Here is a 57,671-nt window from a genome sequence, read left to right on the forward strand (position 1 = left end):
GGCAACTTTACATGGAGAGGCGGGCATGATAGCCTTGTTAGGCGGAGCCAGCTATTGATATTGCTGGCTTCTTGGCTCGTAAGTCATGCCCGAAGAGGCTCCATGTCAAGTTATTTCCTATCTACCACTTAATAACATAATTATCCATAAAATCATTTTTGTACATCACTATACAATCAAAATTGAGCATTCTTATTTTGACATTTACACCTTATTATGTTGGTTCTGTTTTATAATGAAAGCTATTTCCAGGTAAGGGTTGGGAGTTTAAAACTCATGCACGTTTTTTGTAAAATTGTTAAGGCTTAGGCATTTTGAACAACTATTTGTTAAAATAAATGAGAATCTCAGAAGAAAGAGTACGGTGAAATATGGACCAGACAATTACACCATTATATCATGCGCTACTTTCACACAGCAAAAGACAGCCCATATCTTTTCATGTTCCAGGGCATAAATATGGGCATGTTTTTTCGGAAGAAGGAGCTCCTTTTTATAAAGAAATGCTAAAAATCGATGCAACGGAGCTTACCGGTCTGGATGATCTCCATTCTCCTGAAGGTGCAATTTTTGAGGCGCAAGAATTGCTTTCTAATGTGTACAAAACAAAAAATAGCTTTTTTTTAGTTAATGGTACTACAGGCGGAATCCTTGCCATGATTCTTGCGGCAGCCGGAGAAGATGATGTTGTACTTGTACAGCGAAATTGCCATAAATCGATTTTAAATGGAATTGCTCTTGCAAAAGCAGCTCCTGTTTATCTTGGTCCTGAGTATGATCATATTTGGAATATAGCCGGGGCAGTCTCCTATGAGACCGTAGAAAAAGCGATTCACTTATATCCGAATGCAAAAGCAATCATTCTTACATATCCGAATTACTATGGCCGTGTATACGATTTAGAAAATATTATTCAACTTGCTCATCGGCATGGTATTCCTGTATTAATCGATGAAGCTCACGGTGCTCATTTCATTGCTGGAGAGCCATTTCCGAAGTCAGCGGTGCAGCTTGGGGCAGATATTGTTGTCCAATCGGCTCATAAAACGCTTCCTGCCATGACAATGGGATCTTTTTTGCATGTTAACAGCAAATTAATTTCGCAGGACCGTCTCATTCAATATTTACAGATTGTGCAATCGAGCAGCCCTTCCTATCCGATTATGGCATCGCTTGATTTGGCCAGGAGTTATATCGGCACATACAAAAAAGCGGATCGGGAATATGTAATCGGGAAAATTGATCAGCTAATCGATCAATTAAGGAACATCGATAAAATTAAAGTTTTAACCTATCAAGAAGGAGCCAGCGATCCTTTAAAGATAACGATTCAAACGAATTGTTCACTTAATGGTTTCGAATTGCAAAGAAGGTTTGAAGAACAAGGGGTCTATTCAGAACTGGCAGATCCATATAATGTTTTGCTCGTATTACCGTTATTGAAGGCGGGCCAGGACTATCCTTTTGAACAAGCGGCAATGAAAATCGCAAAGGCTTTAGAAGAGGTGCCTTTATCCACTCAAAATAAGACGCCGATTTTTTATAAAAAACAGGATGTATCTGAACAGGCAATTAGCCGAAAAACAATGGACAGGCTAACACCTCAATGGATTCCCTTGGCGGATGCGGCCAATCAAATATCCGCCGATTTTGTTATTCCTTATCCTCCGGGCATTCCATTTTTATTCCCTGGGGAATTGATTACAAATGAATCCATTGATCAGCTGCAATTTTTACTCAAGAGCGGAGCCAGGTTCCAAGGCGGAGAAAGGTTAAAAGCAGGAGAGATAAAGGTATATAAAGTTTAAGAAAGTTATTTTATAACAAAAAGAGAGTTATCATCTGGGGGTAAATGAAATGAAAAAAGGTGTTTTTATAACTGTGGAGGGACCTGAAGGGGCCGGAAAAACAACGATTATCGGAATGTTGGCCGATGAGCTTGAAAAGGAAGGGCATAAAGTGCTTAAAACACGAGAACCCGGTGGAATTGAGATTGCCGAGCAAATTCGCAAGGTTATTCTTGATAAAAATAATACGGCCATGGATCCGCGCACAGAAGCATTGCTTTATGCAGCAGCGCGGAGGCAGCACCTTGTTGAAAAAGTGAAGCCGGCTTTAGAATCGGGCATGATTGTGCTTTGCGACCGGTTTATTGATAGTTCACTGGCTTATCAAGGGTATGCAAGAGGTCTGGGCATTGAGGACGTGTTCTCGATTAATCGTTTTGCGATTGAAGAGATGATGCCAGAGCTCACACTTTATTTTGATATTGAACCGGAACTTGGTTTCAAGCGGATTAATCAGCATAAAGGCAGAGAAGTAAACCGGCTTGACCTTGAAACGATGGAGTTCCATCAAAAGGTCCGAGAGGGTTATTTGCTTTTAATGGAGAGATTTCCTGAAAGGATCTATAAAATTGATGCTTCGAGAACGATGAAAGAGGTTTGCGAACAAGCAATGTCTAAAGTGAAACAACTGTTAGAAACGTATAAGTAATCATCTATTTTCTATTCAAACCCTTAAAGAATCCTCTAATTTCATATCATAACTGTTATAATAAAAGAAAAATGGAAACCGGAAATATGGACAGGAGGATGAGGGAATGAAACTAATTATTGCTGTTGTTCAAGACCAGGACAGCAACCGCCTTTCGACTGCGCTGGTCGAAAATAATTTTCGGGCAACAAAACTTGCCACAACAGGCGGATTTTTAAGATCCGGAAACACTACCTTTATGATCGGTACTGAAGATATTAGAGTGGAAAGATGCTTGCAAATTATAAAAGAAAATTGCCGGTCCAGAGATCAATTAGTGGCACCGGTCTCGCCGATGGGCGGAAACGCAGATTCCTATGTTCCATATCCTGTAGAAGTTGAAGTCGGTGGAGCAACTGTATTTGTAGTGCCGATTGAACAGTTCCTCCAATTCTAGCAGTACGGATCCGGAGGTAAAATATGAAAATTAATCAAGATCTTCGTCTAAACATCGATAATAGCAGACAGGAATCGAAGCTGCAGTCTACAAGCGGAATAAAATTTAATGAATTCGTCCAAAAGCATGATCAAAAAATGCAAATGGAAAAGCTACAGCAGCTTTTAACCGATATTGACCATGCCGGAGAAAGGCTTATGCGGTCCCGGACATTTAAAGATCTGGCAAAATTCAAAACCCTTGTGAAACGATTTGTCAAGGAAACCGTTGATTTTGGAATGGAGCTAAAACAATCCCACAGCTGGAATCAATTTGGCCAAGGAAGATCTTTTACAATTGTCGAAACGATTGATCAAAAATTGGTTGAGTTAACGGAAGAAATTATGAAAAAAGAAGAAAAATCATTGGATTTACTTGAAAAAATTGGCGAAATAAAAGGCCTTTTAATTAATTTATACACGTAAGTGAGTGATCGGATTGGCAAAGACATGGATACAACTGGAAGAAATGCAGCCGTCGGTTATAAAAATGTTAAAAAACAGCCTGATGAAAGACCGTCTGGCTCATGCTTACCTGTTTGAAGGAATGAGAGGAACAGGAAAAAAAGAAATCGGGCTGCTTTTAGCAAAAAGCTTGTTTTGTCAGGCTCCATTAGAAGGTTTTATTCCGTGCGAAATTTGTATGAATTGTAAAAGGATTAACAATGGCAACCATCCGGATGTTCATATTTTGGCACCGGACGGGCTATCAATTAAAAAAAGCCAGATTCAAGCTCTTCAGGAGGAATTTTCAAAGACAGGTGTTGAATCGAAGAAAAAACTTTACATGATTGTTCACGCAGACCGGATGACGGTTAACGCAGCTAACAGTCTATTAAAGTTTCTTGAAGAGCCTAACTCTGAGACAACTGCTATTTTAATGACAGAACAGGTCCACCAAATTCTTCCAACGATACTTTCCAGATGCCAGACGATTTCTTTTAAGCCTTTGTCACCACAGATAATGATTTCCCAGCTTACAGCAAATGGAGTAAGCCCTAACCTGGCTCCGATGCTAGCCCAACTTACTAATAATTTAGAAGAAGCATTGGATTTAAGTCATGACGATTGGTTTGCACAAGCCCAAAAAATAGTGTTAAAATTATATGAAGTGCTGAAGAAAAATCCACTTGAAGCAATGGTTCATCTTCAAGAGCAATGGTTTCAGCACTTCAAGGAGAAAGAACAACTTGATCGTGGTTTAGACTTATTACTTCTTATTTTTAAAGATTTACTATATATACAGCTTGGTATGCATGAGAAAATTGTTTATGTAAACGAAAAGGCTCGTTTAGAACAGTTTGCTCTTGAAACATCCGGACGTCGTCTTACCGGGCAGATGATAGTCATCTTGGAAGCAAAAAGAAAGCTGCAAGCCAATATGAACCCGCAGCTGTTAATGGAACAGCTAGTGCTTCAACTAAAGGAGGGATCTTCATTTGTATGATGTTGTAGGCGTACGCTTTAAGAAAGCGGGAAAAATTTATTATTTTGATCCCGGAGATCTCTCAATTCAGAAGGGCGATTTTGTGATTGTTGAAACTGTCAGGGGCGTGGAATACGGAAAAGTGGTCATTGCCCGAAAACAGGTTGATGAACATGATGTTGTCCTTCCTTTGAAAAAAGTCCTTCGAATTGCAGATCAAAAGGATCGGCTAAAGGTTGAGGAAAATAAAGCTGCAGCGAAAGAAGCCTATGAAATTTGCTGTGAAAAAGTGAATGAGCATCAGCTTGATATGAAGTTAGTTGATGTAGAATACACGTTTGACCGGAATAAAGTTATTTTTTACTTTACAGCCGACGGAAGAGTTGACTTCCGGGAGCTCGTTAAAGACTTGGCTTCGATCTTTCGTACAAGAATTGAATTGCGTCAAATAGGTGTCAGAGATGAAGCAAAAATGCTGGGCGGTATTGGCCCGTGCGGGAGAATGCTGTGCTGTTCGACATTTTTGGGTGATTTTGATCCTGTATCAATTAAAATGGCGAAAGATCAAAACCTTTCTTTAAATCCTACCAAAATTTCCGGCTTATGCGGCAGGCTCATGTGCTGCTTAAAATATGAAAATGATGAATATGAAACAGCAAAAGAACAGCTTCCTGATTTAGGGGAAATAATTGATACTCCACATGGATCCGGAAAAGTTGTTGGTTTGAATATATTGGAACGCGTTCTTCAAGTGGAATTAATGGGACAGGAACGCGTACTTGAATATACTCTCGATGAAGTATTAAAAGAAGGTGCGGTTTCGTTTCAATCTACAGACTAAGGGAAAGCATTGGAGACTGGCCTGATTTGACATGCATAAGACAGTCTCTTAAATCAGCTGGTTTGGAAACACTTCAAGAAAACGGCTTATCCTCGAGAAGCTGGAATCCGCAGCCGGACAATGAGGTGGAACGAGTGGATAAAAAAGAGATTTTTGAATCAGTGAGTAATATGGAAGCCCAAATTGGCCATTTATATAAACAACTTGGTGAGTTAAAAAAGCATGTAGCAGAAATTCTGGAAGAAAATAACTCATTAAAGCTGGAAAATGAGCATCTAAGACGCCGTCTGGAAATAACCACGGAAAATCAAAAGCAGCAAAAACAAGTGAAAGATAAAATGTCAGCAGACCAAACGGGCACTGTTGATAAAAACCCGTTTGATATTGGCGAAGGCTATGATAACCTGGCCCGGCTTTATCAAGAAGGTTTCCATATTTGCAATGTGCATTTCGGAAGCCCGCGTAAAGAAGGAGATTGCTTATTTTGCTTATCTTTTTTAAATAAGAAATAATGGACAGCCTTCCTCGGATTTGGGAAGGCTATTTTTCATAAGAAAAAATTCATCATTAAAAGGTGGAAAAAACAAGGATGGTCAATTTAAAAGACGATGAACGTTTAGACTATTTATTAACAGAAGATTTACGGATCATCCAAAGTCCGTCTGTATTCGCTTTTTCTTTAGATGCAGTATTGCTTTCAAAGTTTGTCTATGTACCGATTCAGAAGGGGAACTTAATTGATTTATGCAGCGGAAATGGAGTGATCCCTCTCTTTTTAAGCAAAAGAACGAAAGGAACAATCACTGGAGTTGAAATCCAGGAGCGGCTGTACGATATGGCTGTCCGAAGCATTGAATATAATAAGTTGGAAAATCGGATTTATATGGTCCATGGGGATATTAATGACATGCCAAAACAGTTGGGCTATGGAAAGTTTGATGTGGTGACCTGCAATCCTCCTTATTTCCCGATCCCTTCACATGAAGAAATCAATTTGAATGAGCATCTCGCCATTGCCCGCCATGAAATTTTTTGCACATTGGAAGACGCGATTCGGGTCTCAAGCCAATTGGTAAGGCAAGGAGGAAAAGTGGCGTTTGTCCACCGGCCGGGAAGGCTTCTTGATATTGTAACCTTGATGAGGAGCTATCGATTGGAACCGAAGCGGATTCAGTTTGTCTATCCTAAACAAGGGAAGGAAGCAAACACCCTTTTAGTTGAAGCGATTAAACATGGAAGTGCGGATTTAAAAATATTGCCGCCCCTTTATGTCTATAATGAACATAACGAATATACACCGGAGATAAGAGAGATTTTGTATGGAAAATCATAATCATTTCTTTTATGTGCTGGAATGCAATGATGGTTCTTTGTATGCCGGATATACAAATAATCTGGAAAACAGACTTAAGCTACATAATGAAGGAAAGGCTGCCAAATATACACGCGGTAGAGGACCGGTCAAACTTGTTTACTTCCGGCAATTCGCTAATAAAAGTGAAGCACTTAGAGCTGAATATCAATTTAAACAATGGACGCGAAAAAAGAAAGAAGAATATTTGATGAAGGAAACGGGTGGTTTATATGTGGCAGCAAAAAAGTTTTCAAAATGAAGATAAAAAAGGCATCCTTTACCTTGTGCCCACCCCGATTGGCAATTTGGAAGACATGAGTTTTCGAGCTGTTAGAATCCTGAAAGAAGCTGATTTAATTGCCGCGGAGGATACAAGAAATACAAAAAAACTTTGCCATTATTATGAAATTGAAACACCGCTTATCAGTTATCATGAACATAACAAACAAACGAGCGGAGAAAAAATAATTTCCAGACTGAAAGAGGGGGCAAACGTCGCTCTTGTAAGTGATGCAGGGATGCCGGCAATTTCCGATCCCGGTTTTGAGTTAGTCGAAATGGCAGTGAACGAACAATTGCCGGTTGTTCCTCTTCCGGGGGCAAATGCAGCATTAACTGCTTTGATCGCTTCCGGTATTTCCACCCAGCCGTTTTATTTTTACGGATTTTTGAACCGCCAGAAAAAAGAAAAGAGAAAAGAACTGGAAGCCCTTGCAGAGCAAAAAGCAACACTCATTTTTTATGAAGCTCCTCACAGGCTAAAAGACACTCTGATCTTATTGAGGGAAATAATGGGTGACCGCCGCATGGCGATTTGTCGAGAACTGACAAAAAAGTATGAAGAATTTATTCGAGGCACCGTTACAGAAATGATTGAATGGGCTTCAACAGACGAAATAAGGGGAGAGTTTTGCTTGATTGTCGAAGGATCATCTTGTTCATCTGAACAGCAATCAGCATGGTGGGAAGATTTAAGCATAAAAGAGCATGTCGAGCGCTACATTACAGTGAAGAATATGAGTTCGAAAGATGCCATTAAGCAAACGGCAAAAGACAGAGGCTTAAATAAACGGGATGTATATTCTTCCTACCATATAAATGAATAAATACAATGAATAAAGCTTCTCCGTATCTGGAGAAGCTTATTAATTATTTATTTTCTGTAATTTGAAAATTTTCCTGAATTTCTTTAAGAAGCAATTCTGCACCTTCACGGCTAAGAATTAATTTTCCTCCGGCTAAAGAAACGTTATCATCAGATACTTCGCCAGTTACGTGGCAAGTCATATTTGGTTTGTATTTTTTAAGAATAATGCGCTCATCATCAACATAAATTTCTAGAGCATCTTTTTCAGCTATTCCAAGAGTACGTCTTAATTCGATTGGAATAACCACACGGCCTAACTCATCAACTTTACGAACAATACCAGTAGATTTCATAATATTTTTCTCCTCTCGGGGTTTCTTTTTTCTATTTCTTTCGTCATTATTCGACATAAATTTTACAATTCTAATAATACCAGGCTTTCCCATAAACGTCAATAATTTTGTTTTTAATTTCCATAGAAATTTTTTACATACTCTCAAACTATTGATATACAAAGGTTTTAAACTTGATATATTATAAGTTTTTTGCCGGCGGGGAAAATTAATCGTCTTGTTGGTTTATTTATTGATCTGAAAAGTAAAGGTATAATCCAACAATATTCGACAAAATTCTGCAAAACCTGCATTTCCTTTTTCTGTTTATATCATTCGAACATGCCAATAGATTTCTGTACCATTTTAGTAAAAAATTTAATAATTTTTTGTTTTAGTCAGCTTGAGGGTCGGCTTCCGCTTTTCTATTGTCCAGCTTCGCCTCCCAGGTGCTCGAGTCATAAGTCAAATCACTTCAGAGACTATCGTCTCTTGCGTGATTTGCCTTATGCTTGTCGCACCTAAACGGTCGGCTCCGCTTTTCTTATTGTCTAGCTACAGCGGCTAGCCAGTTTTCATCCTTGAATAGACTTCCTTGAGTATCTTGCGAGAAGCATGACTTGATAAAGTGATGCTTTGAGCAGCTCGAGGTCGCGTCACGCCTGCCAATGAAGTCAAAAAGCGACTTCACCGGCAGGACCTAGAAGCATGTCGGGGCTGACCAAGCCGCTTTCGCTTTTAATATTGCACTTTTTCACATTTTTAGGTATATTTTGATGATATAAGAGGTTATGATGACGTTATAGAGAAGTCATGATCATACCTTTTTTAAAAGATGAATGATGAATTGCCCAATAAAAGGCAGAACATTTTTGAAATTGGCTCTCGCCCTTTGGGCGGGGCTTTTTTACATGTAAAATATTTTTAATAAAAATTAGACAAGCCCGCTTCTGGACTGTGTTTAAGGAGGGAATATTGTGGAGAAAAAATCTAAGACTTTTTATTTGACAACACCAATCTATTATCCAAGCGGAAATCTTCATATCGGCCATGCCTATACAACTGTTGCCGGTGATGCAATGGCAAGGTATAAGCGCTTGCGCGGCTTTGATGTTATGTTTTTAACAGGGACTGATGAGCACGGCCAGAAAATTCAGCAGAAAGCAGAGGAAAAAGGAGTGTCTCCTAAAGAATATGTCGATGAAATAGTTGCCGGCATTCAAGACCTTTGGAAAAAACTAGACATTTCCTATGATGATTTTATTAGAACGACTGAAGATCGACATAAAAAGGTTGTTGAGAAAATTTTTGCGCGCCTGCTTGAACAGGGAGATATTTATCTGGGTGAGTATGAAGGCTGGTATTGTACACCGTGTGAATCATTTTACACAGACCATCAGCTTGTCGATGGGAATTGCCCGGATTGTGGAAGGCCTGTACAAAAAGTAAAAGAAGAATCGTATTTCTTTAGAATGAGCAAATACGTAGACAGGCTGCTCAAGTATTATGAAGAAAACCCTGATTTTATTCAGCCGGAATCACGTAAAAATGAAATGATTAACAATTTCATTAAACCGGGGCTTGAAGATCTTGCTGTTTCCCGTACAACATTTGATTGGGGCATCAAAGTTCCGGGCGACCCGAAACATGTGATTTATGTTTGGATTGATGCCCTAACGAACTACATCACAGCTCTTGGATACGGCACTGATAATGAAGAGAAATATAGAACATATTGGCCGGCAGATGTTCATTTAGTCGGGAAGGAAATCGTCCGATTCCATACCATTTATTGGCCGATCATGCTGATGGCTCTAGACCTTCCGCTTCCAAAGAAAGTTTTTGCGCACGGATGGCTGCTGATGAAAGACGGAAAAATGTCTAAATCGAAAGGGAATGTGGTTGACCCTGTCACATTGATTGACCGTTACGGTTTAGATGCCCTGCGCTATTATCTGTTGCGGGAAGTTCCGTTTGGAGCGGACGGGGTGTTTACACCTGAAGGGTTCGTTGAACGAATCAACTTTGACCTTGCAAATGATCTTGGAAACCTTTTAAACCGTACCGTTGCGATGATCGAAAGATATTTTGAAGGAGTTATCCCGGCTTATCGCGGTTCCGAAGGCAAGTATGATAAAGAGCTGCTTGAAATGAATAAAGAAACTGTATTGAAATATGAAGAAGCAATGGAAAAAATGGAGTTTTCAGTTGCTTTAACTGCTGTTTGGCAGTTGATCAGCAGAACGAATAAATACATTGATGAAACTCAGCCGTGGGTATTAGCGAAAGAGGAGGATAATAAGGACCAATTAGCGAGTGTGATGGTTCACCTTGCTGAATCTTTACGCAGAATTGCTGTATTGCTGCAGCCATTTTTAACGCGTGCCCCTCACAAAATTTTTGAACAGTTAAATATTCATGATGAAACTTTGACATCTTGGGACAGTCTTGATCAGTTCGGGATCATTCCTGAAGGAACGAAGGTCGTGAAAGGGGAGCCGATTTTCCCTCGTTTAGATATTCAGGAAGAAGTGGATTTTATTAAGGCGAAAATGCAAGGGACATCACCTGCTGTGGAAGAAAAGAAAGAAGATAAAAAAGAAGAAAAGCCTGAAACAGAAGAAATCACGATTGATGATTTTATGAAAATCGATTTGCGCGTAGCAGAAGTGATTCATGCCGAGCCGGTGAAAAAGGCTGATAAGCTTCTCAAGCTACAACTGGATTTAGGATATGAAAAACGCCAGGTAGTATCAGGGATTGCCCAATATTATAAGCCGGAAGACCTTGTCGGACGCAAAGTTATTTGTGTAACCAATTTAAAGCCGGTTAAACTGCGCGGTGAACTTTCTGAGGGAATGATTTTAGCAGGAAGCAAAGACGGCGCTTTATCCCTTGCTACAGTAGACCAGTCGCTTCCTAACGGGGCAAAAGTAAAATAGTACAATATTGAACATAGAAATGTTTCACGTGTAACAGTCGATCACCGCGGAACATTTCTATGTTTTTTTTTCAAAAAAGCAATTTCTTGTTTAGAAAAATGAATAAAGGTAAAATAAAGGAACCTAACGGACAACCTATATTATGTAATAAAGCAACAACTAAAGGAGCTATTTACGTATGTTATTTGATACACATGCACATTTAAATGCAGATCAGTTCAAAGATGACTTAGAAGAAGTAATCGATCGAGCGAAAAAAGAAGGCGTCAGCAATATCGTCGTCGTTGGCTTTGACCGTCCCACCATCAAAAAAGCGATCGAGCTTGCTGAAAAATATGAATTTATTTATGCCTGTGTCGGATGGCATCCTGTTGACGCAATTGATATGACGGAGAAAGATTTGCTTTGGTTGGAAGAACTTGCATCGCATCCAAAAGTTGTCGCTCTTGGGGAAATGGGATTGGATTATTATTGGGATAAATCACCTAAAGAAATTCAAAAAGAAGTTTTTCGCAAGCAAATCCGCCTAGCTAAAAAAGTTAAGCTTCCGATTGTCATTCATAATCGGGAAGCAACGGCCGATATAGTGGAGATCTTAAAAGAAGAAGGTGCCCGGGAAGTCGGGGGAATCATGCATTGCTTCATCGGCAGTGTAGAGATTGCCAGAGAATGCATGGAGATGAATTTTTATATTTCACTAGCCGGGCCTGTAACATTTAAAAATGCGAAAATGCCAAAAGAAGTGGCAGAAGCCATCCCTTTGGATCGCCTGTTAATTGAAACAGACTGCCCATATTTAACGCCCCATCCATTTCGAGGTAAACGAAATGAACCGGCATATGTAAAGCTTGTTGCCGAACAAATTGCGGAAATAAAGGGGCTGACTGTCGAAGATGTGGCAAAGGCTACAACTGAAAATGCAAAAAAATTATTCGGCATAATTTGATAAGGAATATTGTCGAAAGTTGAGGGAGCTTGTCCGACTTTTTTCTTATTCTATAAAGTTCTACATGCATTCTTTCATTCATAGGATAACCATGTCGAGAAGTCTCCCTTTCCTTTCTGGATAAAATTTTGCATAATATGAAATATGTTTAGGCAGGGGGTGGATAAATACAATGTTTGGAAGCAGAAAGGGCTTAGGTTGACAGGAGACGAGAATGTTTATATAATCTCTCCGAGAAAAGGAGGCGTTTTTCATCGAGATTCAAAACATGAAAAACCTGTTTTCCAAGTCTTTGAGCAAGAAAAAATTGGCCGTTATTTTTGCTAGTTTCCTAGTTTTTGCTGCCGTCTTCGGAATCTTTTTGTTTGAGACAACGAAGAAGACTGTAGCCATAACTCTTGACGGTCAGGAGAGAGTGATAAAAACACATGCAGAAACGATTGAAGATCTATTCGATGAACTCGATATATCATTGCGCTCAGAAGACTATGTGTTTCCCACGGTAAGCACGAAGGTGAAAGACAACTTAAAAATTGTATGGAAACCGGCGAAACAGGTTAAAGTTGTGCAAGGTCAAGAACAAAAAACCGTTTGGACTACAGCAGAAACGGTGAAAGATCTTTTGCTAGAACAAAAAATTATCATAAATGAACATGACGTTGTCCAGCCAAAGCCAGAAGAAGCAATCAAGAACAAAATGCAAATTGCAATCCAAAAAGCTTTTCCATTAACGCTGGTTGACGGCGGAAAAAAACAACAAGTATGGTCAACTTCGACTACGGTCGCTGACTTTTTATCACAGCAAGGGATTACACTAAAGGATTTAGACCGTGTTGAGCCTAAATTGCACGAGAAAGTCAAAGAAAATGCCGTTGTAAACGTCATTCGGGTTGAAAAAGTCACCGATGTAGTGGAAGAACCAATAAACTTTGCAGTCGTCACCAAAAAAGACGGTAACTTAACAAAAGGAACAGAAAAAGTTATTAAGGAAGGCGAGCAAGGTTTATTAACAAAAAAATATGAAGTTGTTTTAGAAAATGGAAAAGAAGTTTCCAGAACACTCATCAGCGAACAGAAAGTAAAGGAAAAACAGGATAAGATCGTGGCAGTCGGCACGAAAGTAATCTCTCAACAAGTATCCCGCGGGAGTACTGAAAACGGAAGGGAGTTTTATGTAAGCTCAACTGCGTATACTGCCAGCTGCAATGGCTGTTCCGGCATAACTTCTTCCGGCATAAATTTAAAAGCCAACCCTAATGTAAAAGTTATTGCTGTAGACCCACGGGTGATCCCGCTGGGAACGAAGGTTTATGTTGAAGGCTACGGATATGCCGTTGCCGCTGATACAGGAGGAGCGATTAAAGGCTATAAAATCGATGTCTTCTTCCCTTCCAATTCACAAGCTTATCGCTGGGGGAATAGAAAGGTAAAAATCAAAATTTTAAATTAATCTTTTCATGCAGGGGATAAATAAATCCTCTGCATTTTGCATTTTACCCTGTTTATTTTATACTTATTGGAGGAGTGTTGTTCTCATTTCATTTTATGTTTTTTTCATATAAATAGACGTTTCATGTTACAAAAATGTTTCAAGTTTTTTTCAAAAAAACGAAAAAATTTTTAGATGTAAAAATGAGCGGTAGAACCGCTTTTCGATTTCATATGGAGGAACTAATGAAAATTAAAGAAATCATCGTTGTGGAAGGAAAAGATGACACAACCGCAATCAAAAGGGCCGTTGATGCAGATACGATTGAAACGAATGGTTCTGCTCTCAGCGAGGAAACGATTGAAAAAATAAAACTGGCCCATCAGAAAAGAGGCGTCATTATTTTTACAGACCCTGATTTTCCTGGTGAAAAAATAAGAAAAACAATTGCACGCCATGTACCTGAGTGCAAACATGCGTTTCTGCCGAAAGAAGCCGCGATACAAAAGAACGGAAAGGGAGTAGGCGTTGAACATGCTTCGGCTGAAATGATTCGGGAGGCGCTGCGGCATGCCCAAATCATGAAAGAAGCAGTCAATGAGGAAATTACAACAGATGATTTAATTGCGGCCGGATTAATTGGTGGAAACGGCTCAAAAGAACGGCGGGAAAAATTAGGTAAAATACTGAAAATCGGCTATACAAACGGGAAACAGTTACATAAAAGGCTTATGATGTTCCAAATATCCCGTGAGGACTTTGCAGCTGCTGTTGCGGTCATCAGACAGGAGGCGCAAAATGAATAAAGATATTGCTACGCCTGCAAGAACGAGAATGATACTTGAAAAATACGGCTTTTCCTTTAAGAAAAGTTTAGGGCAAAATTTCTTAATTGATACGAATATTTTAAAACGAATTGTCGACCATGCACAATTAACCGCTGAGACCGGAGCAATTGAAGTAGGTCCCGGGATTGGTGCTTTAACAGAGCAGCTTGCCCGGAACAGCAAAAAAGTAGTGGCATTTGAAATTGATCAACGCTTGCTTCCGATATTAGAAGAGACCATGTCGCCTTATTCCAATGTAACAATTATTCATCAGGATATTTTAAAAGCCGATATGCAAGCAATCATTGACCGGGAGTTTCAAGGGATCAACGATTTAATGGTAGTAGCCAATTTGCCGTATTATGTTACGACGCCGATAATAATGAAGCTTTTGGAAGAAAATCTGCCAATTAGAGGTATTGTTGTTATGCTTCAAAAGGAAGTAGCTGAAAGGATGGCAGCAAAACCGGGTTCCAAAGATTACGGTTCTCTTTCAATAGCCGTTCAATATTACACTGAGCCTGAAACAGTCATGGTCGTTCCTAAAACAGTGTTCGTACCCCAGCCTAATGTAGATTCTGCGGTCATACGATTAATTCGGAGAGAAGAGGCGCCCGTCAAGGTACGTGATGAAGCATTCTTTTTCCAAGTTATAAAAGCAAGCTTTGCACATCGAAGAAAGACGCTCCTAAACAACTTAACAAGCCAGCTTCCTGATGGCAAAGAGAAAAAAGAAGCAATACTTGCTGCACTGAATCAAGCGGGCATTGACCCGGGAAGAAGAGGAGAAACTCTTTCGATCGAGGAATTTGGCCGTTTGAGCGATGAACTTTATGTGTATTTTCAATAAGGACCCGTACAGGGTCTTTTTGTTTTGGTCGCAAGGAGACGAATTTCAGCTATTATCGCGATTATTTCGGTTTTATTGCGATTATTTTGATTTAACAGCGATTTTTTAAAAATAACAGCGATTTTTTCAGTTTAACAGCGATTATTTTAATATAACAGCGATTCTGCTTGTCAGGGCTGACAAAGGCGCTCCCGCTTTTCTTATTGTCTAGCTCCAGCGCCTAGCCCCTCGAGGTCGCTTCGGTCCTGCCAATGAAGTCAAAAAGCGACTTCACCGGCAGGTCCTCCAGCGCTTGTCGGGGCTGATCAAGGCGCTTCCGCTTTTCTTATTGTCCAGCTCCAGCGCCTAGCCCCTCGAGGTCGCTTCGGTCCTGCCAATGAAGTCAAAAAGCGACTTCACCGGCAGGTCCTTCAGCGCTTGTCGGGGCTGAACAAGGCGCTTCCGCTTTTCTTATTGTCTAGCTCCAGCGCCTAGCCCCTCGAGGTCGCTTCGGTCCTGCCAATGAAGTCAAAAAGCGACTTCACCGGCAGGTCCTCCAGCGCTTGTCGGGGCTGAACAAGGCGCTTCCGCTTTTCTTATTGTCCAGCTTCGCCTCCCAGGTGCTCGAGGTCATAAGTCAAATCACTACAGAGACTATCGTCTTTTTGCGTGATTTGCCTTATGCTTGTCGCACCTAAACGGTCGGCTCCTCTTTTCTAATCACATGTTTACTGTCTTTTGCATAGCCTATGAAAAGAAACGGTAAATGATTAGGAAAGCCTTTTTGCGGGGGCTTAGTTGGAGTGACGGCAGTGAAGATAAAAATCATGGATATTGTCGGAAGGGTTTCTTATCATTGTGACATTTTGTTTAGAGTGATTGATATAAGAGAAGAAGGCGGCAAGAAAAATGCTATTTTATATGGAGAAGATTTCCGGCTTATTGCCGATGCACCGTATGAGGATTTAATAAAGGTGTATCCATCAGAGCGAATGAAATTGTCAAGGGAATTTCGGTCACTTGAAGAGCAGTCGTTCAAGCTTTTTTGGCAAGATGTGGAGTTATTAAAAGAAAAGCAAGAATACGATGTAACAGACGGGTACACGAAACCGGTCAAATATTTTCAAATTCCCGGGAAGGTTCTTCATGTGGATGGTGACCCTAATTATTTAAAAAAGTGTTTAAGCTTATATGAAAAAGTCGGAGTTCCTGTTTTTGGAGTTTATTGCAATGAGAAAGAAATGCCGAACAAGGTTGGACATTTCATTGACTATTACCGGCCGGATATTTTGGTAATTACCGGTCATGATGCATATTCAAAATCTAAAGGCAAGATAACGGACCTGAATGCGTACCGGCATTCCAAGGATTTTGCTTTAACGGTGAGGGAAGCAAGAAAGAAAGTACCTCATTTAGATCAGCTAGTTATTTTCGCAGGCGCATGCCAATCACATTTTGAATCGCTGATTCAAGCAGGCGCAAACTTTGCAAGCTCACCTTCTCGGGTAAATATCCACGCGCTTGACCCTGTTTATATCGTCGCAAAAATAAGCTTCACTCCTTTTATGGAAAGGATTAATGTGTGGAATGTTCTAAGAAATACACTAACAGGGGAAAAAGGGCTCGGGGGTATTGAAACGCGCGGCGTTTTAAGAACTGGAATGCCGTATCATATTGAATATCAAGATCAAGAATAAAATGGAAGCCGTTCGCTTAGCAAAACGGCTTTTTTTGCAGAATATACATAATCTTTGTCGAAAAAGGTCAACCTATTAATGTTGAAATTTAGGGAAAAAAATAAAAGAAAAATTATTGACAATCATTTTGAATGACTGTTATAATTTATGTTTTTATTTGACTTAGATATATCAACGTGTTATACTTTACATAGTGAGGTGGACCGAATGCCAAAAACATTATCTGAAATCAAAAAAGCTCTTGATTCAAATTTAGGGAAAAGACTTTTGCTCAGGGCGAACGGTGGACGCAGAAAAACGATTGAGCGTTCCGGGATTTTAGCAGAAACGTATCCTGCCGTGTTTGTAGTCGAGTTAGACCAGGATGAAAATGCATTTGAACGTGTATCGTACAGCTATGCAGATGTTTTAACTGAAACGGTTCAAATTACCTTCTATGAAGATACATCAAGAAATGCCGCTTTAAGCTGACAATGACAATAATACGCTTTAAAGCGAGCAGCAAACAAATGGTTTGCTGCTTTTTTATTTGTGTATAGGTTAAAAAAGGTCTACATGAAAAAGGACAGAAAACCAATACTATAAATGCCGCGTGTAAAGAAAGGGGCTGTTTGTTTTGGGCAGAAGAAGAGGAATCATGTCAGAGCGTCTTAAAGAAGAACTTGCGAAAGAGCTTGGGTTCTATGATGTTGTCCAGAAAGAAGGATGGGGCGGAATCAAAGCAAGAGACGCGGGAAATATGGTTAAGCGTGCAATTGAACTAGCTGAAGAACAGCTGGCTTCAAGACGATAAATTCTTTGGAATCTGCAACTTGCAACAACAACCTTTAGAACGAATTATTTTAAAAAATCATTCAGGATTTACAGCGGCAGAAAAGTCGAGGCGAAAAAGCCCGGCTTTTCTTTTTTGCTTTTGAAGGGGCTAACCAAGGCGCTTGCGCTTTTCGCTAGAAATGATAAAATATTTTATTTGTGAAGAATGTTCAAACGTGATGTTTTGCAGATGGCGTTATGTGGTAAAATAGGACGAAACATGAAGATCGTCGAATTTTGTAAAAGAGTAGGTGGACGTAGTGAAGCTTCTAGTCAAAGCCCCGGCGAAGATCAATTTAACATTGGATGTGTTATATAAACGAACGGATGGCTATCATGAAGTAGAAATGATTATGACGACAATTGATTTGGCTGATCGCCTTGAGCTCTCATTGCTGGACGAGGATCAAATCCGAATCATTTCTCATAATCATTATGTGCCGGATGACGAGCGCAACCTTGCATATCAAGCAGCCCAGCTTTTAAAGGAACGGTTTCAAGTGAAAAAGGGCGCATTGATTCGTATTGAAAAAACAATACCAGTCGCAGCGGGATTAGCGGGCGGCAGCAGTGATGCTGCAGCTACTTTAAAGGGTTTAAATAAATTATGGGATCTTGGCCTGTCGGTGGACGAGCTGGCAGCGTTAGGTGCGGAAATCGGGTCGGATGTTTCTTTTTGCGTATATGGGGGGACAGCACTGGCCAAGGGAAGGGGAGAACTGATAACGGAACTTCCTGCTCCTCCTACATGCTGGGTTATTCTTGCAAAGCCTTCCATTGGGGTTTCAACAGCCGAAGTATATCGCAGGCTTGATTTAAATCGGATCAGCCACCCGAACACAAAAGAAATGATTAAAGCAATTGAAACGAAAGATTACAGCAAGGTTTGCGAAAATTTAGGGAATGTACTCGAAGATGTAACAATGAAGATGCATCCGGAGGTCGTCTTGATAAAAGATCAAATGAAAAGATTTGGTGCAGATGCCGTATTGATGAGCGGCAGCGGTCCAACGGTATTTGGCCTTGTGCAGCATGATTCACGGCTTCACCGAATTTATAACGGTTTAAGAGGATTTTGTGATCAAGTATATGCGGTAAGAATGTTGGGGGAACGGAATATACTTGATTAAATCCGTACATTAATGATATATTATCATTAAAATATTCGGATTTTGGAGGTCCTATTTATGAAATTCCGTCGAAGCGAACGTTTGATCGATATGACGAATTATTTATTGGAGCATCCTCGTCAATTAGTTCCGTTAACTTTTTTTGCTGAAAGGTATAGTTCTGCTAAATCGTCGATCAGTGAAGATTTGGCGATTATTAAAGAAACATTTGAACAAAGGGGAATTGGAACGTTGCAAACGGTGCCCGGTGCGGCAGGCGGGGTAAAATTTTTTGTAAAAGTGAAAGAAGAAGAAGTGAGGCCATTTATTGCGCATCTTTGCGATTTAATCAGAAATCCGGAAAGACTGCTTCCGGGAGGCTATCTATATATGACCGACATTATCAGTGACCCTTCAATTGTGAACAAAGTAGGGAAAATGTTTGCTTCTGCTTTTTCCAATACTGAAATCGATGTTGTTATGACGGTTGCGACGAAAGGAATACCGCTTGCATATGCCGTTGCCAGCCAGTTGAATGTTCCGGTCGTGATTGTCAGAAGAGATAGCAAAGTGACGGAAGGATCGACGGTAAGCATCAATTACGTGTCCGGATCGGCAAAAAGAATTGAGACGATGGTTCTTTCAAAAAGAAGCTTGGCAGAAGGATCGAAAGTACTGATCGTGGATGACTTTATGAAGGCTGGAGGAACGGTCAATGGGATGATCAGCCTTCTAAATGAATTTAACGCCCATGTAGCAGGAATAGCTGTATTAGTTGAATCAGAAAATATTGAAGAGCGTTTAGTGGATGAATACTTGTCACTTATCCGCCTTTCTGACGTTGATGTGAAAGAGAAAAAAATAAAAGTGAGCGAAGGCAATTTCTTTTCAAAGAATGTTGAAAATTGTTAGACAGAACTTTCCAGGCAGTGATAAAATGGATAAAAAGAAAAGGAGGAAGTCAAGTGAAAACGGTTCAAACAACTAATGCCCCGGCTGCAATCGGCCCTTATTCCCAGGGGATTGTTGTCAATAACTTATTTTTCAGCTCAGGGCAAATCCCGCTGACTGCTGAAGGAGTTATGGTCGAGGGAGACATTAAAGCACAAACCCATCAAGTGTTTAAGAATTTACAGGCTGTTCTTGAAGAAGCGGGGGCTTCATTGGATACGGTTGTAAAAGCAACGGTTTTTATTAAAAATATGGATGATTTTGCAGCTGTAAATGAAGTTTACGGTCAATATTTTTCTACTCATAAGCCTGCGCGTTCAACCGTTGAGGTAGCCCGATTGCCAAAAGATGCTTTAGTCGAAATAGAAGTTATTGCCCTCGTAAAATAGTTATTTAGGCGTTATAGAACAATTACTTCCAAAAAAATATCTAAAAATAGATATGATTTCACCGACTTACTCTAATTTTTCTAAAAAATTTTACTATTTAAAGAAGGAAAATTGGAAATAATGTTGAAATATATTAATTAGATATCTATCTATAGGGTAAAGGTGGTGAACAAAATGGAAGTAACTGACGTTAGATTACGCCGCGTTAACACGGATGGACGAATGAGAGCAATTGCATCCATTACTCTCGACAATGAATTTGTTGTCCATGACATTCGTGTTATTGATGGAAATAATGGATTATTTGTTGCCATGCCGAGCAAGCGCACTCCGGATGGAGAGTTTCGCGATATTGCTCACCCTATTAATTCAGAAACACGCGGCAAAATCCAAGAAGCTGTTTTGGCTGAGTACCACCGTTTAGGTGAACTAGAAGTAGAATTTGAAGAAGCCGGAGCTTCCTAAGGATATACAACTAGGGCCTACTTCACAGATAGGCTCTTTTTTATTTGTATAAATAATTGCTTGCACTTTTCTTATTGTCCGGCTTCACAAGAAACGCTTCGGCAGCGACGCATCGCACGAAGGAAAGCGTCAGCTTTTCGAGGAGCGCCCAGCCAGTTTTCATCCTTGAATAGACTTCCTCGAGTATCTTGCGAAAAGCATGACTTGATAAAGTTGCTTTGAGCAGCTCGAGGTCGCCTCGCGCCTGCCAATGAAGTCAAAAAGCGACTTAACCGGCAGGACCTAGAAGCATGTCGGGGCTAACCAAGGCGCTTACGCTTTTCTTTTTCCCCGATCCTCTCATAAATAAACCACATCAACCTATTTCTTCGTATTATTTTTTTTTGCTGTTTCCTGTAATGACAAAAAAATGTACTTAATGATCATTTCTTGAAATGAATGTCTTTTTAAGATATATTCTTTATGGATAAAAAGGTAAATTGGAGGACTGTTAATGTCGACTCGTTATGCCATCATTTTAGCCGCGGGCAAAGGAACTAGAATGAAGTCAAAGCTTTATAAAGTACTTCATCCTTTATGCGGCAAACCAATGGTTCAACATGTTGTTGATCAAGTTTCGAAGCTTAACATAAATGAAATCGTGACGATTATCGGACATGGAGCGGAAAAAGTAAAAGAACAGCTTGGGAACAAAAGCAAATATGCTCTCCAAGAAGAACAGCTTGGCACCGCTCATGCTGTTATGCAAGCAAAGGAAATCCTTGCAGGCAAAGAAGGGGTGACCATCGTTGTTTGCGGAGATACACCTCTCATCAAAGCTGAAACTATGGAAGCGCTTTTTCAACATCATGAAGAAACTAATGCGAAAGCAACGATTTTAACGGCAAAAGCTGAAGACCCAACAGGATATGGAAGAATTATCCGTAATAGCGAAGGGTTTGTAGAAAAGATCGTTGAGCATAAAGATGCAACAGAAGAAGAACGTACGGTAAAAGAGATTAATACTGGAACATACTGCTTCGATAACATTGCACTATTTGAAGCATTGCAATACGTTTCAAATGATAATGTCCAAGGAGAGTACTATCTGCCTGATGTGATTGAAATTCTGAAAAAGCAAGGCAAAAAAGTAAGTGCTTATCAATCGGAAGAATTTGAAGAAACGATAGGCGTTAATGATCGTGTTGCACTAGCCGAAGCAGAGCGGATTATGAGAAAAAGAATCAATGAATTTCATATGCGAAACGGCGTTACGATCATCGATCCTTTAAACACGTACATTGGTCCTGACGTTGAAATCGGACAAGATACCACTATTTATCCAGGCTCTGTAATAATCGGAAAAACGGTTATTGGTACCGACTGCCAAATTGGTCCGAATAGTGAAATCAAAGATTGCCAGGTCGGCATGAACACAGTTATCCGACAATCTGTTGCCCATAGCAGCATGATTGGTTCTTCTGTAAATATCGGACCATTTGCTCACATTCGTCCGGATTCGAATATTCATGATGAAGTGAAGATTGGAAACTTTGTCGAAATCAAAAAATCTGACTTCGGAAAAGGAAGCAAAGCTTCTCATCTCAGCTATATAGGAGATGCGGAGGTAGGAAGCGGCGTCAATATCGGATGTGGTTCCATCACTGTTAACTATGACGGGAAAAATAAATACTTGACGAAAATAGAAGACAACGTGTTTATAGGCTGTAATTCCAATCTGGTTGCACCGGTAACAATTGGACGGGGTGCATATATTGCCGCAGGTTCTACAATCACGAAAGATGTACCGGCAGACGCATTGTCGATTGCACGTGCCCGCCAAGTGAATAAAGAAAATTACGTTGAAAAGTTAAATCTTAAGAAATAAGCAAAATATGGAGGTCAATCATGCCCAATCAATATCTAGACCTGAATTTAAAAGTTTTCGCCTTGAATTCCAACACTGCATTAGCTGAAGAAATCGCTAGAGTAATCGGTGTAGAGCTTGGAAAATGTTCAGTCACCCGTTTCAGTGACGGAGAAATCCAAATTAATATAGAAGAAAGTATTCGCGGATGCGATGTTTTCGTCATTCAATCTACCAGCCTGCCTGTCAATGAACATTTGATGGAATTATTAATTATGATTGATGCTTTAAAACGAGCATCTGCTAAAACAATTAATATTGTCATGCCGTATTACGGATATGCCCGCCAGGATCGCAAAGCTCGTGCTCGTGAACCGATCACTGCGAAACTGGTTGCCAACCTTCTGGAAACAGCTGGTGCCAGCCGTGTTATTACTCTTGATTTACACGCACCACAAATTCAGGGTTTCTTCGATATTCCGATCGATCATCTTATGGGCGTGCCAATTTTAGCAGAGTACTTTAAAAACAAAGATTTCAATGGAGATATTGTAATCGTTTCTCCAGACCACGGCGGAGTAACAAGAGCACGGAGATTGGCAGAGCGCTTGAAAGCTCCCATTGCCATCATTGATAAACGACGCCCTAAGCCAAATGTAGCTGAGATTATGAATATCGTCGGGCACATCGAAGGGAAAGTAGTAATCTTAATAGATGATATCATTGATACTGCAGGAACAATTACATTAGCGGCTAATGCTTTAGTGGATAATGGAGCATCAGAAGTATTTGCCTGCTGTACACATCCTGTATTATCGGGACCTGCCATTGAGCGCATTGAAAACTCAAAAATTAAAGAATTGGTTGTGACAAATTCTATTGCTCTTCCGGAAGAAAAGAAGAGCGATAAAATTGTTCAGCTTTCAGTTGCTCCACTGATCGGGGAAGCGATTATCCGCGTTCATGAAGATCAGTCAGTCAGCACACTTTTTGATTAATAAAATAAATAGTATAAGGCTTGCTAATTTAAGCAAGCCTTGTTCTGTTTTCATTGTTTTGAACGAGAGGTAAAGGAATTGAGAATACAACGTTTAGACTTTCCTGATTTAGGGTATTTTTATATATAGACTTTGACTTTAAATCAGGAGGGTGACGTTTTATGAGTGCTGTTTTACAAGCGAAAGAACGGACGGAGTTTCGTAAATCCAATTTGAAAAAGTTGCGTGAACAAGGAAATATTCCGGCAATTATTTATGGCAGCGGAATTGACAGCAAGCCAATTTATGTGAGTGCCGGAGAATTAATAAAAACAATCCGTGAAGTAGGGAGAAACGGAATTATTTCCTTGAATATTAATGGAGATCAGCATCAAGTCATTCTTGGGGAATATCAGGAAGATCCTTTGAAAAAGGAATTGATCCATGCTGATTTCCGTGCTGTGGATATGTCATCAGAAATAGACGCGGATGTCCGAATCGATCTCGTTGGTGAAGCAGCCGGTGTGAAGGACGGTGGAGTCTTGCAACAGCCGCTGCATAGTTTGTCCATCACGGCAAAACCTGGTGATATTCCAAATTCGATTGAAGTGGATGTAACAAATCTTCAAGTTGGGGAAACCTTAACAATAGCTGATATCAAAATGGATAAACCGTACCGCATAAACCATGATGAAGAAGAAGTGATTTGTTCCATTTTACCTCCTAAACAAGAGGAAGAAATAAGCTCAGGTGAAAAACAAGATGGCGGTATTCCTGAGAACGAAGAAGGAAGAGAAACACCTGCCAGTGAAGAATAGATTTCAAAAGCCCTTGTTATTCAATTCTTTTAACAAGGGCTTTTTTGGTTTATAATAGCAAAAAGAGTCTTGAAATAAATTTAAATTCGAGATAAATGGTTTTTTAATAATAAAGGGTGAGAAAAATGAGGTTAATCGTCGGACTTGGCAATCCGGGAAAACAATACGATAAAACAAGGCATAATATTGGATTTGAGGTTATTGATAAGCTGTCTGAATCATTAAATATTCCGTTGGATCAGGCAAAGTTAAAAGGAATATATGGAATTGGCTCTGTGAACGGAGAAAAGCTGATTTTATTAAAACCGCTTACATATATGAATTTATCGGGTGAATCCATTCGCGCATGTTTAGACTATTATGATATTGCCCTTGAAGATTTGCTAGTTATTTATGATGATCTTGATTTGCCTGTAGGGAAAATCAGGCTGCGCCAAAAAGGGAGTGCAGGCGGCCATAATGGAATAAAGTCGACGATTGCCCATTTAGGCTCTCAAGAATTTAAACGAATTCGCGTTGGGATTGACAGGCCGCCGGCTGGTATGAGTGTCGTTGATTATGTTTTGGAACGGTTCCGAGAGGATGAACAGGAAATTATGGATGATGTAATAAAGAAATGCGCTGAAGCATGTGAAGCTTGGCTGCATCAACCTTTTCTCCAGGTAATGAATGAATATAATCAATAAATCGTGAACTGTAGACCTAAAATATTCAATGATCTCTAAATGAATAAGTTCCTCCAAATTCGTAAATAATATGTTTATTGAAAGATGATACAAGGAGGGACAGGCTTGGCGATTCATTACCGTTGCCGCCATTGCGGAGTAGAGATTGGAAAGCTAGAAAAAATGTCTGTTCACGCGGAATCACTTGGTTTGCATAAGCTAACAGGTGAAGAGCGGCAAGACATGGTATCTTATGATTCTTCCGGCAATATTCATATAAAATCTATTTGCGAAGATTGCCAAGAAGTTTTGGAGAGAAATCCTGATTATCATCAATATGATTTCTTGCTTCATTAATGCGCTTTGGACATTCATCCAAAGCATTTTTCTGTTTGTCTAACTCCAGCGGCTAGGCCCTCGGGGTCATAAGCCATCCTCCTGTGGTGGCTGAAGAGCTGCCTCCTCGGAGGCTGTCTTATACCCGTCGGGCCTAATCAAGCCGCTTCCGCTTTTCGATTGTCCAGCTGCGGCTCCTAGGGACTCGAGACATAAGCCATTTTGCTCCGGAGTCTAATGACTCCTGCGCAAACTGTCTTATGCTTGTCGTTCCTAAGCAGTCGCCTCGCTTTTCGATTGTCCAGCTGCAGCGGCTAGGCCCTCGGGGTTATAAGCCATCCTCCTGTGGTGGCTGAAGAGCTGCCTCCTCGGAGACTGTCTTATACCCGTCGGGCCTAATCAAGCCGCTTCCGCTTTTCGATTGTCCAGCTGCGGCTCCTAGGGACTCGAGACATAAGCCATTTTGCTCCGGAGTCTAATGACTCCTGCGCAAACTGTCTTATGCTTGTCGTCCCTAAGCAGTCGCCTCGCTTTTCTGTTTGGAGGGGAGGTTTTTGAATGAAAGGAATTATTAATCTATTTAATAAACAGGATGATATACAATCGGTTATTTCCGGTTTGGAAGCCGGCTTAAAAGAACAGTTAATTGCCGGTTTATCCGGGTCAGCCAGAACCGTTTTTTTAGCTTCCGTCTATCAACAAATGAAAAAGCCGATTCTGGTGGTAACCCACAATCTTTTACAAGCACAAAAACTATATGATGATGTTGTCAGTTTGCTTGGAGAAAAAGAAGTGTTTTTATATCCTGCCAATGAACTGATCGCGGCTGAAATGAGTATCGCAAGCCCTGAATTGAAAGCCCAGCGTATTGAAACGGTGAATCATTGGAGCAAGAACCAAAATGGAATTATGATCGTACCTGTTGCCGGACTGAGAAAAATACTGCCGCCAAAATCTCTATGGGAACATTATCAGCTTTTCATAAAACTTGGAGATGAGATAGATTTAGAAGAATATTTGCAAAAGCTTATTAAAATGGGTTATGTGCGTACGGAAATGGTTTCATCTCCTGGAGAATTCAGCATAAGAGGCGGTATTATCGATATTTATCCATTAACGGAACCAGACCCGATCCGGATTGAATTATTTGATACACAAATAGATTCCATCCGCTCTTTTTCACTGGAAGATCAGCGATCGAAAGAAAAACTTGCCGAAATCTTAATCGGACCTGCAACTGAGATACCGCTGGAACCGGAGCATATAGATAATATTATAAATAAACTTGAAGACGGATTAGCGAAAAGCTTGAAAAAAATAAAAGACGATAAAGCAAAAGCACAGCTTTCACAAAATATCGGTTATGAGCTTGAACAGTTAAAAAACGGACAAAAACCAGAGCAATTATTCAAATATCTCTCTTTTGCTTATGAAAAACCCGGTAGTTTACTAGACTATTTACCTGACAACGGACTTATTTTTATAGATGAGATAAGCAGAGTACAAGAGATGAACGATTCGTTGGAAAAAGAAGAGGCTGAATGGTATACAAGTTTATTAAGTGAAGGACAAATTGTTCATGATATAAAAATTTCACATCAGCTTCATCATTTACTTCAAACAGCGACACGGCCGATTCTTTATTTGTCTCTATTCCTAAGGCATGTTCCAAACACAAATCCGCAAAATATTATTAATATTTCATGCAAACAAATGCAAAATTTTCATGGACAAATGCATTTGTTGAAAAGTGAAATTGATCGCTGGAAAAAAGGCAAATTTTCAATTGTTTTTCTCGGGCCTGATAAAGAACGAGTGAAAAAACTTCAAAGAGTACTTGAAGATTATGAGATCAATGCAACTTTTACAAGCGAGAACCAGGAATTATTGCCGGGAAAAGTTCAAATTATAGAGGGAAGTTTGAATACCGGATTTGAAATTCCGATTCAAAAAATCGCAGTTATTACCGAAGAAGAACTATTTAATAAAAAAACAAAGAGACCGGCGCGCCGCCAGAAACTTTCAAACGCAGAAAAGATCAAAAGCTATTCCAAATTGCGCGTCGGGGATTATGTTGTCCATGTCAACCATGGAATTGGGAAATATTTAGGAATTGAGACACTTGAGATTAACGGTGTACACAAAGACTATCTCCATATCCGCTATCAGGGGAATGATAAGCTGTATGTTCCTGTTGAACAAATTGATCTTGTGCAAAAATATGTTGGCTCAGAAGGAAAAGAGCCAAAAATTTATAAGCTTGGCGGCAGTGATTGGAAAAGGGTGAAAAACAAAGTCAAATCATCCGTACAAAACATTGCAGATGATTTGATTAAGCTTTATGCAGAAAGGGAAGCGGCAAGAGGGTATGCTTTTTCTCCGGATGGAGAGATGCAAAGAGATTTTGAGGCTGCCTTTCCTTATCAAGAAACGGAAGATCAGCTTCGTTCCATTCATGAAATAAAAAGAGACATGGAGCGTGATCGTCCGATGGATCGGCTGTTGTGCGGAGATGTCGGCTACGGAAAAACAGAGGTTGCCCTCCGTGCTGCCTTTAAAGCGGTCGCAGACGGCAAGCAAGTTGCGTTTCTCGTTCCGACGACAATTCTTGCCCAGCAGCATTATGAAACAATGAAGGAAAGATTTCAGGATTATCCGATAAAGATTGGGTTATTAAGCCGTTTCCGGACAAGAAAACAACAGACCGAGACATTAAAAGGATTAAAAGATGGAACGGTCGATATCGTAGTCGGAACTCACCGTCTACTTTCGAAAGATGTAGTTTTCAGGGATTTAGGTTTATTGATTATCGACGAAGAACAGCGGTTTGGGGTTGCCCATAAGGAAAAAATCAAGCAGCTGAAAACAAATATCGATGTATTAACGTTAACGGCAACACCCATTCCAAGAACTCTCCATATGTCGATGCTGGGGGTGCGGGACCTGTCGGTTATTGAGACGCCGCCTGAAAATCGCTTTCCTGTCCAAACATATGTCATGGAATATAATGCCGGGCTTATCAAAGAAGCGATAGAAAGGGAGCTTGCAAGAGGAGGGCAGGTTTATTTTTTATACAATCGGGTTGAAGATATTGAACGGAAAGCGGAAGAAATCTCAATGCTTGTACCAGATGCAAAGGTTGTATATGCCCATGGGAAAATGACGGAAAATGAACTGGAATCTATGATGCTCACATTCATTGAAGGGGAAGCCGATGTTCTTGTCAGCACGACAATTATTGAAACCGGGGTAGACATCCCAAATGTTAATACCTTGATAGTCTATGATGCTGATAAAATGGGGCTTTCTCAGCTTTATCAATTGCGGGGCAGGGTAGGGAGGTCCAACCGCGTTGCGTATGCGTATTTTACCTATCGGAAAGATAAGGTATTGACAGAAGTGGCTGAAAAACGATTGCAGGCTATTAAAGAATTTACCGAACTCGGATCCGGTTTTAAAATCGCTATGCGTGATTTATCTATTCGGGGAGCGGGGAATTTACTTGGGGCAGAGCAACATGGATTTATCGACTCTGTCGGATTTGACCTGTATTCACAAATGCTGAAAGAAGCAATTGAGGAGCGTAAAGGGAATAATGAACAGCCAAAGAGACCTCAGCTTGAGATTGATTTAGAGGTTGATGCTTATATCCCTGATTCGTATATTTCGGACGGCCATCAAAAAATTGAAATGTACAAACGGTTCAGAGCGATTAGTTCCCTTGATGATATTGAAGAACTTCAGGAAGAAATGATCGACAGATTTGGAGAATACCCTGATGAGGTTGCATATTTGTTCCAAATTGCCGAGATGAAGGTTTACGGCCAGCTTGCCGGAGTAGAAACAATCAAACAGACGAAAAACGAAGTACTGATTTTATTATCGGAAGAAGGAAGCGAACAAATAGACGGCCAGAAGATTTTCCAACTAAGCAGCAAGCATGGAAGAGTTGTCGGCTTAGGCATGGAAGGGAAAAAGTTGAAAATGGTTCTTCATATTAAAGGAATTGATATCCCAACATGGATGCATATTGCTTTTGAGATGATTCAGGGCTTGCATGATGCGAAAAAAGACCCAGTTGAACAATAGTCTTTTATATGGAATTTCTTGCTTTGCAATTGAATTGTTTTGGTAAAGATGTTTAAAATAGTCAGACAAGGGTATTTCATATGTGCAACCGCTTTTTTGATTGGTATGATTATCCGTTTTTGTAAACTTTATCACGTACAAGAAAAAATATTAGATTGTGTATAGAACTTTCCGTATGAAAGATACTAAGTTCAAATTTGGTGATGATTTCAAATAAAGAGATCTTGATACATTGCCAAACAAAAAAATCATCAGATGAAAGTGAGGCATCGTTGAATGAAAGCAACAGGTATTGTTCGTCGAATCGATGATTTGGGTCGCGTAGTTATTCCGAAAGAAATTCGCAGAACCTTGCGAATTCGTGAAGGGGATCCATTAGAGATTTTTGTGGATCGTGATGGAGAGGTCATTTTAAAGAAGTATTCTCCTATTAGTGAGTTAGGTGATTTTGCAAAAGAATATGCTGAAGCGTTATATGACAGTTTAGGAAATCCTGTATTAATCTGTGACAGAGATGCTTATATAGCGGTTGCCGGTGGTTCGAAAAAGGACTACTTAAATAAAAACATTAGTGATCTTGTTGAGAAAACAATGGAAGAACGGAATTCTGTTCTTCAAAATCAGCAAACATCCGTATCCCTTGTTGATGGGTATGAAGAACCCGTTTCCGCTTATACGATTGGACCGATCATTGCAAATGGGGACCCGATTGGAGCGGTTATTATCTTTTCAAAGGAAGGTTCTCTCGGAGAAGTTGAGCAGAAATCAGTAGAAACAGCTGCCAGCTTCCTTGCAAGACAAATGGAACAGTGATTACTGGACACGAAAGGCTTAAGAGCGCGCACTGGCTGGACAAGTATTTGTTCAGTCAATGCGTGCGTTTTTTTTATGCTTTTCGCCCTGAGCAGTCGCCTCCACTTTTCTGTGTTGTCCAGCTTCAGCGCCTAGGCCCTCGAGGTCATAAGCCAAATCACTCCAGAGGTTTACCAACCTCCTGCGTGATTTGTCTTATGCTTGTCGGGCCTAAACGAGGCGCTTCCGCATTTCTATGTTATAATACCTTCGATATAGTTTTTGGAAGGGGATGGGCGATGAAGCCCGAGATTGAATCGAAACAGCTTGTTAAAGGAGCGTTTTTATTAACAATCGCTGCCCTCATTATTAAAATTTTAAGTGCCATTTACCGGGTACCATTTCAAAATATTGCAGGCGACATAGGCTTTTACATATATCAGCAAGTTTATCCATTTTATGGAGCGGCTGTTGCTCTCTCTACCTATGGGTTTCCGGTCGTCATTTCAAAACTTTATGCAGAGATGATAACTGTAAATGATAGGGAAGGAGCCAAACAGCTTTTAATGATCTCTTTCTTTTTTTTATTGATGCTTGGGCTGGTTTGTTTTTTTGGTTTGTATGTCGGTGCAGGCTGGTTGTCAGGGCTTATGGGGGATCCAAATCTTGTTCCGTTATTTAAAGTTATATCACTTGTTTTTCTGATCTTTCCGTTTATCTCTGTATTAAGAGGTTATTTTCAAGGAAAAAATGACATGGTACCGACTGCCGTTTCACAGATTGGTGAACAAACTGTCAGAGTTGCGACAATCTTGATCTTATCGTCCGTTTTTATAGCGAAGGATTATTCTCTTTATGTTGTCGGCGCCGGAGCTGCGTTCGGTTCGGTTACCGGCGCACTTATATCGGCTTTTATTTTATGGTTTTTTCTTAGAAAAAAAAATAAAACAAGCGTATTTTCAAAAGGTTTTAGGCTGACTCGTTCTCAGACGGTCCAAATAATAAAGACGTTGTCCATTGAGGGAACAGCGATCTGTATTGCGGGAATGCTGTTGATTTTCATTCAATTGGCAGATTCATTCAATTTATATTCCTTGCTTATTGCTTCAGGCGCAGGTCGAGAAGAGGCAAAAGTCCTGAAAGGAATTTATGATCGAGGCCAGCCGCTCATCCAGCTTGGAACCGTAGCAGCGACTTCATTGTCTTTAACAATTGTGCCGCTGATTTCACGTGAAAAATTAAAAGCGAATAAAGATCTTTTGTTGGAAAATATAAAATCGGCTATTCAAATCAGTGTGATTATTGGAATAGGTGCTTCGGTCGGATTATGGAGCATAATTGAGCCGACAAATAAAATGCTTTTTGAAAACACAGAAGGCTCTAATGTACTGGCTGTATTAAGTTTCATTATTTTACTAAGTTCCGTTATTATTACTTTATCCAGCATTCTTCAGGGAATGGGCTATACACTATTTCCTGCTTTGATTATCTTAGCCGGATTTGCTTTAAAGATTTTAGGCAATCTTTTCTTAGTTCCTTCTTTCAGCCTTATGGGAGCGGCGATGGCATCTATAGTGACGTTGGCTTTTATCATGATATTATTAATGGTGAAAGTCCGGATGATTATTGGAACCCGCTTGTTATCCACCCGCATGTTTTTTGTTGTCGGGTTGGCGGCAGGAGGAATGGCTGTGATCCTGCATGTTTATATAACGATTTCGGATCGGCTCTTTTATATAAGTGAAGCAGGCCGTGCTGCATCAGCGATCCAGGCTGTCAGCGCCGTTGGAATTGGCGGGCTTGTCTATTTATGGACCATCTTAAGAGGACATATACTTAAGAAAGAAGAAATAGCCATGCTTCCATTCGGAAGCAAGTTATTGTTATTACTGCCAAAAAAGGATTAGGAGACGAACCATATGGCCAAAAAAATTGTCATTGTCGGACTTGGTGCGGGAGATCTAAACCAGCTCCCTTTAGGAATATATAAAAAACTAACCGAAAGTAAAAACGTCTATTTGCGGACAAGAGAGCACCCAGTTGTTCGCGAGCTCGAAAAAGAGGGAGTTCATTACGAGTCGTTTGACTATATTTATGAGAAACATGACCGATTTGAAGATGTTTATGAGGAGATTTGTACGGTACTGCTTCAACAAGCAGCTGCACAAACAATTGTTTATGCAGTGCCCGGTCATCCACTTGTAGCGGAAAGAACGGTACAGCTTTTGTTAGAAAGAGGAAAAGAACAGGGGATTGAAATAGAAATTGGAGGAGGTCAAAGTTTTCTTGATGCCCTTTTTCAAGCTTTAAAAATCGATCCGATTGAAGGATTTCAGCTCCTCGATGGCACATTTTTAAAACGGGATGACATCAATCTTACCCAGCACGTTATTATTGGCCAAGTGTATGATTCTTTTGTTGCTTCCGAAGTGAAACTGACTTTGATGCAAAAGCTTCCTGATGACTATGAAGTCTATATTGTGACAGCTGCCGGCAGCAAAGAGGAGAGCGTTAAGAAAATCCCGCTTTACGAACTGGACAGGGAAGTGGAGTTAAACAATTTAACATCTGTATACATTCCGCCGGTTTCTGATGAAAAGGTGCTATATAAAGAATTTGCAAAGCTTAGGGAAATTATCGCCGAGTTAAGAGGACCGAACGGATGTCCATGGGATAAAAAACAAACACATCAATCACTAAAAAAATATCTAATTGAAGAAGCTTACGAATTAATAGAAGCGATTAACAATGACGATATTGATCATATGATTGAAGAACTTGGCGACGTGCTCTTGCAAGTAATGCTACATGCACAAATTGGGGAAGATGAAGGGTTCTTTTCCATCGATGATATCGTAGAATCGATATCTGCAAAAATGATCAGGCGCCACCCTCATGTATTCGATGATACGGTAGCAGAGAATGTAGAAACGGTTCTGCAAAATTGGGAGCAGATTAAAAAGGCTGAAAAAGGTGACAAGCCTTCATCTATGTTAAAAGGGGTAGGAAGCGGTCTGCCTAATTTGTTGAGAGCATTTGCTTTACAAAAAGAAGCGGCAAAAGTTGGTTTTGATTGGAAAGAAATTCAGCCTGCTTGGGAGAAAGTAAAAGAAGAATTAGAAGAGTTTCAGAATGAACTTGTAAAACCGGAACAGAATGAGAATTTGTATAAGGAGTATGGGGATTTGCTTTTTGCTCTTGTAAATATTGCCCGGTTTTGCAATATTGATCCGGAAGAAGCTTTGTTTGAGGCTAATCAAAAATTCATCCGCAGATTTTCTTATGTTGAGCAGAAAGTAAACGAAAGCGGCAAATCCTTTGACCGATTTACATTAGAAGAACTTGATTCGTTTTGGGACGAAGCAAAAAAACAAGGTTTATGATAAAAATAACAGGGGAGAGTGATAGAATTGCGTCTCGATAAATTTTTAAAAGTTTCCCGGCTTATTAAACGCCGGACATTAGCAAAAGAAGTTTCAGACCAGGGAAGGATTGCGATTAACGGCCAGCAAGCGAAAGCCAGTTCTACAGTTAAAGAGGGAGATGAACTGACCATCCGGTTTGGCCAAAAGATCGTAACTGTAAAAGTAGAAAAGCTTCAAGAAACTTCCCGAAAAGAAGAAGCGGCTGAAATGTACTCTGTCATAAAAGAAGAGCGAATACAGGAATCAGAATAACAAAGGAAAGCGGAGGTTTCATCCTCCGCTCTTGTTCTATTTATCCTTCATTTTTCATACACATGTACAAAGGTTGTACTAAGTGAATGTGAGGGATGATGATGAGTCAATATTACGAAACAAATTCAAGCAAAGGCCCCGTCCAGGAACATGACATCATTATGAGGAGCAGGCGATTGCTTGATATAACAGGGGTCAAGCAAGTAGAAAGTTTTGATAACGAGGAATTTTTGCTGGAGACTGTTATGGGTTTTCTCGCCATACGCGGTCAAAACCTGCAAATGAAAAATCTTGATGTCGATAAAGGAATTGTATCCATTAAAGGTAAAGTGTACGATATTGTTTACTTAGACGAGCATCATGGGGAGAAAGCTAAAGGAATCTTTAGCAAGTTGTTCCGATGACGCTGTCGACACAGTTCATTACGATGCTGGCCATGATTGGCATGGGCAGCTATTTCGGGGCCGCTTTAGATACGTATAACCGGTTTTTACAGCGTTCTCGCCGCAAGAAATGGATTGTTTTTATTAATGATTTATTGTTTTGGCTGTTGCAGGCACTTATCATCTTTTACGTTTTGTTTCTTGTTAATAAAGGAGAAATAAGGTTTTTTATTTTTATTGCTCTTTTGTGCGGATTTGCTGCGTACCAAAGTTTGATCAAACAATTGTATTTGCGTCTTTTGGAATTGGCTATTTTTATCTTTGTATCGACTTATAAGTTTATTGTAAAGACTATTCAAATGCTTATCATAAGGCCTCTTCAATCGTTATTTTTACTCGTCATTTCAATGGTAGCTATGATTGGAAGAGGTCTTTTTGCCCTTGCAAAATTTGTTTTCATGATTCTAACATTTATAGTAAGGACCCTTTTGAGTCCTATCCGGGGCTTGCTTTTCTTTTTTTGGAAGCTCATGCCGAAAAACATTAAAAAATTCGTCGAGAAGTTATATAATAAAGTGGCAGGATTTATTCACCGTTTAAAGAAATATGTTGTAAGCTTTAAAAATAGATGGAAAAATCGTAAAGAGTAGGAGGTTTGCAAACGGTGAGTGCAATAGGAAAACGCAACATTGCCAAAATTGAAACAACGTATTCCCGGAAGCTGGAAATGGCTGAAATCTCGGCAGGCCGAAGACGAAAACTGCTGATTAGGCGTCTCACCGTCTTTTTTATCTTTGCAGCAGCTGTGTCTTTCGCGATGATCTCAACTCTTATATCCCAAGCCTCCATCCTTGAAGAAAAACAAAAAGAAAAAAGGGCTCTTGAAGAGGAATTATCCGGCCTTAAAAAAAGGCAGGTTGTACTGGAAGAGGAAATTGTTAAATTAAACGATGACGAGTACATTGCAAAACTTGCCAGGAGAGATTATTTCCTATCTGAGAATAATGAAATTATCTTTAACCTGCCAAAAGAGAAAAAAGAAAAATCATCCGCAAAGTAGTTTTATTGACACTCTTTTTCTCAATTTTGTATAATATAGAATAAGTATGATTTTTTATTTCTTTAAGGAGGAAAATTTTTTTTATGTCAATCGAAGTAGGCAGCAAGTTGCAAGGTAAGGTAACAGGCATCACTAATTTCGGAGCGTTTGTGGAGCTGCCGGAAGGCTCAACAGGTCTTGTTCATATCAGTGAGGTCGCAGATAATTATGTAAAGGATATTAATGACCACTTAAAGGTTGGAGACGAAGTTGAAGTAAAGGTTATTAATGTTGAAAAAGATGGAAAGATTGGTTTATCCATTAAAAAAGCAAAAGAAAGAAGCGAACAGACTAAACCACAACAATCTTATCCGCCTCGCTCACGTCAAGGCGGCCCGCGTCAAGGGAGAACAAACGATAACCGAAATAATAGCCGAGCCGAATCCTTCGAAGCAAAAATGGCTCGTTTCTTAAAAGACAGTGAAGATCGTTTATCGTCTTTAAAGCGCCACACCGAATCAAAACGCGGCGGAAGAGGAGCCAGACGTGGTTAAGCTGACTTGCTGCTTATTCATGATAGATAGCAGGTTTAAAACGAAATGAACTTGTATGCAAAAGGCAGGTCTTTTAGGCTTGCCTTTTTTAAATTGTTGGAACACATAAAAAGCGCCGGTGTTTAACCGGCGCTTCCGCTTTTCTTGTTGTCTGGCTCCAGCGTCTAGGCCCTCGGGACATAAGCCATCCTCCTGTGGTGGCTGAAGAGCTGCCTCCTCGGAGGCTGTCTTATGCCTTTCGGGCCTGATCGAGACGCTTCCGCTTTTCTTGTTGTCCAGCTCCGCCTCCTAGCCCCTCGAGGTCGCCTCACGCCTGCCGATGAAGCTAAAAAACAGCTTCACCGTCAGGGCCGCAAGCAGCTGTCGGGGCTAATCAGTCGGCTCCGCATTTCGATATAGCGGCGGAGGGGATCGAACCCCCGACCTCACGGGTATGAACCGTACGCTCTAGCCAGCTGAGCTACGCCGCCATTGTTCAAAGGCACATGAAATATAATACATAGTTAAAAAGTTTGTGTCAAGAAATTATGCAAAGAAAAATGTCGCTTTTTAAGCAATTTTAACCAATAATAGTGAGAAAGATGATTTTTTAGGGATTAAGGGCGCAAAAAATAAAATATTTCGATTTTTCCGTTTTCTTTTTAGATAAAAAGATGAAAACAGTCGAACGAATTTCAACTACTTGTCCGCATTTTGACAAACTTTTAAGAAAGCTTCTTTTATAATAATCCCCAAATATAAAAATTAGGGGAGTGGAGTCGAGTGCAAAAGGTAGAACGGAATTTAATTGATTCGATAGGTGAAGTGAATTTTGAACGGCCGAAATTGGAGCTGGCAAAGGCCCTGAAAAAATTACAAGCGAAACTGGAAACTTTTTTTATAAAGAAAGGCTACCTTTTATTATTGATCGGTTTTTTGCTAGGAAGAGCTTTAATTTTGGCGAAGTTAACTCCATTTAGCCTTCCGTTTTTTGCAGCAGTGTATTTTCTAAGAAGAGATAGAGCACCGCTCGCTTTGATTGGATTAGTTGGAGGAGCTGCTACGATATCATTAAAAGTTGCAGTTGTAACATTTGTGGTTGTCTTTCTGTTTCTTTTTTCTTTCCGCATTTCAAAGAAATGGCTGAAAAATGAAATAAAAGCTCTCCCATTTTACGTTTTTTCAATCTTGTTGATTGGAAAAACCGCAGAAAGCTACATTTTTTCCGGACAAGTTACTCTGTATGACGGGATGATGTCGGGTATAGACGCAAGCCTTGGTTTTATCCTTACCTTAATTTTCTTGCAAAGCATTCCATTATTAACGATAACTAAACGCCGGCAAACTTTAAAAACGGAAGAAATTGTTTGTCTAATAATAATGCTCGCTTCTGTTATGACAGGAACCATAGGCTGGTCTGTTTATGATTTATCGATTGAACATATTATGTCGCGGTACCTTGTTTTATTATTTTCATTTGTAGCAGGTGCAACCGTTGGATCGACGGTTGGGGTAGTCACTGGTTTGATTTTCAGTCTTGCTAATGTTTCGAGCTTCTACCATATGAGTCTGCTTGCGTTTGCCGGGCTCTTGGGAGGCCTTCTGAAAGAAGGGAAAAAGATTGGTGTCGCAATCGGTCTTTTCATTGCCACTTTACTAATTGGCATGTATGGCGAAGGCGGCGGACCACTGACAAAAACGTTGCTTGAATCAGCATCCGCAGTATTGTTGCTCTTTCTTACACCAACTGCTTTAACTTCCAAGCTGGCAGCATATATTCCCGGAACACCGGAATACGCAGCGGAACAGCAGCAATATATGAGAAAAATGCGTGATGTAACCGCTCAAAGAGTGGCCCAGTTTTCTAATGTTTTTCAAGCATTATCTAAAAGCTTTTCTTCTTTAGACCAAAAGGAGGCATTTGGAGAAACAGACGGCCGTGAACTGGATTATTTTTTAAGTAATGTTACCGAAAAAACGTGCCAGACATGTTTTAAGAAAGAACATTGCTGGACAAGAAACTTTAATACAACTTATGAATATATGAAAGAAATTATGCATGAGATTGACGAAGAATCGGGAACCATTTCTCAAAAGTTGTCTCGGGAATGGGAGAAGCATTGTACCCGTTCAAAAAGAGTATTGGAAGTTATACAACAAGAATTAACCTTTTATCAGGCTAATCAGAAGCTGAAAAAACAAGTTCAAGAGAGCCGTAAATTAGTAGCGGATCAGTTGCTTGGTGTTTCGGAAGTAATGGAGGATTTTGCGAAGGAAATACAAAGAGAAAGAGAAATCCATTATAAACAAGAAGAGCAAATCCTTGAAGCGCTCCAATCATTTGGCATACACATTGAACATGTTGAAATTTACAGCTTGGATCAAGGGAATGTGGATATTGATATGACCATTCCATATTGCCGTGGGCATGGGGAATGCGAAAAACTCATTGCCCCAATGCTTTCGGACATTCTTGGAGAAACGATCATCGTGGAAGCTGAAGAATGTTCAACATTTCCGAACGGATTTTGCCATGTGACGTTTCGGTCAGCGAAAGCTTACACAGTGGAAACAGGGGTAGCCCATGCTGCAAAGGATGGAGGGCTTGTTTCAGGAGACAGCTATTCGACGATTGAATTAGGGTATGGCAAGTATGCGATTGCAATCAGCGACGGAATGGGCAACGGAGAACGGGCGCATTATGAGAGTAAAGAAACACTCCAATTGCTGCAAAAGATTCTTCAATCAGGCATCGAAGAAAAAGTGGCAATTAAATCCGTTAATTCTGTTTTATCACTCAGAACAACGGATGAAATATTTTCTACTCTTGACTTAGCAATGATCGATTTGCAAAATGCTTCCGCAAAGTTTTTAAAAATTGGTTCAACTCCAAGTTTTATAAAAAGAGGAAGCAAGATCGTAAAAATCTATTCAAGCAATTTGCCAATAGGAATTTTACAGGACTTTGAAGTCGATGTTGTTAGTGAACAACTTAAAGCAGGAGATCTTTTGGTTATGATGAGCGACGGAGTATTTGAAGGCCCTAAACATGTTGAAAACTATGATTTATGGATGAAACGAAAACTGCAAGAATTGCAGACAGACGACCCTCAGCAAATCGCTGACTTAATCTTGGAAGAAGTCATTCGTTCGAGAGCAGGCAATATTGAAGACGATATGACCGTAGTTGTAGCAAAAATAAAGCATAACAATCCGAAGTGGGCTACCATTCCGGTTCAAGGATATAAGAAAAGAGCTTAAACGTTTAAATTGCATTGCTCCTCTTTCATTTATGTATAAATCCCTCCTTTTCCGTCGAAAATGGTAACAACTTTTGAAACGGAGGGAGCCTAATGAAAACAGGAACGTTAAAGCAAATCTTACTGATAACGGACGGATGTTCGAATCAGGGTGAAGATCCTGTTGCGATGGCAGCACTAGCCCGGGAACAGGGAATAAGCGTAAATGTCATTGGAGTTATGGAGCATGATGTCATTGACGAAAATGGTATGAAGGAAATAGAGAATATCGCTTTATCCGGCGGGGGCGTCAGCCAGGTTGTGTATGCCCGGCAGCTTTCACAGACCGTTCAAATGGTTACAAGAAAGGCAATGACACAAACCCTTCAAGGCGTTGTAAATCGGGAGCTTCAACAAATTCTTGGAGGTTCTCAAACGATAGAAGATCTGCCACCCGAAAAAAGAGGCGAAGTAATGGAAGTGGTGGATGAGCTAGGTGAAACAGTTGAATTGGAATTGTTGATTCTTGTCGATACAAGTGCGAGTATGAAACATAAGCTTCCTACTGTAAAAGAGGCTTTGCTCGACCTGTCTCTAAGCCTGAATGCCCGTTTGGGAGATAATCGCTTTTCGTTATTTATATTTCCCGGGAAAAAAAATGATGTCGAAAAATTGCTGGATTGGACTCCAAATCTTGAATCATTGACAAGTATTTTCCCTAAGTTAACAACCGGAGGAATCACACCTACTGGACCGGCGATCCGTGAAGCGCTTAGTGCCTTTAATAAAAAACGGTCGTTAAGGAGTTTGCTTTCTCGTGATGATGAACAATTCTTTGAAGAATCGATTTAAAGTAGTTCCAGGTACGGTCATTGAAGGAAAATGGCACAGAAATCGATATACGATTGTGAAAGAATTGGGATATGGCGCTAATGGGATTGTTTTTTTAGCAAAAGCCGGTAATAAACATGTAGCTTTAAAGTTGAGTGACAATGGAATGTCGATCATATCCGAGGGGAATGTGTTAAAATCTTTTGCAAAGGTCCAGGGATCTGCCCTTGGACCTTCTTTACTGGATGTCGATGATTGGGAAACAAACAGCGGAAAAATCTCTTTTTATGCAATGGAATATATTCATGGGCCTGATTTGCTTACGTTCATTAAAACGAAAGGGAAAGCGTGGACAAGCATTTTAATTCTTCAGCTTCTGTCTGATCTGGAGCAATTGCATAAAAACGGATGGGTGTTTGGAGATTTGAAACCGGATAATCTTATTGTCACTGGGCCGCCTCCGAAAATTCGCTGCATTGATGTTGGAGGAACAACGGTTCAAGGAAGGGCCATTAAAGAGTTTACCGAATTTTATGACAGAGGGTATTGGGGTCTTGGTACAAGAAAAGCAGATCCTCAATATGATTTATTTGCGGTGGGCATGATTTTCATGAATATTGCTTATCCTAAACGGTTCACGAAACAAACTGGAGGTCTTCAACAGCTTAAGGCTGCAATTCGGCAGCAACAAGAATTGCATAAATATGAAGACATCATTTTAAAAGCGCTTAAAGGACATTATTTAACTGCAGAGGAAATGCGTAATGAATTGTTAAGGGTGGTTGGAGCCGGTAGGCCAAAGCGTGATGATCAGCAGCCGGTATTTGCTTCCGGCCGACGGCGTTTTCTGCAACAAAACAGCAGGCGTGCCATGAAAAAGCAAAAAAAACGAGGCAGCTTTTTTGAAACGCTTCTGATCGTCTTTGTTATTTCACTGCTTTACATTATATATATATATGGGCAAATTTTTTAACATTTTCTTTTCGGGAATATGAAACCCTTTCTTAACTGAATACGTAATAAAAAATATCAATGAAAACCGACCATTTTTGAAATGAGAGCGTTAAAAGCGATAAGTAATCAAAATTGTTTTTTTTCAGAAAATGAATCACTTTCTAATTGCCAAGGTATATTTAACTATATTTTTAAGGAAGAAGACGACATGTTAGAACAAAAAGTTGAAGCCTTTCTTAAGCGAAACAATATGAATCTTGATAATAAAGATATATTAGTGGGAGTCTCAGGGGGGCCGGATTCGCTGGCGCTTCTCCATTATTTATGGAGTCTTAAAGAAGAACGGAACCTTCAAATTGTAGCGGGGCACGTTGATCATATGTTTCGGGGAAATGAATCGTACGAAGATGCATTGTTTGTAAAGGATTTTTGCGAAAAGAGGGGGATCCCTTTTGAAATGGCCAGAATAAATGTACCAGAGTATATTGAAAGATCAGGAAAAAGCCCTCAGGCCGCCGCACGTGACTGCCGCTACAATTTCTTTAAAAAGATAATGAAAAAACATGGCCTTCGATTTTTAGCTCTTGGCCACCACGGGGATGATCAGATTGAAACCATCTTAATGAGGCTGACAAGGGGCAGCTCCGGAACTGCAAGAGCCGGTATCTCCTTCCAAAGACCTTTTCATGATGGCATGATTATTCGCCCATTTCTCGGAATAAGCCGGAAGGACATCGAAAAGTATTGCAAGCGGCATCGTTTGGAGCCGAGATTGGATCCGAGCAATAATAAAAACATTTATGTCAGAAATCGGTTCCGTCATCACGTGCTCCCATTTTTGCAATCGGAAAATCCGCAAGTACACGAGCATTTTCAGCGTTTTAGCGAGGATTTGGAGCGCGATGAAAAGTATTTACAGGAATTAACTGTCGAAAAAATGAATACAGTAATCATTAATAAAGAACAAGACCGGGTGACGATCGATATTCCTGCATTCCGGTTATTGCCGATGCCTTTACAAAGGAGAGGGATTCAACTAATATTATACTATCTTTATAAGGATATACCTGCTTCTCTTTCCGCGGTACATATTGATCATGTATTTTCTTTATTAAGCAGTTCTCATCCTTCCGGAACGCTTGATTTCCCAAATAATCTAACCATTTTGCGATCTTATAATCAATGCCATTTTCAATTTGGGATAGGCCAAAGGAAACCTTTTCGGTTTGAGATTGCCGAACCCGGTACAGTATTACTTCCTAATGGCCGGAAAATTACAATGGAATATACCGACAAAGCATTTATTGATACAGACTTAAATAGTTTCGTTTTTAATGCAAAAGAAGTTCCGCTTCCATTAATTATAAGATCGAGGAAAAACGGCGACAGAATGACGATAAAGGGTATGAAGGGATCAAAAAAGATAAAAGATATTTTTATTGACTGTAAAATTCCTTTGCTGGAAAGAGATGAGTGGCCGGTAGTGACAGATCAAAACGGTACAATTCTTTGGCTTCCTGGCCTGAAAAAGTCCAATTTTATTTTAAACGAAAATGAAAACAGCATTTACATTAAATTAACATACACAAATCAATGATTCTTCTAGGGGGCTCACATTCCATGAAAAACGACATTGAAAAAATTTTAATTACAGAAGAAGAAATTCAAGAAAAAATTAAGGAATTAGCAGCTGAATTAACTGCAGAATATGATGGCCGTTTTCCGTTAGCAATCGGGGTGCTGAAAGGAGCAATGCCTTTTATGGCAGACCTTCTGAAGAGAATAGATACATATCTTGAAATGGATTTCATGGACGTGTCCAGTTATGGGAACTCCACTGTATCCTCAGGGGAAGTCAAAATTTTGAAGGATTTAGATACTTCTGTTGAAGGACGGGATATATTAATCATTGAGGATATTATCGACAGCGGTTTAACTCTCAGCTATCTTGTCGAGCTTTTCCGCTACCGGAAAGCAAAATCAATTAAGATTGTTACGCTACTTGACAAGCCTACAGGAAGAAAAGCTGATATTCAAGCGGACTATGTAGGGTTTATTGTTCCGGATGAATTTGTCGTAGGGTACGGATTAGATTACGCTGAAAAATATAGAAACCTTCCGTTTATTGGTGTATTAAAACCGGAAGTATACAGCAATAATGGTTAAGTAAAGAAGACGAGTAAGAATTGATTTTTCCGTTGAAATGTCGTATTTCTGACAAGTCTTATTCCTTGTACTGGCATGATTTTCTGTGATACTATTTTATATAGTTTGTTTACCGTGGGAGGAGGTAAGGGATGAATCGGATCTTCCGTAATACCATCTTTTATTTATTGATATTTTTAGTCATTATTGGCGTTGTTAGCTTCTTTAATGGCAACAACCAGCCAAGAGAACATATATCTTATGATCAATTCATCGAGCATTTGGAAAACGGAGACATCAAATCTCTTTCAATGCAGCCTGAACGGGGTGTATTTGAAGTACGAGGCAAGTTAAAGGGCTATGATGAAGATAAATACTTTTTAACTTATGTTTGGAATAGCGACAATTTGCTCGACCGCATCCATAAGGCAGCTGCGGAAGCAAAAGTTGAGGTAATGCCTGCCAAGGAAACAAGCGGCTGGGTAACATTTTTTACCTCCATCATTCCGTTTATCATCATCTTTATCCTTTTCTTCTTCTTACTAAACCAGGCACAGGGCGGCGGCAGCCGTGTCATGAACTTTGGGAAAAGCAAAGCGAAGCTTTATAACGAAGATAAGAAAAAGGTGCGTTTTAAAGATGTAGCGGGTGCAGATGAAGAAAAGCAAGAACTTGTTGAAGTTGTTGAATTTTTAAAAGATCCGCGCAAATTTTCAGAACTTGGTGCACGCATTCCGAAAGGCGTTCTCTTAGTGGGCCCTCCGGGTACAGGTAAAACATTGCTGGCGCGTGCAGTTGCCGGTGAAGCCGGTGTTCCGTTCTTTTCAATCAGCGGTTCAGACTTCGTTGAAATGTTTGTCGGGGTCGGAGCTTCTCGTGTGCGCGATTTATTTGAAACTGCGAAGAAGAATGCTCCATGTATTATCTTTATTGACGAAATTGATGCAGTCGGCCGCCAGCGCGGAGCAGGACTTGGCGGAGGCCATGACGAGCGCGAGCAGACATTAAACCAATTGCTTGTTGAAATGGATGGGTTTGGCGCGAATGAAGGGATTATTATTATCGCTGCCACAAACCGGCCGGATATTTTAGACCCTGCCTTACTGCGTCCGGGACGTTTTGACCGCCAGATTACAGTTGACCGTCCTGATGTAAAAGGACGTGAAGCGGTACTTAAAGTTCATGCACGAAATAAGCCTCTTGATGAGTCTGTCAACTTAAAAAATATTGCGATGCGGACTCCGGGATTTTCCGGTGCGGACCTTGAAAACTTGCTCAACGAAGCTGCGCTGGTGGCAGCTCGTCAGAATAAGAAAAAAATTGATATGTCTGACATAGATGAAGCAACAGACCGTGTCATTGCCGGTCCTGCGAAAAAGAGCCGTGTTATTTCGGAAAAAGAACGTAAAATTGTTGCTTTCCACGAAGCCGGTCATACTGTTATCGGCTTGATGCTGGATGAAGCTGAAATGGTTCATAAAGTAACGATTGTTCCGCGGGGCCAAGCAGGCGGATATGCGGTCATGCTTCCTAAAGAAGATCGTTATTTCATGACAAAACCCGAATTGCTTGATAAAATTACCGGCCTTTTAGGCGGCCGAGTAGCGGAAGAAATTGTGTTCGGTGAAGTCAGCACTGGTGCACATAATGACTTCCAGCGTGCAACAGGCATTGCGCGAAGAATGGTTACTGAGTTTGGGATGAGTGATAAGCTTGGTCCTTTGCAGTTTGGACAATCACAAGGCCAAGTGTTCTTAGGAAGAGATATCCATAGCGAACAAAACTATTCCGATGCGATTGCATATGAGATCGATTTAGAAATTCAGCGTATTATTAAAGAATGTTATGAGAAAGCAAGAAATATTTTATCGGAAAACCGTGATAAGCTTGACCTTATAGCAAATACGTTATTAGAAGTGGAAACACTCGATGCAGAGCAAATCAAACACCTTGTCGAGCATGGCAAACTTCCTGATCATTCTGCTGCCCGTGTTAACAAAAATGCAGACGATGTGAAGGTAAATATTAATACTAAAAAAGACGAAGAATTGCCGGCAAACGGTGAAGGCGCTATTAAAGAGGAACATACTACCGGTCTTAATTCCCGTTTCTCTGATGATACGGGAAATATCGATGAAGACCGCCGGAATTCTTAAGAAATTTATCATTTTTGCCGAAATTGGCAATCAAAAAATAAGGGGCTGACTCATAAAGGTCTGACTCCCTCCAACGATGACAGTATATAGAATGGTTTTATTGGTGTTTGTCTATATATTGTTTTGGAGGGGTTTGACCCTTTGCATATGAGCCAGCCCCTTTTTTGCCATTAAGTTTAACATTTTTTAGGTTTTTTCAATTGCACGAATGACTATGGATTGTGTTATGATATGTTGGCAGTGTGACACAATCATTAATTCATAAAGTGGTGAGTCGGTTGATTTTTGTATTTGATGTAGGAAACACAAATATTGTATTAGGAGTATATGATGAAGATAAATTAAAACACCATTGGCGGATAGAGACAGATCGGTATAAAACAGAAGATGAATATGGAATGATCATAAAGAACCTATTTGAGCATGAAAACCTTTCGTTTTCACAAATAAACGGCATTATCATTTCTTCTGTTGTTCCGCCGATTATGTACGCTCTTGAAACAATGTGTCAAAAATATTTTCATATTAAACCGCTTATTGTAGGACCAGGAATTAAAACGGGCTTAAATATTAAATATGAAAACCCCCGTGAAGTTGGAGCGGATCGAATTGTCAACGCGGTAGCCGCCATTCATGAGTATGGAAGTCCGTTAATCATTGCTGATTTTGGAACAGCTACAACATATTGTTATATTAATGAGAAAAAGCAATATATGGGTGGTGCGATCGCCCCCGGGATTAACATTTCGACAGAAGCTCTTTACTCAAGAGCGGCAAAACTTCCCAGAATTGAAATTGCCCGCCCTGATAACATTATTGGGAAAAATACAGTTGCCGCTATGCAGGCGGGTATTTTATACGGGTATGTCGGCCAGGTAGAGGGTATTGTAAAAAGAATGAAAGCTCAAAGCAAACAAAACCCGACTGTTATTGCGACAGGAGGTCTTGCTTCTTTAATAGCGGCGGAATCAGACGTGATTGATATTGTTGATCCGTTTTTAACCCTTAAAGGGCTGCAGCTAATTTATAAAAGAAATATGGGCGAATAGTCTAACAACGAGAAAGGAGTATTTTTATGAATGATTATTTAGTAAAGGCTTTGGCGTTTAATGGACAGATAAGAGCGTATGCCGTTAAAAGTACAGAAACGGTCGGAGAGGCACAAAGACGCCACGGAACATGGCCGACTGCATCTGCGGCATTGGGCAGAGCGATAACAGCCGGTGCAATGATGGGGGCCATGTTAAAAGGAGAAGAAAAGCTGACGATAAAAATTGAGGGCGGCGGACCAATCGGAGCTATTTTAGTGGACAGTAATGCCAAAGGAGAGGTACGCGGTTATGTTACGAATCCCCAAGTCCATTTTGATTTGAATGAGCATGGCAAGCTTGATGTTAGGAGAGCTGTCGGAACGGAAGGAACTCTTACTGTTGTTAAAGATATTGGCTTGCGCGATTATTTTACCGGACAAGTTCCAATTGTGTCCGGAGAATTAGGAGAAGATTTTACGTATTACTTTGCTTCATCTGAACAAGTTCCTTCTTCTGTTGGCGTAGGCGTGCTTGTTAATCCGGATAATTCCATTTTAGCTTCAGGCGGGTTTATTTTGCAGCTTATGCCGGGAACAGACGATCAAATTATTACAAAGATTGAAAATCGGTTAAAAGAAATTCCTCCGGTATCAAAGTTAATTGAAAAAGGCTTAACACCTGAAGAGTTATTGAACGAGCTCTTAGGGGAAGAAAATGTAAAAATACTGGAAACTCTGTCTGTTTCCTTTACATGTAATTGTTCGAAAGAGAGATTTGGAAATGCGATTATTAGCCTTGGGCAAGAAGAAATTACCGATATGATTGAAAATGAAGGAAAAGCTGAAGCGCAGTGCCATTTTTGTAATAATATTTATGTTTATTCGAAAGAGGAATTAGAAGAACTGAGGGAAGAAGCGAAATAACCATTTTTTCTTTTAAAAATAGTTTTAATTTATAAAGCCGAAAAGCGTCTTTGGATTAGATACGCAGTCTAGCTCCAGCGCCTAGCCCCTCGAGGTCGCTTCGGTCCTGCCAATGAAGTCAAAAAGCGACTTCACCGGCAGGCCCTCCAGCGCTTGTCGGGGCTAACCAAGGCGCTTGCGCTTTTCGAATGGGGGAACAAAGGTTGGGGAAGAATCAACTTTGGATGATTATTGCCGCTTTAGTTGCGCTAAATTGTTTTACGTTCATTTTCTTTTTATCCAAAACAGAGTGGGCTTTCGGTAACGGAGAAACGGTTGCTACGGTAGGAAATGATTCGATTTCAAGGCAAGAGTGGATAAATGAATTGGAAACAAGGTACGGAAAAGATACATTAAGGGATCTTGTTGACCAAAAAGTGGTTGAACAGATGGCTGAAAAGTATCACATTAAAGTTTCGGAACAGGATGTCAACAGAGAATTAATAATGATGAAATCCCTTTATGGATCATATGGCCAACAACAGGGAAACGAAGAAAAGTGGAAGCAGCAAATCAAATACAGCCTTTTGCTTGAAGAGCTGTTGACAAGGGATGCGGTGATTGAGGAAGAAGAACTGAAATCCTATTACAAGCAAAACAAAAATTTATTTGATATCCCGGATTCTTATCATGTATCACAAATCGTCACAAAATCGAAAAAGGATGCCGAACAAACTATGCGGGAATTAGAACAAGGTTCAAACTTTCAGGCACTGGCAATGGAGCGGTCCATTGATGAATTTACAGCAAACCAAGGTGGAGACCTTGGGTTTGTGAGTGAAGAAGATGATCGAATTCCTGCATCGGTATTTAACAAAATAAAAGTGCTGGAACCGGGAAAATGGAGCGAACCGATTGAAACAAAAAACGGCTACACAATTATTTTTCTCCATGAAAAGGTGCCGGGGAAGAAATATTCCTATAAAGAAGTAAAAGATCAAATTCGCCGCCAAATTGCTTTAGAGCAAATGGATGTTCCTATTTCTGCCCAAACGTTCTGGGAGGAAGCAAAGGTTGATTGGCTTTACGGCAAGGGAGAAAAAGAATCATAGTGGCTAAGGATCAGACCCCATAACACAAGATATTGGACATAATGTTGGATAAATGTGCTATAAATGATAAATGCACATGAGGTCAGACTCTTATGAGACAGCCTCTATTAAAGAATAATTAGAGTGATTTTTCAAAAATGATTGACACAGAACAAATTGATTGGTAAATTTTAATAAAACCAATAAAAATACTCGGATTAAGGAGTGAAAACAATGGTTCGTGTGGCAAATTCTATTGCTGAACTTGTAGGACAAACACCGATTGTCAAATTAAATCGTCTAACAGATGAAAACAGCGCAGAAGTATACTTAAAACTCGAATATTTTAATCCCGGAAGCAGTGTAAAAGACCGGATTGCATTGGCGATGATCGAGGCTGCAGAAGAAAAAGGAGTATTGAAGCCGGGGGATACGATCATAGAACCTACAAGCGGAAATACCGGAATTGGGCTGGCAATGATTGCGGCTGCAAAAGGATATAAAACAGTAATTGTAATGCCGGAAACAATGAGTTTGGAGCGCCGCAACCTATTGCGTGCTTATGGTGCAGAATTAGTATTGACTCCCGGACCGGATGGAATGAAAGGGGCAATCAAAAAAGCGGAAGAACTGGTTAAGGAACACGGCTACTTTATGCCACAGCAATTCAAAAACGAAGCAAATCCGGAAATTCACCGGAGAACAACCGGAAAAGAAATTGTTGAACAAATGGGCGATCAGTTGGATGCGTTTGTATCCGGAATCGGAACAGGCGGAACGATTACAGGCGCTAGCGAGGTTCTTCGAGGAAAATATCAAGATATTAAAATTTATGCAGTTGAACCGGCAGATTCTCCGGTATTATCAGGAGGAAAACCGGGACCCCATAAAATTCAGGGAATTGGAGCAGGATTTGTTCCGGATGTCCTCAATACAGAAATTTATGATGAAATCATTCAAGTAACAAATGATCAAGCATTTGAATATGCGAGACGTGCTGCGAAAGAAGAAGGCATTCTATGCGGAATTTCCTCAGGGGCAGCCATTTATGCTGCTCTGGAAGTGGCGAAGAAGCTTGGAAAAGGAAAGAAAGTATTAGCCATCATTCCGGACAATGGGGAACGCTATTTGAGTACACCTTTATACCAATTTGAATAAAGTTTACGGGGCATTGGCAGGGGCCATGCCTCTTTTTCTTCAAAAATACTTATAAAGCACAATCTTGATCATGTATGATAGGAGTTGAGAAATTTTTTAGGGGGTACTTTATTAAGTGAAGCAGCTTAAGATCTATAGTAAAAAAATTCCATATTCTCACTCCCGTTTTTTTAAGCAATATTGTCTATTATCAAAAGATCAGTCTTATCATGTTTTCCTCGAAAGCGGAAGAGGAGGACGATATAGTATTGCGGGGCTACAGCCATACATCGTAATGGAAGGGAAAGGCTCCCGCCTTAAAATCATCAGTAAAGAAAAGACCGATTTCCTTTCCGGAAATCCCCTTCATCTATTAAAAAATTGGCTGAAAAACTATCATGTTGAAAAACGAGCGGATCTCCCAGATTTTCAGGGCGGAGCAATCGGATACATAAGCTATGATTATGGCCGTCAAATTGAACGGCTGCCGAATATTTCCCAGGACGACTTATTGATTCCGGACATTTATTTTTTATTGTTTAAAGAATGGTTTGTATTTGATCATGAGGAAAAAGTATTGTGGCTCATGTTTTTGTATGAAGAAAAAGAAATAAAGAAGGTTGAAGAATCGGCAAAATATTGGGAGCAGCAATGGTTTAAGTCTCAAAGAGAGGAACCGGAAACAGTCAACAAAAAATTGTCTGATAAGCTTGAGGTTTCATTAACTGAAAAGGAATTTATCGAGGCCGTGGAAAAGGTGCAGCAATACATTCGCCAAGGCGATGTTTTTCAAGTGAATTTGTCTGTTCGTCAATCGAAACCAATCGAAATCCCTGCCTTAAGTGTTTATAAACAGCTGCGAGTCTTGAATCCATCGCCTTATATGGGATATTTTCACGTCCCGGAATTTCAGCTGGTAAGCGGTTCACCGGAACTTTTAGTGAAAAAGAAAGGAAAAGAAGTAAGTACCCGGCCGATCGCCGGAACCCGTTCCCGGGGAAAAGACGACAAAGAAGATCTGAAACTTGCAAATGAACTGATCGAAAATGAAAAAGAACGGGCTGAACACGTTATGCTCGTTGATCTGGAAAGAAATGATTTAGGAAGAGTGTGCAAGTACGGAACAGTCGAAGTGAACGAATTTATGGTTATAGAAAAATATTCGCATGTCATGCACATTGTTTCAAACGTAAGGGGTGAGCTAGAAGATAATAAAGATGGGTTCGATTTGATTGATGCGGTATTTCCTGGCGGCACGATTACAGGAGCCCCGAAAGTGCGGACAATGGAAATTATTGAAGAATTAGAGCCGGTACGAAGAGGCCCTTATACAGGATCCCTTGGCTGGATCGGCTTTAATGGAGATCTTGAGTTAAACATTATTATCAGGACCATGCTTGTCAAAGACGGGATGGCACATGTCCAGTCGGGTGCAGGGATTGTCATTGATTCAAACCCGAAGTATGAGTATAAAGAATCGTTAAAAAAGGCGCTTGCCCTTTGGAAAGCAAAAGAGCAGGCAGAAGCGGCAAAAGGTGAGACAGATGATTTTTATGATTGATAATTATGATTCATTTACCTACAATCTTGTGCAGTATTTAGGAGAATTAGGTCAGGATTTACTTGTTAAGCGCAATGACCAAGTCACGGTCGATGAAATTGCCCAACTAAATCCGAAATATATTATGATTTCACCGGGTCCGTGCAGCCCGAACGAAGCGGGAATCAGCATGGAAGCGATTCGTTATTTTGCCGGCAAGGTGCCGGTTTTTGGCGTCTGCCTCGGGCATCAGTCGATCGCACAAGTTTTTCATGGTGAGGTAGTCCAAGCGGAACGTTTCATGCACGGAAAAACGTCACTTATTTTTCATGATGGAAAAACAATTTTTAAGGATTTGCCTAATCCATTTCCTGCAACGAGATATCATTCACTAATTGTAAAAAGAGAAACTCTTCCTGACTGCTTGGAGGTTTCTGCATGGACGGAAGAAGGGGAGATTATGGCTCTAAGGCACAAATATTTGCCGATTGAAGGTGTCCAATTTCATCCTGAATCGATTATGACAACGGCCGGGAAACAGCTTTTAAGGAATTTCGTAGAATACTATCATGCCAATCAACAAACAAGTACTTTGAAAAGTACGGGAAGGTCATAACGATGTACATTTATATAAATGGAAAATTTGTGAAGGAGAATGAGGCGACGATCTCGCCATTTGACCACGGGTTTTTATACGGGCTCGGATTATTTGAAACTTTTCGCATCTATGATGGGCATCCTTTTTTGCTCGATGATCATCTCGAGCGCCTAAACAGCGGTTTAAAAACACTCAACATATGTGCAGAGTTTAGCCGAAGCGAAATAGTAGAGATATTAGCATCCTTAATGAATAAGAATGGCTGGAAAAACGCATACATAAGGCTTAATGTTTCAGCAGGCGCCGGAGAGGTTGGTTTGCAAACAGAACCGTATGAAAGCCCTAATGTGATCATTTTTTCAAAGCCGCTTCCTTCAGCCGGGGAATTAGCAGAGAAAGAAATTTCCATTTTAAATATTAAAAGAAATACGCCCGAGTCCGAACTCCGATTAAAATCACACCATTTTCTTAATAATTTTTTAGCCAAGCATGAAATAGGCAATCATCCTCGTCGTGAAGGGATTTTTCTTACAGAAGAAGGATTTTTGGCTGAAGGAATTGTCTCAAATATTTTCTGGGTAAAAGGAAAAACGTTGTACACCCCGTCTGTCAAAACGGGGATTTTAAATGGAGTCACCAGGCAGTTTGTCATAAAGCTTGCAGAAAAGCAGGGATATGAAGTACAGGAAGGTTTTTATAAACCGGAAGATGCCGAAAGTGCGGAAGAAATCTTTTTGACAAATTCGATACAGGAAGTCGTTCCGGTTTCGAACTTTCACAATAAGCAAATGGCAGGGCTGAATGGAAAGACAGTCCGGCTGCTGCACCGGGAATTCCGCAAGTACTGTATGACTTTATGGAGCAGAAACGAAATCGTTTAGGAGGAAAGAACGTGGCAAATAAGCAATTCATTCAAGCCGGCCCTTACAGGCTGGATTATGGAAAAAAAACAATTATTATGGGGATTTTAAATATAACACCAGATTCTTTTTCGGATGGAGGAAAATACAATCGGCTGGACTCAGCTGTTGAACATGCACTTGAAATGGTAGAGAACGGCGCGGATATAATTGATATCGGTGGAGAATCAACACGCCCGGGGCATGAGCCTGTACCGTTGGAAGTGGAATTGGAGAGGGTTATACCTGTGATCGAAGCGGTTGCTTCAAAAGTAAATGTGCCGATTTCAATCGATACTTATAAAGCGGAAGTGGCAAGGCAAGCAATTAAGGCAGGTGCCCATATTATTAATGATGTATGGGGTGCAAAAGCAGATCCGGAAATGGCTGCTGTTGCGGCTGATCTTCAAGTTCCAATTATCCTCATGCACAATCGAAACAACCGGGATTATAGCGTCTTCTTTCGCGATGTGATCAATGATTTGTTTGAGAGCATTACGTTAGTCAAAAATGCCGGAGTGAAAGATGATATGATTATTTTAGACCCAGGCATCGGGTTTGCAAAAGATCTGACGCTAAACATAGAAATGATGAGAAACTTGGACAAATTAGTTGCACTAGGGTTTCCGGTACTTTTAGGAACATCGCGAAAATCGATGATTGGCCACGTATTGGATCTACCGGTAACTGAACGGGTAGAAGGCACAGCAGCGACAGTCTGCTACGGAATTCAGAAAGGCTGCCACATCATTCGCGTTCATGATGTGAAAGAAATGAGCCGGGTTGCCAAAATGATGGATACCCTTATCGGAAAGGGGGAAATTTGATGGACAAAATTATGTTAAATCAAATGACCTTCTATGGCTATCATGGAGTATTTCCGGAAGAAACAAAACTCGGCCAGCGCTTTATTGTTGATTTGACAGTTGAGTGTGATCTTAAGAAAGCGGGAGAGAGTGATAACCTGGAAGACTCGGTCAACTATGGAGACTTATATGAAGCCTGCCGGGAAGTGGTTGAAGGAAAACCATATAAGCTCGTGGAAGCAGTCGCAGAAAAAATCGCCTCGAAAATCCTTTACAATTTTAATACGGTTGAATCATGCACAGTAAAAGTGACGAAACCGGACCCGCCGATTCCCGGTCATTATGAATCTGTAGCAGTAGAGATTACAAGGAGAAGATAATTTGTGGAAAATTATGCATATATCGCTCTTGGTTCGAATATCGGGGACCGATACGGTTATTTAAAAAAAGCTGTTTTGGAATTAGATAACTTTGAAGGAATCGAAGTAGTAAGAACTTCTTCCATTTATGAAACCGATCCGGTCGGCTATGAAGACCAAGATAAATTTTTGAATATGGTAATTAAAGTTAATACATCTCTAGGACCCTTTGAATTATTGGATAATTGTCTTGACATTGAACAAAAGTTTGGAAGGAAAAGGGAAATAAAGTGGGGTCCGCGGACGATAGATCTTGACATTCTTTTATACAATAACGAAAATATTGAAACAGAGAAACTAACAGTTCCTCATCCTCGGATGAAAGAAAGAGCATTTGTCATGATTCCTTTTATGGAAATCAGAAACAGCACGCTTCCGGTGATGAAGAAGCCTTTTGATCCTTTGTTAGAATCAATCCCTAATAAAGAAGGAGTTCGAATATGGAAGCAGAAAAATGGGGAAGACGTATTCGCGCTTTTCGAAAATTAAAGGGTTACACACAAGAAGGTTTTGCAAAGGAGCTTGGTGTTTCCGTTTCCATATTAGGAGAAGTGGAAAGAGGAAACCGAATGCCTTCAAGGGATTTCCTCGAACAAGTTGCATCTTTGTTAAATATTCATATAGAGGAATTAATTCCGCCTGAGGTAAATGATATAGATTCGTAACTTTAGTTTAAAAGGAGGTACAACATGCTGAAAATCGGCGATATTGAGATGAAAAACCCGGTTGTGCTTGCGCCGATGGCTGGTGTTTGCAACTCTGCGTTCCGCCTGACTGTAAAAGAGTTTGGAGCGGGCCTTGTATACGCGGAAATGGTCAGTGACAAAGGGATCGTTTACAAGAACGAAAAAACATTGGACATGCTTTATATCGATGAACGCGAAAAACCGCTGAGCCTGCAAATTTTTGGCGGCGAAAAAGAGTCATTGGTTGAAGCGGCTAAGTTTGTAGATAAAAATACGAATGCCGATATTATTGATATTAATATGGGCTGTCCGGTACCGAAAATTACAAAGGTTGATGCAGGAGCAAAGTGGCTTCTTGATCCTAACAAAATTTATGATATGGTTGCAGCTGTCGTCGATGCGGTAGAAAAACCGGTCACGGTAAAAATGCGTACAGGTTGGGATGAAGAACATGTTTATGCCGTTCAAAATGCGCAGGCTGTAGAACGTGCCGGCGGAAGCGCGGTAGCCATCCATGGACGCACTCGTTACCAAATGTATGAAGGGAAGGCAGACTGGAATATTATCCGTGAAGTGAAGCAAGCTGTTAACATCCCGGTTATCGGAAACGGAGATGTAGAGACTCCTCAAGATGCAAAGCGGATGCTAGATGAAACCGGAGTGGACGGCGTTATGATTGGTCGTGCTGCATTAGGTAATCCATGGATGATTTACCGCACCGTTAAATATCTTGAGACCGGGGAACTGATTGGAGAGCCGTCAGCTCGTGAAAAAATTGATGTGTGCATTCTTCATTTAGACCGCTTGATTGCATTGAAAAATGAAAACATTGCTGTTCGGGAAATGAGAAAGCATGCTGCATGGTACCTTAAAGGAATCCGTGGAAATGCAAAGGTTCGAAATGCAATTAATGAATGCAATACACGCGATGAACTTGTTACGTTGTTATATAATTTCGTCGAAGAAGTCGAACAAAAAGAACAGAGTCAATCACAAGCCGTGTAAGATTTGACATAAATAGGTTCTTTATCTATAATACATGTGTTAATGATTAGAAGCTGCCAGTGGATAAACTGGCAGTTTTTATTCTATTTATTACTTTTATAATGTCTAATTGTATAAGATTGTGTAAAATAATAAAGTATGCATGCCAAATTAATGCAATTACGATGCTTTACATGAAGTTTTTATATTGGAGTTGATTGATTGTGAGTCATGAAGAATTAAATGACCAATTAAAAGTAAGAAGAGACAAAATGAACCAGCTTCGCGAAAAAGGTCTTGACCCTTTCGGTAAACGGTTTGAAAGAACTCATCATGCGCAGGAACTGATCAATACATATGGAGATCTTGAAAAAGAAGAAATTGAAGCAAAAAACGTTTCTGTTACAATTGCCGGCCGCATCATGACAAAGCGTGGAAAAGGGAAAGCCGGGTTTGCCCATATTCAAGACTTAACCGGTCAAATTCAAATTTACGTTCGCCTCGATACTGTTGGTGTAGAACAATATGAAATTTTTAATATGGCTGACCTCGGTGACATTGTAGGGGTAACAGGTACACTTTTTAAAACAAAAGTTGGCGAACTTTCTGTAAAAGTAGAATCATTCATTCTTCTAACAAAATCTCTTCGTCCGCTGCCGGAAAAATTCCACGGATTAAAAGACGTGGAACAGCGTTATCGCCAACGTTATTTAGACTTAATCATGAACAACGAAAGCAAGGACACATTTATTACTCGCAGCCGGATTATCCAATCTATGCGCCGTTATTTAGATGATCACGGTTATTTAGAAGTGGAAACGCCAATGATGCATGCGATTGCAGGTGGAGCCTCTGCTCGTCCGTTTATTACCCATCATAATGCTCTTGATATGCCTTTATATATGCGCATTGCCATCGAACTTCATCTAAAACGTTTAATTGTTGGCGGCCTTGAAAAGGTATATGAAATTGGCCGTGTATTCCGAAATGAAGGGGTATCAACCCGCCATAATCCTGAATTCACAATGATTGAACTTTATGAAGCGTATGCTGATTACCGTGACATTATGAAATTAACTGAAAACTTAATCGCTCATATTGCACAGGAAGTGCTTGGAACGACAACCATCCAATATGGCGAACATGAAGTGGAACTAAAACCGGAATGGAAACGACTTCATATGGTCGACGCAATTAAAGAGTATACTGGTGTCGACTTCTGGAAAGAGATGAGTACTGAAGAAGCCCGTGCACTTGCTAAAGAGCACAATGTTGAAATTGACGATCATATGCTGTTCGGTCATATTGTTAATGAATTTTTTGAGCAAAAAGTAGAAGACAAATTGATTCAGCCAACATTTATTTACGGACATCCGGTTGAAATTTCACCATTGGCTAAAAAGAATGATGAAGACCCTCGCTTCACAGACCGTTTTGAATTATTTATTGTTGGCCGTGAGCATGCAAATGCGTTTACTGAATTAAATGATCCAATTGATCAGCGTGAACGCTTCGAAGCTCAGCTTAAAGAACGGGAGCAGGGAAATGATGAAGCTCACATGATGGATGATGATTTCATTGAAGCACTTGAATATGGAATGCCGCCAACAGGCGGTTTAGGAATCGGGATCGACAGGCTTGTCATGCTGTTGACAAATTCCCCATCCATTCGGGATGTTCTTTTATTCCCGCTAATGCGCCATCGTTAATCTCCAACGAAAAAAGCAAAGCGACTGGAAATCGCTTTGTTTTTTTATATTGGAGTTAATTATCAAAATTCAGATTATAATTAAGGGATTCTGCGGAATTATTTTTTCTTAGACTATCGCGTAAAAAAGTATAAATAAATGTATTGCAACAAATAAATAATGGTGCTATATTATTATCTGTTGCTGCAAGAAAGCAATAAAACAAATTGAAAAAAAGTATTGACACAAGGTTCCGCACCTGGTATTATAGAAAAGTCGCTTCCGAGCGACACAGAAAGAAATTAATATGAACTTCTAAAATAAATCTAAGTGATAGTTTTAGAAATTATTTACATTGCTCCTGCGCCACAGAGTATTCGAAGAAGCAAATCTTCAGCTCGTCGCAAGGTAGCATGAAGAGAATTCGCTGATGTTCATCACGATGTGATTGAAGTCAGTAACCTTGTTCCTTGAAAACTGAACAAACAAAAGCGTCAACGTTAATTCTTTTTTTGAGCTTAATCTTACTCTTTTTTGGAGAGTTTGATCCTGGCTCAGGACGAACGCTGGCGGCGTGCCTAATACATGCAAGTCGAGCGGACTGATGGGAGCTTGCTCCCTGAGGTCAGCGGCGGACGGGTGAGTAACACGTGGGCAACCTGCCTGTAAGACTGGGATAACTTCGGGAAACCGGAGCTAATACCGGATAATCCTCTTTCCCGCATGGGAAAGAGCTGAAAGATGGCTTCGGCTATCACTTACAGATGGGCCCGCGGCGCATTAGCTAGTTGGTGAGGTAACGGCTCACCAAGGCGACGATGCGTAGCCGACCTGAGAGGGTGATCGGCCACACTGGGACTGAGACACGGCCCAGACTCCTACGGGAGGCAGCAGTAGGGAATCTTCCGCAATGGACGAAAGTCTGACGGAGCAACGCCGCGTGAGCGAAGAAGGCCTTCGGGTCGTAAAGCTCTGTTGTCAGGGAAGAACAAGTACCGTTCGA

At 40.3% G+C, this 57,671-nt stretch carries 56 protein-coding genes, 1 tRNA gene and 1 rRNA gene (1 of these 58 only partly in view); 56 read left to right on the forward strand and 2 right to left on the reverse strand.

The annotated features are described in order from the left end of the window. Positions 1–371: 371 nt before the first annotated feature. The 10 genes from C0966_RS14425 to rsmI all read left to right on the forward strand — a co-directional run bounded on the left by C0966_RS14425 (position 372) and on the right by rsmI (position 7,697). Entirely contained in the window at positions 372–1,808 is a 1,437-nt protein-coding gene (locus tag C0966_RS14425; RefSeq protein WP_274856423.1) for an aminotransferase class I/II-fold pyridoxal phosphate-dependent enzyme, read from the forward strand. Between the two features lie 49 nt (positions 1,809–1,857). After that, positions 1,858–2,496, forward strand: coding sequence for a dTMP kinase (tmk, locus tag C0966_RS14430; protein ID WP_274856424.1), 639 nt, complete (start codon positions 1,858–1,860; stop codon positions 2,494–2,496). A gap of 106 nt (positions 2,497–2,602) precedes the next feature. Then, entirely contained in the window at positions 2,603–2,932 is a 330-nt protein-coding gene (locus C0966_RS14435) for a cyclic-di-AMP receptor (protein WP_274856425.1), read from the forward strand. A 23-nt stretch (positions 2,933–2,955) separates the two neighbouring features. Next, a complete protein-coding gene (locus tag C0966_RS14440) occupies positions 2,956–3,396 on the forward strand; it encodes a YaaR family protein (RefSeq protein WP_274856426.1) in 441 nt (146 codons plus the stop codon). Positions 3,397–3,409: 13 nt separating this feature from the next. Continuing rightward, a complete protein-coding gene (gene holB, locus C0966_RS14445) occupies positions 3,410–4,417 on the forward strand; it encodes a DNA polymerase III subunit delta' (RefSeq protein ID WP_274856427.1) in 1,008 nt (335 codons plus the stop codon). Further along, complete coding sequence (locus tag C0966_RS14450) at positions 4,410–5,237, forward strand: PSP1 domain-containing protein (RefSeq protein WP_274856428.1); 828 nt, start codon at positions 4,410–4,412, stop codon at positions 5,235–5,237. The genes holB and C0966_RS14450 overlap by 8 nt, the downstream gene beginning before the upstream one ends. A gap of 134 nt (positions 5,238–5,371) precedes the next feature. Next, positions 5,372–5,749 carry a DNA replication initiation control protein YabA gene (yabA, locus tag C0966_RS14455; protein ID WP_274856846.1) on the forward strand — a complete coding sequence of 126 codons (378 nt, stop codon included), beginning with the start codon at positions 5,372–5,374 and terminating at the stop codon, positions 5,747–5,749. A 77-nt stretch (positions 5,750–5,826) separates the two neighbouring features. After that, positions 5,827–6,570 (forward strand): tRNA1(Val) (adenine(37)-N6)-methyltransferase, encoded by a 744-nt coding sequence (locus C0966_RS14460; protein ID WP_274856429.1) that lies wholly within the window; start codon positions 5,827–5,829, stop codon positions 6,568–6,570. Continuing rightward, the gene (locus tag C0966_RS14465) at positions 6,557–6,850 is read left to right on the forward strand and encodes a GIY-YIG nuclease family protein (RefSeq protein ID WP_274856430.1); all 294 of its coding nucleotides are present in this window, start codon (positions 6,557–6,559) and stop codon (positions 6,848–6,850) included. The genes C0966_RS14460 and C0966_RS14465 overlap by 14 nt, the downstream gene beginning before the upstream one ends. Then, a complete protein-coding gene (rsmI, locus tag C0966_RS14470) occupies positions 6,822–7,697 on the forward strand; it encodes a 16S rRNA (cytidine(1402)-2'-O)-methyltransferase (protein ID WP_274856431.1) in 876 nt (291 codons plus the stop codon). Before C0966_RS14465 ends, rsmI begins: the two co-directional genes overlap by 29 nt. A gap of 43 nt (positions 7,698–7,740) precedes the next feature. On the opposite strand, the gene C0966_RS14475 is transcribed toward rsmI, so the two are convergent. Continuing rightward, on the reverse strand, positions 7,741–8,031 hold the full coding sequence (locus C0966_RS14475) for an AbrB/MazE/SpoVT family DNA-binding domain-containing protein (RefSeq protein ID WP_274856432.1): 291 nt from the start codon (positions 8,029–8,031) through the stop codon (positions 7,741–7,743). Between the two features lie 956 nt (positions 8,032–8,987). Between C0966_RS14475 and metG the strand changes: the two genes are divergently transcribed. From metG to C0966_RS14605, 26 genes are all read left to right on the forward strand, one after another. After that, positions 8,988–10,952, forward strand: coding sequence for a methionine--tRNA ligase (metG, locus tag C0966_RS14480; RefSeq protein ID WP_274856433.1), 1,965 nt, complete (start codon positions 8,988–8,990; stop codon positions 10,950–10,952). A 178-nt stretch (positions 10,953–11,130) separates the two neighbouring features. Continuing rightward, positions 11,131–11,898 carry a TatD family hydrolase gene (locus C0966_RS14485; protein WP_274856434.1) on the forward strand — a complete coding sequence of 256 codons (768 nt, stop codon included), beginning with the start codon at positions 11,131–11,133 and terminating at the stop codon, positions 11,896–11,898. A 268-nt stretch (positions 11,899–12,166) separates the two neighbouring features. Then, positions 12,167–13,348, forward strand: coding sequence for a G5 and 3D domain-containing protein (locus C0966_RS14490; RefSeq protein ID WP_274856435.1), 1,182 nt, complete (start codon positions 12,167–12,169; stop codon positions 13,346–13,348). 224 nt (positions 13,349–13,572) lie between these two features. Next, positions 13,573–14,133 carry a ribonuclease M5 gene (gene rnmV / locus C0966_RS14495; protein WP_274856436.1) on the forward strand — a complete coding sequence of 187 codons (561 nt, stop codon included), beginning with the start codon at positions 13,573–13,575 and terminating at the stop codon, positions 14,131–14,133. Next, a complete protein-coding gene (gene rsmA, locus C0966_RS14500) occupies positions 14,126–15,004 on the forward strand; it encodes a 16S rRNA (adenine(1518)-N(6)/adenine(1519)-N(6))-dimethyltransferase RsmA (RefSeq protein WP_274856437.1) in 879 nt (292 codons plus the stop codon). Before rnmV ends, rsmA begins: the two co-directional genes overlap by 8 nt. Positions 15,005–15,795: 791 nt before the next feature. Then, positions 15,796–16,680, forward strand: a complete 885-nt coding sequence (gene yabG / locus C0966_RS14505; protein WP_274856438.1) for a sporulation peptidase YabG — start codon at positions 15,796–15,798, stop codon at positions 16,678–16,680. A gap of 207 nt (positions 16,681–16,887) precedes the next feature. Beyond that, a complete protein-coding gene (gene veg, locus C0966_RS14510) occupies positions 16,888–17,151 on the forward strand; it encodes a biofilm formation stimulator Veg (RefSeq protein WP_274856439.1) in 264 nt (87 codons plus the stop codon). Positions 17,152–17,296: 145 nt separating this feature from the next. Beyond that, positions 17,297–17,473, forward strand: a complete 177-nt coding sequence (locus C0966_RS14515; RefSeq protein ID WP_274856440.1) for a small, acid-soluble spore protein, alpha/beta type — start codon at positions 17,297–17,299, stop codon at positions 17,471–17,473. Between the two features lie 280 nt (positions 17,474–17,753). Then, positions 17,754–18,623, forward strand: a complete 870-nt coding sequence (gene ispE / locus C0966_RS14520; protein WP_274856441.1) for a 4-(cytidine 5'-diphospho)-2-C-methyl-D-erythritol kinase — start codon at positions 17,754–17,756, stop codon at positions 18,621–18,623. 57 nt (positions 18,624–18,680) lie between these two features. Continuing rightward, complete coding sequence (purR, locus tag C0966_RS14525; protein WP_274856442.1) at positions 18,681–19,514, forward strand: pur operon repressor; 834 nt, start codon at positions 18,681–18,683, stop codon at positions 19,512–19,514. 53 nt (positions 19,515–19,567) lie between these two features. Further along, positions 19,568–19,942: a 2-iminobutanoate/2-iminopropanoate deaminase gene (gene ridA, locus C0966_RS14530; RefSeq protein WP_274856443.1), complete on the forward strand. Its 375-nt coding sequence runs from the start codon at positions 19,568–19,570 to the stop codon at positions 19,940–19,942. Positions 19,943–20,116: 174 nt separating this feature from the next. After that, positions 20,117–20,407 (forward strand): septation regulator SpoVG, encoded by a 291-nt coding sequence (spoVG, locus tag C0966_RS14535; protein WP_274856444.1) that lies wholly within the window; start codon positions 20,117–20,119, stop codon positions 20,405–20,407. Positions 20,408–20,900: 493 nt separating this feature from the next. Then, positions 20,901–22,274 (forward strand): bifunctional UDP-N-acetylglucosamine diphosphorylase/glucosamine-1-phosphate N-acetyltransferase GlmU, encoded by a 1,374-nt coding sequence (gene glmU, locus C0966_RS14540; protein ID WP_274856445.1) that lies wholly within the window; start codon positions 20,901–20,903, stop codon positions 22,272–22,274. 20 nt (positions 22,275–22,294) lie between these two features. Further along, positions 22,295–23,251, forward strand: a complete 957-nt coding sequence (locus C0966_RS14545; protein ID WP_274856446.1) for a ribose-phosphate diphosphokinase — start codon at positions 22,295–22,297, stop codon at positions 23,249–23,251. Between the two features lie 161 nt (positions 23,252–23,412). After that, the gene (locus C0966_RS14550) at positions 23,413–24,048 is read left to right on the forward strand and encodes a 50S ribosomal protein L25/general stress protein Ctc (protein ID WP_274856447.1); all 636 of its coding nucleotides are present in this window, start codon (positions 23,413–23,415) and stop codon (positions 24,046–24,048) included. A gap of 125 nt (positions 24,049–24,173) precedes the next feature. Next, the gene (pth, locus tag C0966_RS14555) at positions 24,174–24,734 is read left to right on the forward strand and encodes an aminoacyl-tRNA hydrolase (protein ID WP_274856448.1); all 561 of its coding nucleotides are present in this window, start codon (positions 24,174–24,176) and stop codon (positions 24,732–24,734) included. A gap of 105 nt (positions 24,735–24,839) precedes the next feature. Continuing rightward, entirely contained in the window at positions 24,840–25,070 is a 231-nt protein-coding gene (locus C0966_RS14560; RefSeq protein ID WP_274856449.1) for an anti-sigma-F factor Fin family protein, read from the forward strand. A 537-nt stretch (positions 25,071–25,607) separates the two neighbouring features. Next, entirely contained in the window at positions 25,608–29,138 is a 3,531-nt protein-coding gene (gene mfd / locus C0966_RS14565; protein ID WP_274856450.1) for a transcription-repair coupling factor, read from the forward strand. A gap of 276 nt (positions 29,139–29,414) precedes the next feature. Continuing rightward, on the forward strand, positions 29,415–29,951 hold the full coding sequence (gene spoVT, locus C0966_RS14570; protein ID WP_003351496.1) for a stage V sporulation protein T: 537 nt from the start codon (positions 29,415–29,417) through the stop codon (positions 29,949–29,951). Between the two features lie 278 nt (positions 29,952–30,229). Beyond that, on the forward strand, positions 30,230–31,837 hold the full coding sequence (locus C0966_RS14575; protein WP_274856451.1) for a putative polysaccharide biosynthesis protein: 1,608 nt from the start codon (positions 30,230–30,232) through the stop codon (positions 31,835–31,837). Positions 31,838–31,849: 12 nt separating this feature from the next. Next, positions 31,850–33,313 carry a nucleoside triphosphate pyrophosphohydrolase gene (gene mazG / locus C0966_RS14580; protein ID WP_274856452.1) on the forward strand — a complete coding sequence of 488 codons (1,464 nt, stop codon included), beginning with the start codon at positions 31,850–31,852 and terminating at the stop codon, positions 33,311–33,313. A gap of 27 nt (positions 33,314–33,340) precedes the next feature. Then, positions 33,341–33,607 carry an RNA-binding S4 domain-containing protein gene (locus C0966_RS14585; protein WP_274856453.1) on the forward strand — a complete coding sequence of 89 codons (267 nt, stop codon included), beginning with the start codon at positions 33,341–33,343 and terminating at the stop codon, positions 33,605–33,607. A 101-nt stretch (positions 33,608–33,708) separates the two neighbouring features. After that, the gene (gene yabP, locus C0966_RS14590; protein ID WP_274856454.1) at positions 33,709–34,011 is read left to right on the forward strand and encodes a sporulation protein YabP; all 303 of its coding nucleotides are present in this window, start codon (positions 33,709–33,711) and stop codon (positions 34,009–34,011) included. Then, positions 34,008–34,640, forward strand: a complete 633-nt coding sequence (gene yabQ, locus C0966_RS14595; protein ID WP_274856455.1) for a spore cortex biosynthesis protein YabQ — start codon at positions 34,008–34,010, stop codon at positions 34,638–34,640. The genes yabP and yabQ overlap by 4 nt, the downstream gene beginning before the upstream one ends. A gap of 14 nt (positions 34,641–34,654) precedes the next feature. Further along, positions 34,655–35,050: an FtsB family cell division protein gene (locus C0966_RS14600; RefSeq protein ID WP_274856456.1), complete on the forward strand. Its 396-nt coding sequence runs from the start codon at positions 34,655–34,657 to the stop codon at positions 35,048–35,050. Between the two features lie 83 nt (positions 35,051–35,133). Then, positions 35,134–35,583 (forward strand): S1 domain-containing RNA-binding protein, encoded by a 450-nt coding sequence (locus C0966_RS14605; protein WP_274856457.1) that lies wholly within the window; start codon positions 35,134–35,136, stop codon positions 35,581–35,583. A 396-nt stretch (positions 35,584–35,979) separates the two neighbouring features. On the opposite strand, the gene C0966_RS14610 is transcribed toward C0966_RS14605, so the two are convergent. Then, positions 35,980–36,053 (reverse strand) — tRNA-Met (locus tag C0966_RS14610). A 292-nt stretch (positions 36,054–36,345) separates the two neighbouring features. Between C0966_RS14610 and spoIIE the strand changes: the two genes are divergently transcribed. From spoIIE to C0966_RS14710, 20 genes are all read left to right on the forward strand, one after another. Beyond that, positions 36,346–38,823 (forward strand): stage II sporulation protein E, encoded by a 2,478-nt coding sequence (spoIIE, locus tag C0966_RS14615; protein WP_274856458.1) that lies wholly within the window; start codon positions 36,346–36,348, stop codon positions 38,821–38,823. A 92-nt stretch (positions 38,824–38,915) separates the two neighbouring features. Then, complete coding sequence (locus tag C0966_RS14620; RefSeq protein WP_274856459.1) at positions 38,916–39,653, forward strand: VWA domain-containing protein; 738 nt, start codon at positions 38,916–38,918, stop codon at positions 39,651–39,653. After that, entirely contained in the window at positions 39,622–40,605 is a 984-nt protein-coding gene (locus C0966_RS14625) for a protein kinase domain-containing protein (RefSeq protein ID WP_274856847.1), read from the forward strand. The genes C0966_RS14620 and C0966_RS14625 overlap by 32 nt, the downstream gene beginning before the upstream one ends. A 189-nt stretch (positions 40,606–40,794) precedes the next feature. Continuing rightward, positions 40,795–42,183: a tRNA lysidine(34) synthetase TilS gene (gene tilS / locus C0966_RS14630; RefSeq protein WP_274856460.1), complete on the forward strand. Its 1,389-nt coding sequence runs from the start codon at positions 40,795–40,797 to the stop codon at positions 42,181–42,183. 23 nt (positions 42,184–42,206) lie between these two features. Then, positions 42,207–42,752, forward strand: a complete 546-nt coding sequence (gene hpt / locus C0966_RS14635; protein ID WP_274856461.1) for a hypoxanthine phosphoribosyltransferase — start codon at positions 42,207–42,209, stop codon at positions 42,750–42,752. 131 nt (positions 42,753–42,883) lie between these two features. Beyond that, complete coding sequence (gene ftsH / locus C0966_RS14640; protein ID WP_274856462.1) at positions 42,884–44,887, forward strand: ATP-dependent zinc metalloprotease FtsH; 2,004 nt, start codon at positions 42,884–42,886, stop codon at positions 44,885–44,887. A gap of 278 nt (positions 44,888–45,165) precedes the next feature. Then, complete coding sequence (locus C0966_RS14645; RefSeq protein WP_274856463.1) at positions 45,166–45,936, forward strand: type III pantothenate kinase; 771 nt, start codon at positions 45,166–45,168, stop codon at positions 45,934–45,936. Positions 45,937–45,962: 26 nt separating this feature from the next. After that, on the forward strand, positions 45,963–46,841 hold the full coding sequence (hslO, locus tag C0966_RS14650; RefSeq protein WP_274856464.1) for an Hsp33 family molecular chaperone HslO: 879 nt from the start codon (positions 45,963–45,965) through the stop codon (positions 46,839–46,841). A gap of 203 nt (positions 46,842–47,044) precedes the next feature. Next, positions 47,045–47,932: a peptidyl-prolyl cis-trans isomerase gene (locus tag C0966_RS14655; RefSeq protein WP_274856465.1), complete on the forward strand. Its 888-nt coding sequence runs from the start codon at positions 47,045–47,047 to the stop codon at positions 47,930–47,932. A 213-nt stretch (positions 47,933–48,145) separates the two neighbouring features. Beyond that, the gene (cysK, locus tag C0966_RS14660; protein ID WP_274856466.1) at positions 48,146–49,069 is read left to right on the forward strand and encodes a cysteine synthase A; all 924 of its coding nucleotides are present in this window, start codon (positions 48,146–48,148) and stop codon (positions 49,067–49,069) included. Positions 49,070–49,184: 115 nt separating this feature from the next. Further along, complete coding sequence (locus tag C0966_RS14665) at positions 49,185–50,609, forward strand: anthranilate synthase component I family protein (protein ID WP_274856467.1); 1,425 nt, start codon at positions 49,185–49,187, stop codon at positions 50,607–50,609. Further along, a complete protein-coding gene (gene pabA, locus C0966_RS14670; RefSeq protein ID WP_274856468.1) occupies positions 50,593–51,204 on the forward strand; it encodes an aminodeoxychorismate/anthranilate synthase component II in 612 nt (203 codons plus the stop codon). Before C0966_RS14665 ends, pabA begins: the two co-directional genes overlap by 17 nt. Before the next feature lie 2 nt (positions 51,205–51,206). Then, entirely contained in the window at positions 51,207–52,067 is an 861-nt protein-coding gene (gene pabC, locus C0966_RS14675) for an aminodeoxychorismate lyase (RefSeq protein WP_274856469.1), read from the forward strand. Further along, entirely contained in the window at positions 52,043–52,912 is an 870-nt protein-coding gene (gene folP, locus C0966_RS14680) for a dihydropteroate synthase (RefSeq protein ID WP_425535949.1), read from the forward strand. The genes pabC and folP overlap by 25 nt, the downstream gene beginning before the upstream one ends. Beyond that, the gene (folB, locus tag C0966_RS14685) at positions 52,912–53,271 is read left to right on the forward strand and encodes a dihydroneopterin aldolase (RefSeq protein ID WP_274856471.1); all 360 of its coding nucleotides are present in this window, start codon (positions 52,912–52,914) and stop codon (positions 53,269–53,271) included. Before folP ends, folB begins: the two co-directional genes overlap by 1 nt. Before the next feature lie 3 nt (positions 53,272–53,274). After that, positions 53,275–53,799, forward strand: a complete 525-nt coding sequence (gene folK / locus C0966_RS14690; protein WP_274856472.1) for a 2-amino-4-hydroxy-6-hydroxymethyldihydropteridine diphosphokinase — start codon at positions 53,275–53,277, stop codon at positions 53,797–53,799. Then, a complete protein-coding gene (locus tag C0966_RS14695) occupies positions 53,751–53,975 on the forward strand; it encodes a helix-turn-helix domain-containing protein (RefSeq protein ID WP_274856473.1) in 225 nt (74 codons plus the stop codon). Before folK ends, C0966_RS14695 begins: the two co-directional genes overlap by 49 nt. A gap of 24 nt (positions 53,976–53,999) precedes the next feature. Further along, positions 54,000–55,001, forward strand: a complete 1,002-nt coding sequence (gene dusB, locus C0966_RS14700; RefSeq protein WP_274856474.1) for a tRNA dihydrouridine synthase DusB — start codon at positions 54,000–54,002, stop codon at positions 54,999–55,001. A gap of 203 nt (positions 55,002–55,204) precedes the next feature. Then, on the forward strand, positions 55,205–56,689 hold the full coding sequence (gene lysS / locus C0966_RS14705; RefSeq protein WP_274856475.1) for a lysine--tRNA ligase: 1,485 nt from the start codon (positions 55,205–55,207) through the stop codon (positions 56,687–56,689). A gap of 510 nt (positions 56,690–57,199) precedes the next feature. Continuing rightward, positions 57,200–57,671 (forward strand): 16S ribosomal RNA (locus C0966_RS14710); it runs 1,079 nt beyond the window's last position.

This window comes from Bacillus methanolicus, from assembly GCF_028888695.1.
Lineage (GTDB): Bacteria > Bacillota > Bacilli > Bacillales > Cytobacillaceae > Bacillus_Z > Bacillus_Z methanolicus_B.

Bases quoted from the DNA above. Each gene is read 5' to 3' on its own strand.
- C0966_RS14425 (WP_274856423.1), top strand. From the start codon at position 372: ATGGACCAGACAATTACACCATTATATCATGCGCTACTTTCACACAGC.
- tmk (WP_274856424.1), top strand. From the start codon at position 1,858: ATGAAAAAAGGTGTTTTTATAACTGTGGAGGGACCTGAAGGGGCCGGA.
- C0966_RS14435 (WP_274856425.1), top strand. From the start codon at position 2,603: ATGAAACTAATTATTGCTGTTGTTCAAGACCAGGACAGCAACCGCCTT.
- C0966_RS14440 (WP_274856426.1), top strand. From the start codon at position 2,956: ATGAAAATTAATCAAGATCTTCGTCTAAACATCGATAATAGCAGACAG.
- C0966_RS14460 (WP_274856429.1), top strand. From the start codon at position 5,827: ATGGTCAATTTAAAAGACGATGAACGTTTAGACTATTTATTAACAGAA.
- C0966_RS14465 (WP_274856430.1), top strand. From the start codon at position 6,557: ATGGAAAATCATAATCATTTCTTTTATGTGCTGGAATGCAATGATGGT.
- rsmI (WP_274856431.1), top strand. From the start codon at position 6,822: ATGTGGCAGCAAAAAAGTTTTCAAAATGAAGATAAAAAAGGCATCCTT.
- C0966_RS14475 (WP_274856432.1), bottom strand. From the start codon at position 8,031: ATGAAATCTACTGGTATTGTTCGTAAAGTTGATGAGTTAGGCCGTGTG.
- C0966_RS14485 (WP_274856434.1), top strand. From the start codon at position 11,131: ATGTTATTTGATACACATGCACATTTAAATGCAGATCAGTTCAAAGAT.
- C0966_RS14490 (WP_274856435.1), top strand. From the start codon at position 12,167: ATGAAAAACCTGTTTTCCAAGTCTTTGAGCAAGAAAAAATTGGCCGTT.
- rnmV (WP_274856436.1), top strand. From the start codon at position 13,573: ATGAAAATTAAAGAAATCATCGTTGTGGAAGGAAAAGATGACACAACC.
- rsmA (WP_274856437.1), top strand. From the start codon at position 14,126: ATGAATAAAGATATTGCTACGCCTGCAAGAACGAGAATGATACTTGAA.
- veg (WP_274856439.1), top strand. From the start codon at position 16,888: ATGCCAAAAACATTATCTGAAATCAAAAAAGCTCTTGATTCAAATTTA.
- purR (WP_274856442.1), top strand. From the start codon at position 18,681: ATGAAATTCCGTCGAAGCGAACGTTTGATCGATATGACGAATTATTTA.
- spoVG (WP_274856444.1), top strand. From the start codon at position 20,117: ATGGAAGTAACTGACGTTAGATTACGCCGCGTTAACACGGATGGACGA.
- glmU (WP_274856445.1), top strand. From the start codon at position 20,901: ATGTCGACTCGTTATGCCATCATTTTAGCCGCGGGCAAAGGAACTAGA.
- C0966_RS14545 (WP_274856446.1), top strand. From the start codon at position 22,295: ATGCCCAATCAATATCTAGACCTGAATTTAAAAGTTTTCGCCTTGAAT.
- C0966_RS14550 (WP_274856447.1), top strand. From the start codon at position 23,413: ATGAGTGCTGTTTTACAAGCGAAAGAACGGACGGAGTTTCGTAAATCC.
- pth (WP_274856448.1), top strand. From the start codon at position 24,174: ATGAGGTTAATCGTCGGACTTGGCAATCCGGGAAAACAATACGATAAA.
- mfd (WP_274856450.1), top strand. From the start codon at position 25,608: ATGAAAGGAATTATTAATCTATTTAATAAACAGGATGATATACAATCG.
- spoVT (WP_003351496.1), top strand. From the start codon at position 29,415: ATGAAAGCAACAGGTATTGTTCGTCGAATCGATGATTTGGGTCGCGTA.
- C0966_RS14575 (WP_274856451.1), top strand. From the start codon at position 30,230: ATGAAGCCCGAGATTGAATCGAAACAGCTTGTTAAAGGAGCGTTTTTA.
- mazG (WP_274856452.1), top strand. From the start codon at position 31,850: ATGGCCAAAAAAATTGTCATTGTCGGACTTGGTGCGGGAGATCTAAAC.
- yabP (WP_274856454.1), top strand. From the start codon at position 33,709: ATGAGTCAATATTACGAAACAAATTCAAGCAAAGGCCCCGTCCAGGAA.
- yabQ (WP_274856455.1), top strand. From the start codon at position 34,008: ATGACGCTGTCGACACAGTTCATTACGATGCTGGCCATGATTGGCATG.
- C0966_RS14605 (WP_274856457.1), top strand. From the start codon at position 35,134: ATGTCAATCGAAGTAGGCAGCAAGTTGCAAGGTAAGGTAACAGGCATC.
- C0966_RS14620 (WP_274856459.1), top strand. From the start codon at position 38,916: ATGAAAACAGGAACGTTAAAGCAAATCTTACTGATAACGGACGGATGT.
- C0966_RS14625 (WP_274856847.1), top strand. From the start codon at position 39,622: ATGATGAACAATTCTTTGAAGAATCGATTTAAAGTAGTTCCAGGTACG.
- tilS (WP_274856460.1), top strand. From the start codon at position 40,795: ATGTTAGAACAAAAAGTTGAAGCCTTTCTTAAGCGAAACAATATGAAT.
- hpt (WP_274856461.1), top strand. From the start codon at position 42,207: ATGAAAAACGACATTGAAAAAATTTTAATTACAGAAGAAGAAATTCAA.
- ftsH (WP_274856462.1), top strand. From the start codon at position 42,884: ATGAATCGGATCTTCCGTAATACCATCTTTTATTTATTGATATTTTTA.
- hslO (WP_274856464.1), top strand. From the start codon at position 45,963: ATGAATGATTATTTAGTAAAGGCTTTGGCGTTTAATGGACAGATAAGA.
- cysK (WP_274856466.1), top strand. From the start codon at position 48,146: ATGGTTCGTGTGGCAAATTCTATTGCTGAACTTGTAGGACAAACACCG.
- pabA (WP_274856468.1), top strand. From the start codon at position 50,593: ATGATTTTTATGATTGATAATTATGATTCATTTACCTACAATCTTGTG.
- pabC (WP_274856469.1), top strand. From the start codon at position 51,207: ATGTACATTTATATAAATGGAAAATTTGTGAAGGAGAATGAGGCGACG.
- folP (WP_425535949.1), top strand. From the start codon at position 52,043: ATGGAGCAGAAACGAAATCGTTTAGGAGGAAAGAACGTGGCAAATAAG.
- folB (WP_274856471.1), top strand. From the start codon at position 52,912: ATGGACAAAATTATGTTAAATCAAATGACCTTCTATGGCTATCATGGA.
- C0966_RS14695 (WP_274856473.1), top strand. From the start codon at position 53,751: ATGGAAGCAGAAAAATGGGGAAGACGTATTCGCGCTTTTCGAAAATTA.
- dusB (WP_274856474.1), top strand. From the start codon at position 54,000: ATGCTGAAAATCGGCGATATTGAGATGAAAAACCCGGTTGTGCTTGCG.